A 54093-nucleotide genomic window follows, 5' to 3' on the forward strand; every position below is an offset into this window, starting at 1 on the left:
CTTCATCTCGCACGGCGGCGGCCCCTGGCCCTGGATGAAGCGCGAGATGGGCGCCACCTACGACCGGCTCGCCGCCGCGCTGGCCGACATGCCGCGCCAGCTCGGCCGCACGCCCAAGGCCATCCTCATGGTCTCGGCCCACTGGGAGGCGCCGGTGTTCACGGTGCAGGGCAATCCGCGTCCGCCGATGATCTACGACTACGGCGGCTTCCCGGCCCACACCTACGAGGTGCACTACGACGCGCCCGGTTCGCCCGCGCTCGCGCAGCGCGTGCAGTCGCTGATCGCCGCGGCCGGGCTGCCGGCCGCCGTCGATCCCGAGCGCGGCTACGACCACGGCATGTTCTCGCCGATGGCCGCGATCTATCCGCAGGCCGAGGTGCCGGTGGTGCAGCTCTCGCTGCGCCGCGGCCTCGACCCGGCCGAGCACATCGCGCTGGGCCGCGCGCTCGCGCCGCTGCGCGACGAGGACGTGCTGATCGTCGGCAGCGGCCTGAGCTATCACAACCTGCGCAACTTCGGGCCGCAGGCGCATGGCGTGTCGAAGGCCTTCGGCGACTGGCTCGACGCCACCTCGGTCGAGGCCGCGCCGGCGGAACGCGTGCAGCGCCTGCGGGACTGGGCCGCCGCCCCCTCGGCGCGCATGGCGCATCCGCGCGAGGAGCACCTGATTCCGCTGATGGTGGCGGTGGGGGCGGCCGAGCAGGAGGCGGGCGAGCGCGTGTACCACGAGGAGGCCTTCATGGGCGGCCTCGTGGTGTCGAGCTATCGCTTCGGCGGCGCGGGTTACTTCTGATCGACCCGGCGCTCGGCGCCGTCTGAATCGACCAGCCCGACGCGCTGCTGCCGGCCCCAGGTGCCGCGCCCGGTCAGGAAGGTCCACCAGCCCCAGGCCGCGCCCGTGTGGCGCAGCAGCTGGAAGGTGAAGGGCTCGATCAGCGCGGCCGCGAAGGCCTGCAGCATGCCGGCCTCGCCGCCGTGGCCGACCCAGCGCCGGTACAGGTGCACCGACCACAGGTGGAAGACGAGGTCGAGCACGATCTTGGCGGCGATCACGCCGGCCGCGGGCAGCAGCACGCCGAAGTCGCCGCGCACCAGGTACATCACGAGCAGGCCGAAGGCCGCGAGGCCGTACAGCGGCTGCAGGGTGTCGATGGCCTTGACCGGCAGCATCGCGGTGCCGAGCCAGCCGTAGCGGCGGTCGCCCACCATCGCGCGGTACCAGTACTGGGTCTGCAGGAAGCCGCCGAACCAGCGCCGGCGCTGGCGCAGGAAGGCGCCCACGCTGCTGGGCGCGTCGGTGCGCGCCTGCGCGTCGCCGAGCACGCGCACGCGCCAGTCGAGGCCGTGCGCCTGGGCATGGCGGTGCAGCCGGTGGATGAGCTCGTAGTCCTCGACCAGGCAGTCGGTGTCGAAGCCGCCCACGGCGCGCACCGCGTCGCGCCGGAAGCCCGCGAAGGCGCCCGAGATCAGCAGCAGGCCGTCGACCCGCATCCAGGCATAGCGCGAGAGGAAGTTGCGGATGTACTCGTAGGTCTGGAACCACTGCAGCAGCCGACCGCCCAGCGTGCGGCTGCACACCGGCGTGATGACGCCGGTGGCCGCCACCAGCGCGGGCTCGTCCGAGAAGGCGCGGCGCACCGCGGCGATGGCGCGAGCGTCGAGCAGGGTGTCGCCGTCGACGGTGAGCACGGTCTCGGTGTCTATGCACAGCACCGCGGCGTTCAGCGCCACCGCCTTGCCGCCGTGCGGCAGCCGCAGCCAGTGCAGGTTGGGATGCAGGGTGCTGGCGGCGCTGAGCTGCCCCGGCTCGGGCGCCTCGAGCCCGTAGCGCGTGGTCAGCAGCTCGGCCGTGCCGTCGGTCGAGCCGTCGTCGGCGATCACGATGCGGTCGGGCGCATCGGTCTGGCCCAGCAGCGCGGCCAGCGTCACGGGCAGCACCGCGGCCTCGTCGTGCGCGGCGACGATCACGCCCAGCGTGGCGCGGTGCGGTGCCACGGCGGGATGCGGCAGCGGCGCCGAGGCCAGCGCGATGCCGCGCGGGCGCAGGATCGCGAGCGTCTGCCAGCCCACGAACAGCAGCAGCACGGTGTCGTAGAGCACGTAGGCCACGCCCACCGACCAGGCCTGCACGTTGCCCAGGCGGAAGGCCATGGCGAACAGCAGGCCCCACAGCAGCAGCACGCCGCCATGGATGAGCCAGCTTCGCAGCGGCGTGGCGGGGGGCGAGAGTCGCGGTGACGCGGCGACGAAGGCGGAGCGGAGCAGGTCGTTCAAGACAGGGGCGCCAGGGCGATGGGAAGGTGTACGCACGGAACGGGCCGGCGGTTTCGAATGTCCGAGGCCGAAGACCGGACAATCGCGCGCCTGACAGGCTGAGTCGCACTCCCGCCGAAAATTCCCGCATGCCCCCTCACCATCGCTACACACGCACCGCCATCGCGCTGCACTGGATCATCGCACTGCTGATGATCGTCAACATCGCGCTGATCCTCTCGGTCGACCGCTTTCCCGACGACTGGGTGCGCCCGGCCATCGACACCCACAAGTCGATCGGCATCACCGTGCTGGGGCTGGTGATCCTGCGCATCCTGTGGCGCGCCACCCACCGGCCGCCGGCCATGCCCGGCAGCTACGGCCGGCTCGAACGCATCGGCGCGCATGCGGCCCATGGCGCGCTGTACCTCGTGATGATCGCGCTGCCGCTGTCGGGCTGGATGCACGACTCGGCCTGGAAGGACGCGGCCACGCACCCGATGCAGCTGTTCGGCCTGTTCGAATGGCCGCGCATCGGCTGGATCATGGACATCGAGGCCGCCGCCAAGGAGAACCTCCACACCGTGCTGGGCGGCGTGCACACCTGGGCCGGTTATGTGCTCTATGTGCTGTTCGCGCTGCACCTGGTCGGTGCGCTCAAGCACCAGTTCCTCGATGGCGAGGCCGAGCTGCAGAGGATGCTGCCGTGAGCGCGGGCCCGTCCGGACTCTCGGCCGCGACCGAGGAAGAAGCCCGCGCCGTCATCGCGCGCGTCGATGCGCTGTCCACCCACCACGACATCGAGCAGGCCGGCGTGCGCGTCCGCTGGCGCCGCTTCGGTCCCGCCGACGGCGGCGCCCATCCGCCGCTGGTGCTGCTGCATGGCGGCCATGGCAGCTGGATGCACTGGCTGCGCAATGCCGAGGCCCTGTCGGCCGAGCGCGCGCTATGGCTGCCCGACATGCCGGGCTTCAACGATTCGGGCACGCCGCCCCCGCCGGCGCCCGACGAGCATCCGCTCGCGCCCTCGCTCGCGGCGCTGGCCGGCTCTCTCGATGCATTGATCGGCGCCGGCACGCCGATCGACCTCGGCGGCTTCTCCTTCGGCGGCGTCGTGGCCTCGCAGTTCGCGCTGCACCGGCGCGCGGTGCGCCGCATGCTGCTGGTGGGCAGCGGCGGCCACGGCACGATGCGGCGCATGGCGGTGGAGATGATCAACTGGCGCCTCGCGCAGGACCGCGAGGCGGAGCGCGCCGCGCTGCTGCACAACCTCGGCGCGCTGATGCTGCACGACATGTCGCGCGCCGATCCGCTGGCCTTCGAGATCCACGACATCGCGTGCCACGGCACGCGCTTTCGCAGCAAGGAGGTGTCGCGCCGCGGCGGCCTGCAGGCGGCGCTGGCCGAGATCCCCGGGCCCAAGCTGTTCCTTTGGGGCGAGTTCGACGTGACCGCCGATTCGCGCGCGCTGGTCGCGCGGCTCGTGGCCGAGGGACCGCAGCGCGAAGGCGCCGTGGTCGACGGCGCGGGGCATTGGGTGCAGTACGAGCGTGCCGAGGAGTTCAACCGGCACGTGGCCGACTTCCTCGACTGCTGAGCGGCGTCAGCCCAGCACCTCGGCCGCGTGCCGTTTCCAGAAGGCCGCGTCGGGCACCGGCCCCGCGCCGGCCGCCGCGTTCTCGACCATGTGCGCCGCGCGGCTGGTGCCGGGGATGGTGCAGGTCACGGCCGGATGGCTCAGCACGAACTTCAGCAGCACCTGGGCCCAGCTCGCGCAGCCGATCTCCGCGGCCCAGCCCGGCAGCGCGCGCTCGCGCAGCCGGCGCAGCAGGCCGCCGCCACCGAAGGGCATGTTGACGATCACCGCCACGCCGCGCTCGGCCGCCAGCGGCAGCAGCCGTTCGCCGGCGGCGCGCGCGTCGAGCGAGTAGTTGATCTGCAGGAAGTCGAGCGGCTGCGCGCGCAGCACCGCCTCGACCTCGTCGTAGGCCGAGGCCGTGTAGTGCGTGATGCCCAGGTAGCGCACGCGGCCCTGCGTTTTCCATTCGCGCAAGGTCGCGAGCTGGGTGCGCCAGTCGACCAGGTTGTGGATCTGCATCAGGTCCATGCGCTCGGTGCGCAACCGCGCGAAGGACTGCGCCATCTGCGCGATGCCTTCTTCGCGGCCCGAGGTCCAGACCTTGGTCGCGAGGAAGGGGCGCCGAGCGCCGCGGGCCGCCGCCGTGGCGGCCAGCAGCTCGCCGGTGCTCTCCTCGGAGCGGCCGTACATCGGCGAGCTGTCGATCACCGTGCCGCCCGCGGCGAACAGCGCCTCGAGCACACCCGCGAGGCGCTGGTATTCCTCGCTGCCGGGACGCTGGTCGAAACCGATCCAGGTGCCGCAGCCGATCACGGGCAGCGCTTCCTGGGTGGAGGGGATGGGGCGGGTGTTCATGGTCGGCGGGGGCGTGGACCCGGCCGGCCGCTGCGCGAACGCGCTCAGCGCGGCGCTCGCGGGCAGGGCCGCGGCGAGCCGCAGGAACTGCGCGCGATGCATCGGCGCCGCGAGCGCGGGCCGCGAGGAGGACGTCGGGCCGGAGGGCTTCATGGGGGAGGGTGGCATCGACGATAGCACCGGCCTCGCCCTCGCGCAGCGGGCCGCCGATTGGCGCCGATGCAACACCTTCGTCCGGTGGATTGCCCGCGGATGTTCCCGAATGTATCGTCCGCGTCCGCAGGTGGAGGGCCTGCCGTCCGGCCGTCGATCGATCGAGCGATCCGCCGGAGCCATCCCGCAAAACCATTCCAACAAGAGAGCCACGACCGTGACCCCGTTTCCCCGACCCGTCGTCCGCCTGCTGCGCGGATTCGTGCTGCTGCTGGCCGCGGCTCTGCTGGCCGCCTGCGTCGCGCCGCCGATCGCCCCCGAGCAGACCCTGACGGGCCACGAAGGCGCCGTGGTGATGAAGCTGATCACCAACAGCCCCGGCGAGAACGACCCGGCCGAAACGCTGTGGACCCTGCACCTGCAGCGCGTGCTCGAGCCCGGCGAGAAGCAGACCGGCCAGGACATGGTGGTGCTGCGGCGCACGCGCCATTCCACCTACACCACGGCCGTGTTCAGCGGCATGGTCGCGCCGGGCCGCTACATCATCAAGCACGCGGCGGGCGGCTCGGGCAACATGAACTACACCTTCCCCATCGATGCGAAGTTCGGCAGCTTCGACGTGGTACGCGACGAGGTCACGCTGCTCGGCACCCTGCTGATCCAGCCGCGCGGGGGCACGCGCTTCGTCGTCGCCTACGTGCGGCCGGAGGAGGAGCTGCAGAAGACCTTCGAGACCCTCTATCCCGCGCTCGCGGCGCAGACGCGCGATCGCCCGCAGCACGGCTTCATCTTCTCGCCCGACCTGCATCGCCGCGCCGCGCTGGCGCCGCAGCTCAAGCGGCTCGCGTCCGCCTGGCACGGCCTGGCGCAGACCGCCGACGGCGAGTTCATGGCCGGCGCCAAGCTCGGCAAGGTGCTGTGGCGCAAGAGCGGCGAGAGCCGCTGGCGCGAGATCGATGCGAAGACCTGGCGCGAGGTGCTGTCGGTGCGGCCGTACCGCGGCGGCCTGCTGGTGGCCGGCGAGGAGGGCCTGCTGCGCCTGTCGAGCGACGAGGGCGACACCTGGAAGGATCTGCTGCCGCCCGACGACGGCCTGATCCAGATGGCGCAGCCGATGCGCGACGGCAGCCTGGTGGTGATCTCGCGCAGCGACAGCCAATGGAAGGTCTACGCGTCCGCCGACCCGGGCGCCGGGTGGCGCAAGCTCGGCGAGTTCTCCGACACGCGCTCGATCAACGTGCCGTGGATGCGCAGCATGGCCTTCGGCACGCCCGAGCGGGCCGGCGTGATGATGCCGAACGGCGACCTTCACGTCACCGACGGCCGCACGCTGACGCGTTCGAGCAATGGCCAGTCCACCCTCGACGTGAACGCGCTGCCCGACGGCACGCTGGTGTCGCAGACGGCGATCTTCACCAAGTCCACCATGCTGTCGCCGGACTGGGGTCAGACCTGGACCGACCTCAACACCAGCCGCTTCGTCGTGACCATCGCCTTCAAGGATCGCCAGACCGCTTATGCGGTGGCGCCGATCGCGCCCGGGTTCATGCCCGGGCCGATGGGCCTGATGACCACGCGCGACGGCGGCAAGAGCTGGACGCACACCGGCAGCTCACCGAGCGTCACCGGGCCGCAGGCCGTGCGCCAGATGATGGTGGACCGCTCCGACGGCTCCCTGATCGCCTTCCTGCCCGACAACCTGATCCTGCGCTCCGCGGACGAGGGCAAGAGCTGGAAGATCGTCAAGGACAACTGAAGCGTCTCGCGGTCTTCACTGCGCTTGCGAGACCTTGACCCCCGCGGCCCCACCGGCCGGCCGGTTCATGTACGCCAGCGTGCTGCCCACCAGCGCGCGCACGCCCACGCGCAGCGCCGACTCGTCGATCACGAACTCGGACGAGTGGTTGGGCGCGCCGTTGCGGTCGGCGAAGGGCGAGGCATTGAGGTGCCAGAACACGATCGGGATGTTCTTGCCGAAGGAGCCGAAGTCCTCCGAGCCCATGCTCGGCTGCGACTCGCGCGCCTTGCCGGGACCGGCCGCGGTCTCGAGCGCCTGCGTCACGGCCTGCGTGGCGGCCGGATCGCTGACCAGCACCTCGTAGCCGGTGTCGATCGTGACCTCGGCCGCGAGGCCGTGGCTCTCGGCGATCTTCTGCGCCTTGAGCCGGATGGCGTCGTGCGCGGTCTTCTGGTTCTTCTGCGACAGCGAGCGCACCGTGCCCGCGATCTCGGCCGTGTCGGGCAGGATGTTGACGCGGTTGCCGCTCTGCAGCAGGCCCACGGTCACCACGGTCGGGCCGTCGAGCGGATCGATCTGGTGGCTCACGATGTTCTGCAGCGCCAGCGCGATCTCGGCCGCGGCCAGCGTGGGGTCCTTCGCGGTCCAGGGCGAGGAGCCGTGGCCCCCCTTGCCCTTGAGCGCGATCTTGAACACGTCGCCGCTGGCCATCAGGCTGCCGCGCCGGTAGCTGATGGTGCCCGAGGGCGCGCGCGCACTGATGTGCTGGCCCATCACCACGTCGACCTTCGGGTTGTCGAGCACGCCGGCCTTGACCATCGCGGGCGCGCCGCTGGCCACCGGCCCCGGGCCCTGTTCCTCGGCGGGCTGGAACAGGAACACCACCGTGCCCGGCAGTTCGTCGCGCACCTTCGACAGCGCCTGCGCCGCGCCCAGCAGCATCGCCACGTGCGTGTCGTGGCCGCAGGCGTGCGAGACCGGCACGTCGCTGTTGAGCCAGGGCGCCTTCACGGTCGAGCGGAACGGCAGCTCGTTGCGCTCGGCCACCGGCAGCGCGTCCATGTCGGCGCGCAGCGCCACCACCGGGCCCGGCTTGCCGCCGCGCAGCACCGCCTTGATGCCGGTCTTGGCGACGCCGGTCTGGACCTCGATGCCGGGCATCTTCGCGAGCGCCGCCGCGATGTAGGCGGCCGTCTGCACCTCCTGGTACGACAGCTCCGGATGCTGGTGCACATGGCGGCGCCATTCGATCACCTGCGTCTCGGAGGCATCGGCGAGCGCCAGCGCGCGTGCCGTCAGCGCATGGCCGGCATCGGGCGCCGGCGCGGTCTGGGCCGAGGCCGCGACGTGGAAGAGGCTGCCGGAGAGCATCAGCAGGGCGAAGCGGGAGCGGAGTTTCATGGGTGGCTGCAGAAGGAAGGGTGAAGGAATGTGTCGAGGCGGGTCGACCTTAGCGAAAGCCGGCGCATCGGAAAAGACTCGAAAAACTCCAGGGCGATCAAAATCCCTGATCACCCCATTCCTCGTCCTCCCATGAACCTGCGCCATCTGAAGATCTTCGAAGCGATCGCCGAGGCCGGCAGCATCCGCGCCGCGGCGCGCGTGGCCGGCCTCACGCAGCCCGCCATGACCTACGCGATGCGCGAGCTCGAGCAGAGCGTGGGCGCGCAACTGCTGGTGCGCAGCGCCCAGGGCGTGTCGCTCACCGTGATCGGCGAGGCCCTGCTCCAGCGCGCGCGGTTGCTGGCCAACGAGGTGCGCCGCGCCGAGGACGAGATCGCCCAGTTGCGCGACGGCGCCGGCGGCCTGCTGCGCGTCGCCTTCAGCTCGTTCGCGGTCGAGCGGCTGCTGCCCGACGCGCTGCAGGACTTCCGCCGCAAGTGGCCGGGCGTCGCGCTCGAGTTGCAGGAGCTCAGCGGCGCCGACGTGAAGGGCCTCTGGAGCCGCGGCGACTTCGACTTCGCGATCCTCGGCGAACTCGAGCCCGATGCCGGCGACGGCGTGCACCGCGAGACGCTGCTCGAGTTCCCGCTCGCGGTGGTGGCCGGCGCGAAGCATCCGCTGGCGCGCGTGCGTTCGATGGCGAAGCTGCACGAGGCCATGTGGGTGGTGCCCTGGTACGGCGTCGAGCTGCTGCGCCGCCACTTCGCCGCGGCCGGCCTGCCGCCGCCGCGCGACATCGTGATCTGCCATTCGTGGCAGCTCGGCATCACGCTGGTGAAGAAATCCGGCGCGCTGACCCTGGCCGCGGCCTCGCTGTTCAGGCATGCCGTGGCGGCGCGCGGGCTGGTCGCGCTGCAGGTCGCGGACAGGCTGCCCCAGGTGCGGGTGTCGCTGCTGATGCGCGACCCCGCGGCGCTCACGCCGGCGGCGCGGGCGTTCTCGCAGTCGTTGAAGGCGGTGGCGGACGGGGTGGCGGCGGGGGGACGGTAGCCGGCCGGCTCATTCGGCACGAAGACACGCGGCGGTGCCTGTGCTCCAATCCCATTCCACCCTCGCCATCCCGCCGCATCCGCCATGGGCTTGCCGCTCCCGCTCGTCCGCCTGTCCTCGCTCGACCTCGTGCGCGGCTTCGTCGCGGTGGGGCGGCGCATGAGCATCTCGCTGGCGGCGCAGGACCTGTGCGTGACGCAGTCGGCGGTCAGCAAGCAGGTGCATGCGCTCGAGGCGCAGCTGGGCGTGAAGCTGCTGGTGCGCGGCCATCGCTCGATCTCGTTCACGCCCGAGGGCGAGCGGCTGTTCCGCAGCGCCGATGCGGTGGTGCAGCAACTGCAGGAGGTGATGGGCGAGATCGGCCGCACCGGGGCGCAGCGGCCGGTGACGCTGAGCGCGAGCATCGGCGTCACGGGGCTGTGGCTGCTGCCGCGGCTCAGCCGGGTGCAGGACATCCATCCGGGCGTGGACGTGCGCGTCTCGGCCAACAACCGCGTGGCCGACCTGCGCAACGAGGGCATCGACCTCGCGATCCGCTACACCACGCCCGCGCTGGCGCCGGCGGGTGCGGTGCGGCTGTTCGGCGAAACGGTGGCGCCGGTGGCGCATCCCTCGCTGGCGCTGCCGCCGCTGGCCTCGGCCGAGGCGATCGCGGCGCTGAACCTGCTCGAGTTCGACGATGCGCAGCGGCCCTGGCTGCAGTGGCGCGACTGGCTGGCCGCGGCCGGCTGGGCCGACGCGAAGCCGCGCGGCATGCTGCGCTTCAACCAGTACGACCAGCTGATCCAGGCCGCGATGGCGGGGCAGGGCGTGGCGCTCGGGCGGCTCGAGCTGATCCAGCCGCTGCTCGACGACCGGCGGCTGGTGCGCGTGGAGGCCGCGTTGCCGGCCCAGCCCTCGGGCCATGCCTACTGGCTGATCCAGGCCGAGCCGCGGCCGCGCGAGGAAGTGCGGCACGTGGCCGAGTGGCTGGTGGCGGAAGCCAAGGGCGCCGCGCCGCGCTGAGACCGTTGGGGTTCAGGCGCCGGCCTGCGCGCGGGCGAATGCCAGCGCATCGTCGAGCCGGTCGTTGCCCCAGAACATTTCCTCGCCGACGAAGAAGGTGGGCGCGCCGAAGATGCCTTTCTCCATCGCGGTCTCGGTCTGGCGGCGCAGGCGCAGCTTGTTGGCGTCCGACAGCGCCTCGTCGATCACGCGGTGCGCCGGCAGGCCCATGTCGGCGAGCAGCGCGGCCATGGTCTCGGGCGCGTCGATGTCGCGGTCCTCGGCGAAGTTCAGCTGCATCGTGCGGCGGCAGAACTCGCCGATCCACGGCTGGCCGGCGCCGGCCAGCGCGATGCGCAGCGGCAGCACGGCGGCCCGCGGGAAGTTGCTAGGCCGCCGCCAGGGCAGGCCGTACTTGCGGCACTGGCGCACCATGTCCTTCCAGACGTAGTCGCCCTTTTCCTTTTGCAGCACGAAGGGCGAGGTCTCCCAGCCCAGCGCGCGGAACACCGGCCCGAGCAGGAAGGGCTGCCAGCGCAGCGCGACGCCGTGCGCGGCGGCGGCCTGCTCGATGCGCATCGCGCTGAGGTAGCTGTAGTTGCTGCCGAAGTCGAACCAGAAATCGAGCGTGGGTGCGTTCATGGCCATGGCCTCCCTCACTCGAACACCACCAGGCAGCGCGCCTCGATGCTTTCGCGCAGCGGTGCATCGGCCGGCGCCAGCGGATGGTCGAAGGCCGCGTGCGGCGTGAAGCGTGCGACGCCGCCGAGCTGCGCGTCGTACTGCTTGAACACCAGCGCCTCGTGCCGGTCCATGCGCGAGAAGTACGACCAGCGGTGGGTGGGGGCATGGGTGGCGAGGTAGATCTCGCCGGTGCGCTTCGGATAGCGCACCTCGGCGTTCACCAGGTCGCGCGCCATCACCGTGCGCGCATCGCAGACGGCCAGCGGGGTGTCGAGCACCGGCCCGGCGATCGAGCGCCAGATGTTGACGATGCAGTAGCGCCGCACGGCGGCGGCCTCGGCCGCGCTCGCGAGCACCAGCGCGAGCCGGCGCCGGCCCGATTCCTCGGTGTAGTCGTTGTGGATGCGGCCGTTGGCGGCGGCCTTGCCGTCGGTCTTGCCGCGGCCGAAGTTCAGCGCGGTGCGCTCGGGCTCGCGCTGTCGTACCAGGTGGTCGAACACGTGGGCGCGCGCGCCGCCGGTGACCGCGAGCGCGAGCGCGGCCAGCTCGGGGTAGTAGACGGCCTGGACCTCGGCGTCGTCGAGGAAGTCGGCGACCGCGGTCGGCGCCTCGCGCAGCTCGAAGCCCTCGCGCTCGATGTGGGTCGCCCGGCCGCGGGCATCGGCGATCGGCATGGCGATCCGCTCGTACTCGCCGCTCTCCCAGGGCAGGCCGGGCGGCGGCGTGAAGGCGTAGCTGTAGGGCCGCAGCGCGGTCGGCCGCAGGTAGTTGAGGCCGGCCTCGATGTCGCCGCTGGCGGGCAGCGGCGCGGCGGCGATGGCCGAGCCGGCGGGTGGGGAATGGGAAAGGGTGGCGTGCATTCCTGGGGCTCCTGGACATGGCCCGCTGGCGACCGCGGCAGCCCATCCGCCGCGGCCACGAGGACCATTCTTCGTGAAGTCATTGGAGCGGCTTCGGCGCGGGGCTTCAAACGAGATCTTGGCGCCATCGCATGAGCCATCGGAATGGGAGAAGGGGCCCCGCAAAGAAATTTGCCGACCCGATTGCGAACCCCTGAAATACTGGATAAAAATACAGTTAACAGTTTCATCATGGGCCTTCCTTCCCTCGCCTCCCTCTCTCCCGCCGCCGGCCGCGGCGTCTGGCATGCCGACGAGCTCGGCAGCGCCGACGCGCAGGTCATCGGCACCGGCCATGCCGCGCTCGACGCGCAGCTGCCGGGGGGCGGCTGGCCGGTCGGTGCCATGAGCGAGCTGCTGCAGGCCGCGCCCGAGGACCATGTCTGGCGGCTGCTGCTGCCCGCGCTGGTGCAGTCGGTGGCGGCGCGCGGCGGCCCCGTGGTGCTGATCGGTCCGCCGCGCGAACCCTTCGGCGCCTCGCTCGCGGCCCATGGCCTGCGGCCCGAGGCGCTGATGTGGGTGCGCAGCGAGGCCGCGGCCGCGCGGCTGTGGGCCTGCGAGCAGGCGCTGCGCTGCGCCGAGGTGGGCGCGGTGCTGGCCTGGCTGCCGCAGGCGCGCGTGGGCGAGCTGCGGCGGCTGCAGCTCGCGGCCGCGCAGCACGAGGCGCTGCTGTTCGTCTGCCGGCCCGAGGCGGTGGCGCAGTCGGCCTCGCCCGCGCGGCTGCGGCTGCGCATCGCGCGCTGCGAAGCCGACCCGGCGCAGATCGAGCTGCACATCCTCAAGCGCCGCGGCCCGCCGCTGGCCGCGCCGGTGATGCTGCCGGCGCGCGGCGAGCGCATGGCGGCGCTGCTCGCGGCCGCGCGGTTGCGGCGCAAGCTGCGCGCGCAGCAGCAGGGCGCGGTGGCGGTGGAGGCGGTGGAAGCACCGCCGGCCGCCAACGTGGTGCGCATCGACGCATGGAAGGCAGGAGGCGCCAATGCACTGGATCGCCTTGCAGTGGTCGCTTGAGGCGCAGGCCGAGGCCGGTGCCGCCACGGCCGCCGCCGATGCCATGCCCACGCCCGAGGCGCTGGGCTGGTGGGCGCTGCGCTACACGCCGCACGTGTGCTGGCTCGACGAGGCGCTGATGCTCGAGGTCTCGGCCTGCGAGCGCCTGTGGGGCGGGCGTTCCTCGCTGATGCGTCAGTTGCTCAACGAGAACCCCGTGCCTGCCGCCGCCGTGCTGCGCGGCGCGCAGGGCGCCACCAGCCTCGAGGCGCTGGCGCGGCTGCGGCTGTTCGTGCGCGAGGAGAAGCGGCCGCCCGAGATTCCCGCCGGCCTGCCGCTCGACACCCTGAGCGCCGCGCGCGAGCACCTCGATGCGCTCGCGCGGCTGGGCTGCCGCAGCTGGGGCGAGGTGGCGGCGCTGCCGCGCGGCGGGCTCTCGCGGCGCTTCGGTGCCGAGCTGCGCGCCGCGCTCGACATCGCCTGGGGCCTGCGCCCCGAAAGCCATGCCTGGCTCACGCTGCCCGACGTGTTCGAGCAGAAGCTCGAGCTGCCCGCGCTGGCCGAGACCGCGCCCGAACTCATGTGGTCGGCCAACCGGTTGTTGTCGGCGCTGCAGATCTGGCTGCGTGCGCGCCAGCGCGGCGCGCGCGCGCTCGAACTCGAATGGACGCTCGACCTCAAGCGCTTCAACGGCGTGAACCTGCCGCCGACCCAGCAGGTCGCGGTGCGCACCGCCGAGCCCACGCAGGACCTCGCGCACCTGCGCCGCCTGCTGTCCGAAAAGCTCGCCCTCGCCACGCTCGCCGCGCCCGCGAGCTGGCTCAAGCTGCGCTCGCTCGAGACCGATCCGTGGGCCGGGGCGAGCACCAGTTTTCTGCCGGAGGACAACCGCAAGGGGGACAAGTTGCACGAGATGGTCGAGCGGCTGAGCGTGCGGCTGGGGGCGATGCAGGTGCTGGTGCCGCGGGCGCGGGCGGATCACCAGCCCGAACACACGCAGGTCTGGCGGCCGGCGCTGGGCCGCAGCGGCATCAAGTCCGCGGCACCCAAGGTACGGGCACGCGATGCCGCCGCGGCACCGGCCCAGCAGCCCGATGCCCTCTATCCCGCCTGGCTGCTGCCCGAGCCGCTGCGCCTCGAGATGGACGGCGAGCGGCCTTGCTACAAGGGTCCGTTGAGCAAGCTGATCGGGCCGCAGCGGGTCGAGACCGGATGGTGGGGTGGCGTGGACGAGGGCGGCCAGCCGGCGGTGCGCGACTACTACATCGCGGAGAGTCCCGAGGCCGGCCTGGTGTGGATCTTCAGGGAGCGCTCCGCGGCCTGCTTCGCCTCGGGCGAGGTGCGCTGGTTCCTGCAGGGGCTGTATGCCTGATTCGAGCGCCAAGCAGCGCAAGCCGGCCCCGGTGCAGCCCCTGCCGCGGCGCGAAGCGGTCGGCGTGCCGAGCCTGCCGGGCTATGCCGAGCTGCATTGCCTCACGCACTTCAGCTTCCAGCGCGGCGCTTCCACGCCCGAGGAGCTGGTGCAGCGCGCCTACCACCTCGGCTATGCGGCGCTCGCCATCACCGACGAATGCTCGGTGGCCGGCATCGTGCGCGCGCACGTGGCGTTGCGCGACCTGCCGGGGCAGCTCGACGAGTACGAGCGCGAGCATCCCGAGGAGCCGCCGATCCCGCGCCATCCCGAGTTCCGGCTGCTGTTCGGCAGCGAGTTCCGCTTCGAGCGCTTCAAGCTGGTGGTGATCGCGAACGACACCGAGGGCTGGGGCAACCTCTGCGAGTTCATCACCGCCGCGCGCACCACTGAACTGCCCAAGGGCGACTACCGCGTGACCTGGGACGGCAGCGACGTGGCCTCGCTGCAGCACTGCCAGGTGCTGTTCGTGCCGCGGCGCGTGCCCGGCGCCATGCTCGACGCCGAGGCGCTGCACGGCGACCTGAAGGCGGCGCAGGCCCTCTATGGCGACAACCTCTGGCTGACCGTCGAGATGCTCAACGAGATCGACGACGACCTCTGGTTCGTGGCGCTGACCGAGGCCGGCGAGCGCGCCGGCGTGCGTCGGGTGGCGGCCGGCGACGTGCACATGCATGCGCGCGCACGAAAACCGCTGCAGGACGTGCTCACCGCCGTGCGCGAGGGCAAGACGGTGGCCGAATGCGGCTTCGCGCTGCAGTCGAATGCCGAGCGCCATCTGCGCCAGCGCGTGCGGCTGGCCGAGCTCTACACGCGCGAGATGCTCGCGAACACGCTGGAGGTGGCCGCATGCTGCAGCTTCGATCCGAAGGTGATCCGCGAGAACTACAAGTACCCGCTCGAGACCCTCGGCCACGACGAATCGCCCGCGCAGACGCTGGTGCGCAAGACCTGGGAGGGCGCGAGGAAGCGCTATCCCGACGGCGTGCCCGACAAGGTGTGCGAACAGGTCGAGAAGGAGCTGTCGCTGATCCTCGAGCTCGAATACGAGATGTTCTTTCTCACGGTGGAGGACATCGTGCGCTTCGCGCGCTCGCAGAACATCCTTTGCCAGGGCCGAGGTTCCTCCGCCAACTCGGCCGTCTGCTATTGCCTCGGCATCACCGCGATCGATCCCCACAAGGGCCATCTGCTGTTCGAGCGCTTTCTGAGCCGGCATCGTCATGAGCCGCCCGACATCGACGTCGACTTCGAGCACCAGCGGCGCGAAGACGTCATCCAGTACATCTACGAGAAATACGGCCGCGACCGCGCCGCCATTGCCGCGGTCGTCATCTGCTACCGCGCGCGCAGCGCATTGCGCGACGTGGGCAAGGCCCTGGACATCGACGAGCGCCTGGTCGACGAATTCGCGAAGGACCACTACTGGTTCGACGACACCGTGCTCGGCGAGCAGTTGCGTGCCGCCGCCGCGCGCGTGGGCGTGGAGGAGGATGAACTCAAGCTGGTGCAGTGGATCGAGATGACGCAGCGCCTGCGGGGCTTTCCGCGCCACCTGAGCCAGCATGTCGGCGGCTTCGTGTTGACGCACACCAAGCTCACGCGGCTGGTGCCGGTCGAGAAGGCCTCGATGAAGGACCGGTCGGTGATCCAGTGGGAGAAGGACGATCTCGAGGCCATCGGCATGCTCAAGGTCGATGTGCTGGCGCTCGGCATGCTCAGCGCGATCAAGCGGGGGCTCGACCACATGAACCGCTGGCGGGGCTGGAGCCGGGAAATGCACCAGATCCCGAGCGACGATCCCAAGGTGTTCGACATGATCTGCGACGCCGACACCGTGGGAGTCTTCCAGATCGAGAGCCGTGCCCAGATGTCGATGCTGCCGCGTCTGAAGCCGCGCACTTACGAAGACCTGGTGATCGAGGTCGCGATCGTGCGGCCCGGGCCGATCCAGGGCGGCATGGTGCACCCTTACCTCAAACAGCGTGAACGTGTCGCCAAGGGCCTGCCCATCTTCTACGAGAAGGACGAACTGCGGCCCGCGCTGGAACGTACCTTGGGCATCCCGATCTTCCAGGAACAGGTGATGCAGATCGCGATGATCGCGGCCCGGTTCACGGCCGACGAGGCCGATCAGTTGCGCCGCGCAATGGCGGCATGGAAGCGCAAGGGCGGGCTCGGCAAATTCCACCGCAAGCTGGTCGACGGCATGGTCCACCATGGCTACAAGGAGGAATTCGCCGAAGCCATCTTCAGACAGGTCATGGGCTTCGGCGACTACGGCTTCCCCGAAAGCCACGCCGCCAGCTTTGCGCTGCTGGTCACGGTCAGCAGCTGGCTCAAGTGCCACGAGCCCGCCTGCTTCCTCGCCGCCTTGCTCGACTCGCAGCCGATGGGCTTCTACAGCCCTTCGCAGCTGGTGCAGGACGCGCGCCGGCATGGCGTGGAGGTGCGACCGGTCGACGTGACCTGCAGCGAGATCGACACCACGCTCGAGCCGCGCGCGGCCGATGCGCCGCGCGTGCCGCCGGGCACCGACGCACGCTATGCCGAGCGCCTGGGTCACGACGATCAGCCTGCGGTCCGCCTGGGCCTGAACCGCATCGCGAGCCTCAGCAAGGGCGGCGCGAAGCGCCTGCTCGAGGCCCGCGCGCAGTCGCCCTTCACCAGCACCGAGGACCTCGCGTTGCGCGCCGAGCTCGACGGCAAGGACATGGCGGCGCTGGCCGCGGCCGATGCGCTGATCTCGCTGTCGGGCCATCGGCGCCAGCAGATGTGGGATGCGACGGCGCAGCGGCGCGCGCCGGGGCTGCTCAAGGGCGTGCCGATCCACGAGGAGGCGCTGGCGCTGCCCGCGGCGCCCGAGGGCGAGGAGATCGTCGGCGACTATGCGTCGATGCGCCTCACGCTGCGGCGCCATCCGCTCGCGCTGCTGCGCCCGCGGCTGGCGCGCATGAACCTGCTGAGCGCCGAGCAGCTGCGCGCCATGCCCAGCGGCCGCGTGGTGCGCGCCTGCGGCATCGTCAAGGGTCGGCAGCGGCCGCAGACCGCCAACGGCACCATCTTCGTCACGCTCGAGGACGAGACCGGCAACGTCAACGTGATCGTCTGGAACCACGTGATCGAGGCCTGGCGCGAGCCGCTGCTGAAATCGCACCTGCTCGCGGTGCAGGGCACCTGGCAGCGCGACGACGACAGCGGCGGCAAGGTGCAGCACCTGGTCGCCACCGGCTTCAAGGACCTGACGCCGCTGATGGGCCGGCTCGCGCAGAGCAACAGCAGCCGGGATTTCCACTGACGCGACGGCGGCATCCGCGCGCTCTGTCCGTCTGTGCAACCGATCGCAACCGTTCGTTCGAGTCCTCGCCTCATCCACCGGATTTCGCTAACCTGTTCCTCACCATGTCCGCACTCGCCCTCGATCCCATCGTCGACACGCCCATCGGCCCGCCGCCACCCGCGCCCGACGTGCCCGTGGTGCCGCCACCGCCCGTCATGCCGCCGGGGCCGTTGCCCGAGGGCGATCCGCCGCCCGCGATGCCGCCGGTGACCGACCCCGGCTTTCCGCCGCCGGTGGAGGAACCACCGATGCAGACCGCGGTGTCGCTCGCGGCCTCGCTGGCCATCGCATCGGCGTCGGGCGGCGTGCCCTTCGGCAAGCTGCATGCGCGGCGCCTGCGCGAGATGTACCGCTCGGCCGGCTGGCCCTGCTGCGACGCGATCGAGGTCGAGCTGCTCGCGGGCGGATTCCTCGAACGCGTGCGGTCGGCGCAGGGCCACGAGACCCTGCGCGTGACCGATGCCGGCCTCGCGCGCATCGCCACCACGCTCACGATCAACCGAGCGGCGCTGTCGCCGCACGAGGCGCTGGTCGAACGCGTGGCGCGCGAGATGACGCGCGGCGGCCGCATCGCCTGGCGCGGCCTGAGCCTGCGCGCGAAGCTGCCGCCGGCGGAAGAGGGCGGCAAGGCGCGCTGGTGCATGGCCAGGCCCGATGTCTTCTCGATCCGCAACACCAGCGTCGAGGCCTATGCGCATCCGATCGTGCACGAGGTGAAGGTCAGCCGCGCCGACCTGCTGGGCGACCTGCGCAAGCCCGACAAGCGCGCGGCCTACCTCGACCTCGGCGGCGAGTGCTGGTACGTGCTGGGCAACGATGCGCGCGGCCGCTGCATCGCCACGCCCGAGGAGGTGCCGGCCGAATGCGGCGTGATGGTGCTCGAGGGCGAACGCCTCGTGGTCGCGCGTGCCGCGGTGCATCGCAGCTTCGAGCGGATTCCGTTCGCGGTGTGGCTGGCGCTCGCGAAGGCGCAGCCGATGGCGGGGTTCGATGAGGACGTACAGGACCTGCTGGTGTGAGGCCTACCGAGCCGGCGCGATGGTTGCCGGTTCAGTGGAGTGAAGCGCTCAGGCGGCGCAGCCCGTGGCGCGCGGAGATCGATGCCAGGTGCTCGTGACGGAAAGGTGTCGTGAAGTGCGAGCGGACGACGCGGATTTCGCTCACGGCCCATGGAATGGGTGACATCGCCGGGCAGGCGGCGCGCTCGGAGGCGCGGGCGATCGTGATGTGGGGTTTCCATCCCGAGATATTGGCGAGGTCCATCAGGTCCGCATGTTGGAGAGCCGACCAGATTCTTTCTCGCAGTTCGAACAACTGTCCGTGCGGAGCGGGCTGAATCACGGAGACACCGTTGGACCATGTGCCGGACTGATCGAGCATCAGACCGAATGCCTTCATCCGCACTTGCGACAGTGCCTCGAGCAGTCGTTCCTCGCAGCGCTCTTCGTGCTCGTCGAGATAGCCCAACGTGAGATGCAATCGGCTCAGCGGCGGAAAGTGGCAGCCCTTCGGCCACCACCACTGCTTGCGGTGCAACTCGATGGCCGTTGACACCGCTCCGTTCGGAAACAGTCCGACCAGCAGTCGGGTGTCGCTCGTTGCGTGATCCTGGGTCATGTCGAATGTCATCTGGCACTTTCGAACGATGAGTGATTCAGTCCACCTTCGGCCACCACTGCTGCGCCGTCGTCCGCAACACCCGCGCCGCCTGCGCCTTGATGTCGTGCGGATCGCCCTGCTCGTTGTGCCGCAGCACGCGGAACGGCCAGGTCGAGAGGCGCCCCGTGGCACGCAGACGCGGGGTGGGTCGCGGGGCGGGCTGCGTCTGCGTGGGGCGTGAGAAGAAGAGGATGCGCGCAGCGGCTGCGGGCGGATTGGCGGTGGTCATGCGATCGCCTCGAAGTTGTTCTTGGAGACGAGGCATTCTAGAGAAATGCTGTATGGACGTACAGTTAAAAGTCCTTCTCCGCAGCCTGCGCGGATGGGGAATCCCTATCGCGCGAACGCCCCGCGCCGCGCCACGAAAAAGGGGCTCCGAAGAGCCCCGAAATCCCCACCATGAAACCCTCAGCCCAGCGGCAGGCGCAGGTAGCTTCCCTTCAGCGGCTGCTGCCCCGCACCCGGCTTGCTCCAGTCGCACACGCCGGCCGGGAAGATGGTCTTGAGCCGCGTCTCCTCGGCACCGCTGAAGGTCACCGTGTAGTCGGCCATCGCGACCGGCTTGAGCTGGCACTTGAGCACGTCGTTCACGAGCGGCGAGCCGGCCACGATGCGCGGCGTGCTGAAGCGCGGATAGACCACGTTGCACTTCGCGGCCGGGTCCTGCGACGCGGCTTCGTCGATGCGCGTGCCGGCCTTGTCCCAGCAGGCGTCGTTGGCGCCCGCGGGCTTGTTGCGCACCACCTTGTCGGTCGAGGCCGCGGCGCTGTCGGCCGCCATGTTGTCGAGCCACTTGTTCATCAGGTCGATCGATGCGGCGATGTAGTTCACGGCCGAGGTCGAGCCCAGCGTCCAGATGATCTGGTTGTCGCTGCGGCCGTTGGCGCGCTGCAGCCGCGCGCGGATGATCAGGTCCTGCAGCGTGTCGTGGATGTCGCCGGTTGCATCGGCATTGGCGCGCTGCGTGATGATCGGGATGTTCGCGAGGCCCGGGCCCGAGAAGCTGTTCTTGAAGCCGCCCGAGTAGGTGGCCTCGAGCGCGCCGGCATCGGCCTGCGCGCGCGCCGCCTGCACGTTGCCGTCGCGATCGTAGCCGCCGACCTTCTCGTTGAGGTCGAGGAACTCCTTCACCGTGATCGTGCCCTTGTTGAGCGCGGCCAGGCCGTACTGCACGCCGACGTTGTCGATCGGGCGCCGCGCCTCCTGCGTGCCGGGGCGCTTGCCCAGCAGGTTGACGTTGGTCTGGAACAGGTCGCAGCGCACGCCGTTCGGATTGGTCGCGCGGTTGAACACGTTGGCCGCGTTGGTCGGCTCGAGGAAGCCGCAGCCCGCCGCGTTGTCGGACTTGATGATGCTCGCGAACGACAGGTCCCAGGCCACGCAGGTATTCGTGTTGAAGCCGTTGACCGCGTCCTGCTTGGCGGTGGTCCAGGTCGCCATGTCGAGCCTGTAGACGTTGTTGAGCAGCCGGCACTCCATCACCTCGGGCATCAGCGTCTCGGGGAACGAGACGATCGGCTGGATGCCGTCGAGCAGCCCCGGGTAGAGCTGCGCGATCAGGTACTGCTGGATCGCGCCGCCCGAGCCGCCGATGCCCGCGGTCCACTTTGGCACCTCGCCGAATTCCTCGATCACGTGTTCCTTGATCATCATCAGCGTCTCGCCCTGCAGGTGCGGGTTGGCGTGCTGGTTGTTCCACAGCTCGGTCGAGTTGACGAAGGCGAAGCCGCGCGACAGGTAGATGTCGCCCACCGCGTCGAGGATCGATTCGATCGGATGCACGCCCTGGTTGTATTGGGCCGAGCCGCAGCAGTCGAAGTAGGGCACCAGCTTCCTGTTCCAGCCCTTGCCGGGCTTCCAGGTGGCGGGCGCGTCCTTCGCCGGGTTGTCGAGCACCGCGAGGCGGTACACGCCGCGGTTGATGGTGCCCGACTCCACGCGCACGATGTAGGGCACGGTGACGCCGTCGTTGGTGGTGGTGTCGGCCAGGTCGGCCGGGCGCGTGCCGGTCGGGTCGGCCAGCGGCTTGAAGCTGCCGGCCTTGCTGCGGTAGTACCAGACCACCTGCGTGGTGGCCGAGCAGTTGGCGTCGAGCGCCACGCCAAGGCCGTTCTGCACCGTGCGGCATTCGTAGGGCGTGATGTGCGGGCCCGAGAGGATCGGGCCGGTGATCGGGTAGTTGACCAGCTTGAGCTCGGTGCGCTGCTCGGGCTTGTCGGCGTTGGTCACGACGATCAGGTTCTCCTTGCCGGTGGCCGAGGCCGGGTCTTCGGCGAGGCCCGTGACCAGGCCGCGCAGCGTGCGCGTGGCGGCATCGCGCGTGGTCAATTGCGCGCTCACGTCCTTGCCGTTGAGGCTCACGCGCACCTTGTCGGTCGCCACGCCCTCGGGCGCGCGCACCTCGAGCAGCGTGTCGCCGCCGCTCACCATCTCGGGCTTGGACGACAGCGTGCGCACGTCGAAGGCGGCCGGGGCGGGCGGCGGCGCGGGCGGGGGCGGCGCGACCGGCAGGAACACCGCGCCGCTGTCCGAGCTGCCGCCGCAACTGGCGAGCAGCGCGGCCGCGGCAATGGCCAGTGCCGCGACGGAGCCGGCGCGAAGGGCCGGCCACGGAGAAACCCGCTTGCGCGGTGCGTGGGGGATGGCGAACATGAGGTCTCCTGTGTTGGTGTCGATCTCCACAAAGATTAAGGAGCGGCACGCGGCACCACGGTCGTTGCGACGACAGATGAGGCGTGAATTGCTACAGGTAATCCCTGATACCCCGCAGCCCGCGGCCTGCCTCGAGGGCATGGTGCGGCGCTCCCGGTGGGCGGCCGGTCTTTCTTCTTCCGATCTCGAGCGCGTGCTGGGCGGCATGCAGGAGCGCCAGTACGCGCGCGGTGCCTGCATCGCGGGCGCGGGCCAGCTGGTCGAGCACTGGATGGCGCTGATCGACGGCTTCGCCAAGATGTCGGTGGCCTCCGAGGACGGCCGCGTGTCGACGCTCACGGGCGTGTCGGCGGGCGTGTGGTTCGGCGAGGGGTCGCTCTTCAAGCACGAGGCGCGCCGCTACGACGTGTTCGCGCTGCGGCCCACGCGCGTGGCGCTGATGCCGCGCCGCACCTTCGACTGGCTGCGCGAGACCAGCGTGCCCTTCAATCACTACCTGCAGGAACTGCTCAACGCGCGGCTGAGCCTGTTCATCGGCGCGCTCGCGCACGAGCGCCTGCTCGACACCGACGCGCGCGTGGCCAACTGCCTCGCGAGCCTGTTCAATCCCGAGCTCTATCCCGATGCGCCGCGCCACCTGCAGGTGGGGCAGACCGAGATCGGCCTGCTCGCCAACGTCTCGCGCCAGCGCGTGAACGTCGCGCTGCAGCGGTTGCAGGCGCTGGGGCTGATCCGGCTCGAGAAGCGCGGCCTCACCGTGCTCGATCTCACGGGCCTGGGCAACTACCGCGTGTCCTACGACGGTCCCGCGCTGGCCGAGGACGCGGCCTCGGCACGCCGCGCCTGAAGCGCTTCCGGCCGCGCCCGGCGCCTTGGCGGGCGCTGGAAATGAATTCTTTTTGCTACAGTCTGGCGATGAATTCCACGCCAGACACCGCGGCAGCCTTTTCCGAGAACCTGGGCGAGGTGCTGCGGAAACACGGCGTGCAGGAGGCGCTGCGCCACCTCAACGCGGGCGTGCCGCACCGCTACACCGCGGTCTTCGTGCTCGACGGCGACCTGCTGCGCAACCTCTACATGGTCGACAAGCTCGGCGAGGCGCGCCCCGAGCAACTCGCCGTGGTGCCGCTGGGCAGCAGCTTCTGCCAGTTCGTGCTGCGCGACGGTCGCCTGTGCACCGAGGATTCGCGCGAGGAGCGGCTGCTCGACGGCAGCCCCTACCAGGGCATGGTGATCGCCTACCACGGCGTGCCGCTGACCCATGGCGACGGCCGGCTGGCCGGCACGCTGTGCCACTTCGACCTGGTGCGCCAGAGCCTCAGCGAGGCGCAGTTCGAGCGGCTGCAGCAGGCCGCGCGGCTGCTGTCGGACCACGTGCTGCGCGCCGCCTCGCCGCGGCTGCCCGATCAGCCCGGCGCGACCGCGTAGCTCTGGTAGGTGCCCTTCAGCGGCACCTGCCCGACACCCGGCCTGGTCCAGTCGCACACGCCGCTGGAGAACACGGTCCGCAGCCGTGCGAGCTGCGTGGGCGTGAGGGGCTGGGCGTAGTCCGACGCCAGCACCGGCTTCAGCTGGCACTTGTTGATGTCGTTCGTCAGCGGCGCGCCGGCCTGCTGGCGCGGCTCGCCATGCAGCGGGTACATCGTGGCGCAGGTGCCGGTGGCGCCATAGGCCGGCGATTCCTCGTACTTGGTGCCGCTGCCGTCGAAGCAGGCATCCACCGCGGCCCGGGGCTTGTGCGCCACCACCTTGTCGGTGGTCAGCGGTGCCGGGTCGGCGGCGAGGCCGTCGAGCCACTGCGTCATCACGTCGAGCGACAGCGCGGCCAGCGGATAGCCGGTGCGCGGGCCGACCCAGATGACCTGGTTGTCGACGCGGCCGTTGGCGCGCTGCAGCCGCGCGCGCACCACCAGGTCGCGCTCGTGCGAATGGATGTCGCCCGAGGCGTCGTTGTAGGTGCGCGAATGCAGGATCGGCACGAAGGCCAGGCCGCCGCCGCCCGAGTTGACCAGGCCGCTCGCATAGGCGCGCTCGAGCGCGAGCGCGTCGCCCACGGTGCGCTGCGGCACCGGCTTGCCGTCCTTGTCGTAGCCGCCGACCTTCTCGTTGAGCGTCACGAACTCCTCGGCACTGATCGCGCCCTTGTTGAAGGCCTCGAGCCCGTACTGCACGCCGACGTTGTCGAGCGGGCTGCGCGCGAAGCCGGTGATCGGGTCGCGGCCCATGATGTTGGTGCGCATGTCGGAGGTGGTGCAGCGCGCGCCGGTCGGGTTGTTGATCGGGTCGTAGACCTTCGAGACGTCCTTGAGCGCGCAGCCGGCCGCGTTGGTCGCGACGATGGTGTTGACGAAGCTCAGGTCCCAGGCGCGGCAGGTGCCGTTGGTGAAGCCGTCGACCGCCGTGCGCTTGGCATTGGTCCAGGTCGCGGTGTCGGCCTTGTAGACGTTCTCCAGCAGGCGGCAGTCGGCCACGTGCAGGCTGCCGTCGGGGAAGGTCAGCGAGGGCTGCAGACCGTCGAGCAGGCCCGGGTAGATCTGCGTGATCACCAGCTGCTGGATCGCGCCGCCCGAACCGCCCGAGCCGGCGGTCCAGCGCGGCACGCCGTAGGTCTCGATGAAGCGCTCCTTCAGCATCATCAGCGTCTCGCCCTGCAGCACCGCGTTGCCGCGCTGGCCGTTCACCAGCTCGGTCGAGATCATGTAGGCGAAGCCGCGCGACAGGTGCAGGTCGCTCAGCGCGTCGGTGGCCTGGTTCACGCCCTGGTTGTACTGCGTGCCCGCGCCGCCGCCGAAGCTCACCACCAGCCGGCCGTTCCAGCCCGCGGCGGGCTTGTAGCCGGTGGGCACCACGGTCTCGGCCGTGGGGTCGTCGAGCAGCGCGATGCGGTAGATCGTGCGGCCCACCGTGCCCGAGTCCACGCGCACGATGTAGGGCACCGTCTTGCCCTCGATGGTCGTGGTCTGCGCCAGGTCGGACGGGCGCGCGAGCGGATCGGCCAGCGGCTTGAAGCTACCGGCAGGCGTGCGATAGAAGTAGTCGTTGCGCCGCGTTGCCGAGCAGTTCGCATCGAGCGGCGTGCCCATGTTCGATTCGACCGTGCGGCATTCGTAGGGCGTGAGCAGCGCACCCGCGAGGATCGGGCCGGTGTCGGGATGGTTGGTGAGCACCAGTTCGGCATTCGAGGACGCGCGGCCCTCGGCGCTCGCCTTCACCGCCAGCGTGTTCGCGCCCATGGCCAGGCCCTTGACCATGCCGCGCAGGTTGCCGTTCGCATCGCGCGCGAACTGGGCCGTCACCGGCTTGCCGTTCAGCGTGAGTTCCAGCCCCGAGGCCGTTGCGCCCGCGGGCGCCTTCACCTCGACCAGCGCATCGCCGCCGCTCACGAACTGCGGCTTGGACGACAGCACCGTGATCGAGGCCTGGTCGAGCGCCGCCGGCGCCGCGGGCGGCGGCGAGGCCGGCACGACGGGGATGAAGCCCCCGCCGCCGCCGCCATCGCCGCCGCAGGCGGCCAGCAGCGCCGCGCAGGCGATACCGAGGGAAAGGATGCGTGCCGGCCGCGCAAGCGGCGGCGCGGTTCGGGTCGAACCGAGCGTTTGTCTCATGGTGTTCTTCTTTCGTGGGACGGATGATGTCGACGCGCACGGCCTGATCGAGCCCTCGCCGCACGGCGTCGGCTTCACTCTATGCAGCGCATGCGATCCCGTGTTCTCCGATCGCGCCAACTTCATTTGCCAATCGCGCCATGCACATGCCTCCTGCAGCGAGATCCGTTTCATTGAACTTCGCGGGCCGGCCCACCTTGCCGATCTCGTACGTCAGGGATTTCCTCGAGGGACTGCCGATCGATGCGCCCACCTTGCACGGCATGCTGCACCTGGCCACGATCTCGCCCACCTTGCTCGCGCAGCGGCACGGCCGCGTCACCGAGGAGCAGTTCGCCGAGCTGTTCCGCAGCGTGGCGCTGCACATGGACGACGAGATGCCCGGCCTCTATGCGCGGCCGCTGCGCTGCGGCACGCTCAAGGTGCTGAGCATCCTGATGCTCGACGCGCCCACCTTGCAGGTCGCCATCAAGCGATGGATGCAATTCAACCGCGTGCTCGACGACGGCTCGGTGTTCACCCTGCACCGCGACGAACGCGAGGCCGTGATCCGCATCGATGCCTATCCGCGCCAGGCCCGCAGCGCGCGCCTGGTGCAGGAGCTGCACATGAAGCTGGTGCACGGCCTGTGCTCGTGGATCATCGGCGCGCGCATCGAGCTCGAGCGCATCGACTTCGGCTTCGCGCGGTCCGACGATGCCGCCGACTACCTCTTCATGTTCCCCGGCCCCGCGCGCTTCGGGCAGCCCGTCACGGCCATGGTCTTCGACCCGAAGTACCTCGACCGGCCGGTGCGCCGCCGCTCCGGCCTCGAGCTGCGCGACCTGCTGCATCGCGCGCCGCTCGACTGGCTGTTCGTGCCGCCGAGCGCCGACAGCGCCGCGCATCGCGTGCGCGGCTGGCTGCAGGCACGGCTCGGCGAGGACTGCGACATCGCCCATGTGGCGGGTGCCTTCGGCCTGTCGGCGCGCACGCTCGTACGGCACCTGCAGGCCGAGGGCGCGACCTTCCAGGACATCAAGGACGCGCTGCGCCGCGACGTCGCCATCGAGCGGCTCACGCGCGGTTCCGAGCCGCTGATCGCCATCGCCTCGGACCTCGGCTTCTCGAGCGTGGCCGCCTTCCACCGCGCGTTCCGGCGCTGGACCGGCGGTACGCCGGGCGACTACCGCGAAGGCGGCGAAGCGATGGAGCGCAGCTTCGCGCGCGAGGCGAGGCCCGCGAAACCGGCGGGCGCGTACCGCGAGGGCGCGGCGGCCTGAGCGCGCCGCGTCCCCTTCACGACTTCAGGGCGCGTAGGCCGCCGAGCGGCAGGGCGCGCCGCCGCAGACGTCGACCACCTTGCCGGTGCTGCGCAGGAATTCCGACTTCTGCTGCCGCGCGGCCGGCGTGGCGCGCGGATCCTCGTGCGGATCGCTGCCGGCCGTGGGCGCGAGGTTGTCCTGCGGCGGGGGCGGCAGGCGGCCCGGGCCGCTGTCCCACACCACCATCGCGGAACCGTCGTAGCCGCCGGCGCCCAGGTCCATGCACGAGAGCTGGAAGTAGGGCACCGCGTCGGGATGACGGCCGCTGGCCGTGGCCGGGCAGTAGAGCCTGGCGCCGATGGTGCGCGCCTCGACCTCGGCCGACCACATCGTGACCTGGTGGTCGCCGAAGGCCACGTGCATCAGCACCTTGTGCGCCGGCGTGCCGGGCAGGGGCTTGTCGGTCATCGCCTGCGCATAGCCGCTGGCCTCGGCGCGGTCCCACAGCGTCTGCCACAGCGAGAAGATGAACTGCTGGTCGAGGCTGTCGGGGTAGGCCGCGTAGACCATGGTCGCGAACTCGGGGAAGTCCGCGCTGCGCTCGAGCAGCAGCGAGTAGTTCATGCCGGGCACGCCGAGCACGCCGCGGTGGATGTCCTGCGCCACGCTCATCAGCATGCCGCCGAGGATGCCGCCCTGGCTGTTGCCGTCGTAGAACAGCTCGCTGGTGTCGAGCACGCTGCGCGGCGTGGTGCCCATCTGGAAGGCCGCGTTGCTGCCGAAACCCTTGGCGCTTTGCATCGCGCGGCCCAGCATCAGCATGTTGAGCACGCCCTGCTGCGTGGTGTCGAAGGGCACGCGCGCGTTCGACAGGTCGAAGAAGCCGAACACCGACGGCACGATCTCGGTCTGCGAGAAGCCGTACCAGTTGGTCGCGCAGAACACGAAGTTGTGCTCGTTGCTCATGTCCTTCACGTTGCTGGCATTGACCTCGGTCGGCTTGCCGAACAGGCCGTGGCCGTACAGCGAGATGCGCGCGGGGTTGATGCTGCCGTCGGGGTTGAGCGCCGCGCGCGGGATGTTGCAGATGAAGGGCACGGTGAGCGTCGAGCGGCCGTCCCACACGGGGGTGTCGTAGACGCCGGGCGAGGCCGAGGCGTAGCGGAAGCTCTCCAGCGGCAGCGGCCGGTCGCCCAGCGTGTCGAAGGCCGCCTTGACGGCCGGCACCGACAGCGCGCCGCCGCCGAGGTAGGGCGCCACGGCGGCGATCACCGGCGTGATGTCGGCCGTGCCGGTCGTGGGAGCCGCGACGAAGCTCGGCACCGTGAGCGTGCCCTCGATGTGGCGCGCGATGCGCGCGTCCTGCGCGGGCGTCAGGTCCTGCACCGTCGTCACCTTGAAGCCGGGCGTGCCGTCGGTGAGCGCCGCGAAGCCGGCATCGCGGATCGCGAGCATGCGGCCCGTGATGCTGCGCTGCGAGCCCACGGTGAAGTCCCAGGCCAGGTAGAGCGGCTCGCGCGCCACGCCCGCGCGCTGCAGCGTCGAGAGAATGCTCTCCATGTGCGCTCGGCGATCGTTCACGAAGCCCAGCGCGCTCTCGTGGCGGTCGCGGTAGATGCGGAACGCGGGCCCGGCCTCGATGGCCTTGCCGGCGGCATCCTTCATGTTGCGCATCGCCACGATGTAGCGATGGCCCCATTCGAGGTTCTTCGCCACGCGGATATTGAGGCTCTGGCGGTCGGGCGCGCTGACGTTGTTCTTGTCGAGCTCGACCCAGATCAGCTTGCGCTCGAGCGTGTCGGCATCGATCAGCACCACGGGCGCGTCGACCTTGAGCGAAGCCGAGAGATCGCCGATGCCCGGCGCGCCGGTGCGCGCGAGGTCCACGCCCGGCACGCGCGTCACGATCATCGCGCCCGGCGAGAAGCCGTCGTTGCGGTTCCATTCGGTGGTGTCGATCGGCTTGTTGCGCACCACCTCGCTGCGCGGCATCGAGGCCGTCTGCAGATTCAGCCGGCGGCCGGTGTCGGTGCTGGCGTCGGCCACCGTGTAGTAGTCGTTGGGAAACGGCAGCATGCAGTGCGCGGGATCGAGGAAGTCGCAGCGCTGTGCCGTGTCCGCCGTGCCGGCGGGCAACTGGGCATCGATGCTCGCGAGCATTGGCGGATCGGACGGCGGATTGCCGGTGCCCGGTCCCGAGGCGGGCGGCAGGCCGGCGAAGCCGAGGCCCGATCCGCCGCTGCCGCCGCCGCAGCCGGCGAGCACCGCCGCGGCGGCCAGCAGCGCGGTGCCGGCCAGTGTGCGCCAGCGGGTCGGGTGGGGGAAGGGTGGGCGCGCAGGGGCCTGCGCGCGGTCGGGCATCGGCATGGGTGTTCGTCTCCGTCGTGTTGTTGGGATGCGGCTCGCGCACTCTACGGAGGCGTTGCCGCGCGCGCCATTGGCAAGGTGCCCTGCCGGGCTGTGCATCTGCACAAGGCGGCCGCGGTCAGTGCAGCGACGGATTGGCGCCGCGGCCCAGGCGGCGCTGGCGCAGCGCGAGGTACATCCGCGAGAGCCAGGCCATGTCGTCCAGCCGCGCGCCGAGCAGCGACTCGATGTGCGCGAGCCGGTGCAGCAGCGTGTTGCGGTGGATGCCGAGCGCGGCCGCGGTCGCCTTGTGGTTCTGCCGGTGGTCGAAGTAGCTCTCGAGCGTCTCTAGCAGCGGCGGCTCGGCCGCGAGGGCAGCGATCATCTCGTTGCACAGCGCCGAGACCTCGGTCGACTGGCGCATCAGCGTGTCGAGCGCGAATTCGGAATAGCAGAAGCTGGCGTCGTTGCGGCGCAGGCGCTGCCCCATCTCGATCGCGGCCAGCGCCTGCTCGGCACTGCCGCGCCAGCCCGCGGCGCCCTGCGACGGCAGCCCCAGGCCCGCCGCCTCGATGCTCGGGCGTAGCCGCATCGCCTGCTCGATGCTCGCGAGCAGCCGGCGCTCGCGCGCATCGGCCGCTTCGCCGGCCGGCGCCGGCAGCCAGGCCACCCAGTGGCCGCGATGCAGCGCCAGCGCGACCGGTCCCAGGTCTTCGCGCACCGCCGCGGCCACCGCCTCCAGCACCCGCTCGCCGGCCTCGGGCGTGGTCGGCTCCAGCGGCATCGGCCGCAGCGCCAGCGCCACGTGCGGCTGGTCGGCCTGGATGCCCAGCGCCTGCGCCGCGTCGTCGAAGGCGCCGACCCAGGTCGGATCGAACACCGCCGCGGCCAGCCGGGCCTGCATCTGCGCCTTCCAGCGCATCTCGCGCGTGTGCTCGGCCAGGTAGGCATCGCTCACCGTGCGGCTCAGCAGGTCGCTGTAGTACAGCAGGAAGGGTGAGACGCGGAACAGCACCTCGTCGCACAGCGCGGGATGCGGCCGCACGTGCGCGAGCAGCGCGTCCATGTAGACGCGCGTGCCGGTGCGGTAGGCCTGCAGCAGCGCCGACAGCGAGAGCGCCTGTGCGTGGCGGCGCTGGCTGAAGCGGCCGATCCATTGCAGGTCGTCGTCGTGCGGCTTGTCACGGATCAGCAGCGCGTCGTACCAGAGTTCCGCGTTGCGCAGGCCGACGCGGTAGACGTCATGCGCGAGCGCCTGGCCGAGCGCGCCGTATTCGGGAATGCTGCCGCGCAGCGTGTCGAGCATGCGCGTCGAGAGGTTCGGGCTGTCGCGGCGCAGTTCGCGGACCAGTCCGCGCAGCCCGAGCGACAGCGGTTCCATCGCGGGCAGGCTCATGCGCTCGGGCGTGGGCGAGTTTTCCATGCGGGATTCGTCTCCATCCATCTCTTCGTGCCGTGCCGCTCGTATGGCGGCTGGCCGCCAGTGTCGGGCGGGGAGGAGAGCGGGCGCAAGAGTGCTTGCCAGAAGCACGACGGGCCGCGTTGCGCGGCCCGGGGTCAGGGGTGTGGAGCGGGTGAAGGGAATCGAACCCTCGTATGAAGCTTGGGAAGCTGCCGTTCTACCATTGAACTACACCCGCATTTCGCAACCAGTTGATTTACAACGAGCTTTTCGTCTAAGTGCCTGATCTATTGAGGGAATTCCGCCTTTCGACGGGCGCCGGGTTTCCCAAATCAACCCAGCCTCACCCCTATACTCTTAGCTCCTCAGCGTAGGTTTTGGCGTAAGTTTTGAGGGAGAACTACGCCGGGCCTACCCGTCGAGAGCATGACCGCTCGCCGACGACAGCCCGGAGTATAGGTCCATGTTCTTTGACGCTCGCGCAGCCAAGCTGCTGAAGCCTGGCGAGCACCTCGTTGTCGACGGCTGCGACGGCTTGCGGCTCGTGGCCACGGCCTCGAAGCAGACGTGGACCTACCGCTACAAGTCGCCGGACACCGGGCTGATGAAGCAGACGGCGATCGGCCAGTACCCCAGCATTAAGGCGCCCGAGGCAGCGGCTGCCTGGGACGCGCTGCGCAAGCTGCGGGCTGAAGGAATCGACCCCAAGCAGCATCAGAGGCAGAAACGCAAGCCGACGCTTGGGCCCGCGGCAGCCGAAGTGTTCACGGTGCGCGACCTTGTCGATGACTACATCGCCGGGCATCTCGAACAAGAACGCAAAGAAGATGGCGCCAAGGCTGCTCGGCGGGCGCTCGAGCGACTGCTCGAGGAAGAGCCGGCTTTCGCCGATTCAGCCGCAGCCGCGGTCACCCGCGCGACGTGCTTCGACCTGCTTGAGGACCGAAAAGCTACGCCGACCGCCGCTCAAAAGCTACGCTCGATGTTGGGAGCCGCCTGGGCCCGCGCCTTGGATTCTGGCCGTTTGGATCAGAACGTGCCGAACTGGTGGCCGGCAGTCCAAAAGGGCAAGCTGAAGAGCAAGGGCAAGATCGTCGGCGGCGAGCACCAGGGCCAGCAGCGCCGGGTGTTGCGCGACGCGGAGGTGGGCACCTTGCTCGCTTGGCTGCCGAACATGCACGAACTCGGCCGCGACACCATGCAGGTTTACCTCTGGACCTGCACTCGCGGCTCCGAGATCCTATCGATGCGTCCCGAACACGTGGCAGAGGAAAAGGACGGGTGGTGGTGGACGGTGCCGAAGAAGGGCACGAAGAACGTCCGAATTGCGCAAGCCGTGGACCTGCGAGTGCCGCTGATCGGGCGTGCGCTGAAGATAGTTCAGCGACGTCTGAACGCGGTTGGTCAGTCAGGCTACCTGTTCGAAGATGTCCGCGGCGAGCAGTACACGCAGCACGACTTCTCGACCTACGTCTACGGGTTGCAGCCGTACTCCGAGAAAGTGAGCCGCCGCGAGAGCGAAGGCCTGATCCTCCCCGTCACTCACTGGACGCCACACAATCTGCGGCGGACCAGCCGCACGATGCTGGCTGCGCTGGGCTGCCCGACCGATGTCGCCGAAGCGATTCTTGGTCACCTGCCTCCTGTTATCGAGAGCACTTACAACTCCCATACCTATGACGCCGAGCGAAGGCTGTGGTTGAAGAGGCTCGCCAGTCATCTTGAAAAACTTTATTTGTCCCACTGCTCGTAATTACAAAGAATATACTTTCAAGAAGAGGATGAAAGATGGACCAAAACGATTCCCCAGCAGTGCCGAAGAACCAAAATGATCCTTACGAAAGTATAGTCGGTGAACTCTTGTACCCGGTGGCTGGCTGCCTCGTTGCGTTTGTTATGTGGCTGTCTTGGATAGCCTTCGGCGCGGATTTGGTTAGAGAGCGGATTGAAGAGGGGGCGGTAAAAACATCGGGAAAGACCGGATCTTTTTCCGCTGAGTCGAGCCGTAGCCCGCTGAGCCCTGCGAGCGCGCCATCCGAAAATCTTGTGGCAGGCGCTGCGCAGGGGGAGGGAGTCCAAAATTCTTTGAGCGAGCAAGATAAAGCTAAAACGGAAGATCAACAAAGAAGGCAGGCGATCTCAGACCGGTTTAGTCAACTTGGACAGACCGGCGATCTCTTTGGTGGTGTAAATGCCTTATTTGCCGCCATCGCCCTGATTGGGGTATTTTGGGCCGCCACGATGCAATGGCGAAGCTTAACCGAAGGCCGCCGAGCGGCTGCGGAACAGCGATTTGAGACGATGTTTTTTGAGTTGCTGCGGCTTACGCGGGAAGTATTAGAGCGCGTTGAAGTCCCAATGCCCAGGGCGCAGAATGCTGCGATGCCCGGAAGCACCTCTTCGTCTTTTATGACCAAAAGTGGAGCTTCAGCTTTAAATGCTTTAGCAAGCCGATATTTTTCAGATTATCCGGTCGCAACTAGCGAAGAATTTCGACCATTTTTTCTTCAGCAGCTGGTGAATAGATACAAAACTCGCGTTTATCAAGCAAATCCATCGGCGCTTGGTCCCTATTTTCGGTTGCTGTTTCAAACATTTGATTTGGTGGCGAACGCAAAAATTGATGAGGGCAAGCGCGTCCGATATTCGAACATTGCGCGCGGGCAAATCAGTGATGGTGCTGTTCTGCTACTTGCTCTAAATGGGTTGACGTGGCGCGGATGGAAGTTTGTGCCATTGATCGAACGCTTTGGGCTTCTCGAGCACATGCACCAGCGCTATTTGCGAAAGTATTTGCCGTTACTGCGCGTTGCCTACAGGGAGCGCGCATTTCAAGGTAGCGCGTTACGCGATAAAGCTTCTTCCGAGCCTGCGCCTAAGCTTGGCCCTTACGAATTCGACGTCGATCCCACGTCACCTGATTTTGCGGTCACTGCGCCGATGAGCGTTCCGCCTGACGAAGGGCCATAGACTTTTCGCCTGGGTTGCCGGCGCGACCGTAGCCGCTGTTCTTTGGCGGCAGGAGGTCCGACTCGGGGCGCTCGCGGCCCCAGTGCTCGAGGTCTTCCACCAGCCACGCCGTGCGACCCGCGCTCAGCTTGCGAGGCTTCGGCAGGTCCCCGCGGGCCACCAGGTTGTCGAGCGTGCTTTCCGAGATGGCCAGGAAGGCCGCGGCGTCGGGCCGCGCGAGGTACAACGGCCGAATGTGCACGATTGGCGCCGCCGATGGCTTCTTCGGCCGCTCGTGGACAAGGACTGCCACCGTCATCCCTTCTTCGCCTTCATCGCCCTCAAGCCGAGTGTGTTGAGCAGTTCGTCCAAGGTGGCTTCGCGGTCGAAGGTCGGCTTGGCGTTTCCCTGCAACGCTACGGGCGGGCGGACGAGTGGTTCAATGCAAACGCCATCGCCCTCGTGCGCTGCTCGAGCGGCCGACGTCATTTCGCGTGCCATCGCAGACCACGCGAAGCCGCTCGGACGCGTTAATAGGTACGCCACGGGCTCGGCCGCTTCGTTTCCATCAGCAACGGGCATTGCTTCTTCGTCGGCCACGCCCAGGAACTCGGCGCCTTCTTCGGGATAGTCGCTGTAGTGCACGTACAGGCCGCGCCCACTGTGCCCTTCTCCGAGCTGTAGCGTGATCTCGCCCGGCTCGCCCCCGAACATCGACAGGATGTCGCTTGCCTGCTTGAAGTCGATGCAGATGGCGGCGCTGATCTTGCGCAATCGCTCGATTTCACCGATCAGCAGCAGCATCCACTCGAGACTGATCCCGGCGAAGACATTCGAGCCTTCGGTGTATGTGAACTCCAGAGTTTTGCCCTGCACCTCAATGCTCTTATGTATCGGTTCTGCGGGCGAACCTTGATCTGTTGCGAGGTGAATCATCTGAGGAATCCTTCGTCTGCCGCATCCCAGCGGTGCGAGCGTGCGAGTGCCTCGCTGAAGGCATCGCACAGTTGTTGTGGGGTTCTCGTGCGAACGAACCGCTCGTATGCAACGACAGCGGCTCGCATAGCCTGCAGGCCGAGTCCGTCGAAGCCGTATCGGCCATGACGGCAGAAAATGGCGTTGCAGCGGTCCAAAGCCTCGCGTGCCTCTTGCAAAGGCTGCACAAGCGGCCTATCGAATTCCTCGGACCAGACGATGGCTACATCCATCTTCCTGACGGTGTGATCGAAGACGATCTCTTCTGCGGTGCCGTCGGCCAAGGCGGCGAAGGCATTGCGCAGTTTTGTCATGGTGTCCTCGCCCTTGCCTCGCCAGTGCAACTGGCGAGCGGCGGCGATGGATGCCATCGTGGTGAGGCTGGCCCGGCGGCTGTTGCGCTTCATGCTGCCCTCCGTATGTCGCGTTCGTAGTAGTTCGCAGCGGTCACGGCGCGCTGCAGCAGCGGCGGGACGGCGTTGCCGATCATGGTGATCTGCTTGGACTTGGAGAACATCCGGCCGTCGTGCCCCCGCTCGATGACGTACTGCGGCGGAAAGCTCGTGGCGTTCGCGAGCTCGCGCGGCATCAGCATGCGAAGGCAGATGTCCACGATGACCCACGGTTCGCCCTTGATCCACACGGTGACCAGCGCGAGGCGCGCTTTGGTTGTGATGGTGTGCATCGGCTCGTGCAGGTCGCCGAGCTGGCCGCCCTCGCCGTAGTAGCGGATCAGGAAGGCGGCGCAGCGCAGCGCGCCGGCCTCCGCATCGGGGGCAAGGTCGTAGCTCGGCGCCTCGCCTGCGGTGCGGCTCTCGCCAGCGTGAGCGAGTTCGGCAGTCACGAGCCGCTGCTGACTTCCGCTCGTGGTCACAGTCGAGAGAGGCGCGGTAGCGGGGCGCGCCGGGACGGTGTTGTGGCCGCCGTTGGCCTGCTCGACAAACGCTGTGACCAGCGCGTGTTTTGCGCCGCCTGCGACCACTGTCCCGAGCGGACTACCGATGTCGAGCGCGCGCGGCGCTTGGCCGGCGCGCTCGCCGTAGCCAGTTTGCACGAGCGATGCGATGGCGATGCCCTGGCCGCCGCCGCTGGCCGTGACCGTGCCGAGCGGATTCGATGGCGAGGTGGCGCCGTAGCTCCACCGGCGCGCGCCGGGCTTGCCCTCGCCGTGGCCCATCTGGATCATGACCGGCGATGCCATCATGAACTCGCCACGCTGGGCGGTGGTGATGGTCCGAAGCGGCTCGCGGATGTCGTGTACTCGAACGCTACCGGAGTGGGTCACGGGGACGATGAACGGATTGGCGCTGTCGAGGACGAAGCGCTTCAGGCCATGCGCTACGCGCCGGCAGGTTGCCTCGGCAAGAGGCCGCTTCCGGTCGAAGATGCTCGCGGTCGGCAGCGAGAAGTCGATGCACTCGGCCGCGGCACGCCAGCGCATCTGCCCGGTGGTGGGATTGCGGAAGTGCGTCTGCGTCGGCCAGCAGATGGGAAGCCCGTCGCGACGCGCGACCATGAAGAGGCGCGTGCGCGTGGTGGGTGCACCATAGTCTGCGGCGCATAGCAGGCGGTGCTCGACGGCATAGCCCATCCCGCGCAAGAGGCGCAGGAAGCGTTCCCAGGTCTTGCCGACGTGCTTCGGGTCGGGCACGAGATGCTGCATGCGCAGCGGCACGACTTCGCCGGGTTCGGCCACGGTGCCGTCCAGCTTCACTACTCGGCCGGTGGCCTTGTCGCGCTTGGCGATCAGGCGGCCCCACTTGCGGATCTGCTCGACGTTTTCGAGCGTGATGACATCCGGCGCCGCCTGGCCTGCCCAGCGCAGCACGATCCACGAGAGAGAGCGGATGGCGGTGTCTCGCGGCTGACCGCCGAGAGCCTGGCTGAAGTGCGTGCAGTCCGGCGAGGCGTGGAAGTACCCCACGGGGCGGCCGGCAACGAGTTCGCGAGGGCACAGTTCGCGCACGTCGGCGCGGTAGTGCTTCGTCTGCGGGTGGTTCTTCGCGTGGCACGAAGTTGCGTCGTCGTTGTGGTTGGCCGCGATGTCTACATGCCGGCCGATGGCTTGCTCAATGCCCGTGCAGCTTCCGCCCGAACCCGCGAACAGCACCACCACCAGTTTGGCGGCGAGGTTGAGAACGAATTGAGGGGTCAGCATGCGACCCTCGCTGCGGTTGATGCCTTCACCTCGGCCTGCAGCCGATGAAAGCGGTTCTTGAAGTCCTCGCGCCACTCTTGCCACGTTGTGTGCTCGCGATAGGTCGTGTTGAGGTGCGCCCACTCGAGCGGTCGGATGGGCGTGGGGCCGCCTTCGCCGAGGACTGGCCAGCCGGAGCAGCGCTCGGAGTCGTACGCGGTGAGGTCGCGGCGTTCGGTGGCCAGGGCCTGCAGGTCCAGCTCGCGAATGAAGCCGCCATAACCGGCGAAGGCAGTTCGCAGCTTGAAGTGCTCGCGCACGGCTTTCATGTGCTCGTTCTCGAAGACTGTCCACGCCGGCACGCCGCCGCCGGCCATGCTGTAGCCGTTGATGGCGGTCTTCGCCGGGCTGCTGGCGTCCGAGACGTAGGCCTCGTGCGCGTCGTGCATGAGTGCCGCGAGCTGCACGAAAGCCGGCGCGCCTGCGCGCTGGGCGATGTCGCAGCAGAGCAGCGAGTGCTCGGCCACGCTGTACGGCCGCGAGGTCGCGCCGGTGAAGCGATTGATGAGCGCGAGATGGTGCGCGATGTCCTCGATGAGGATGGGGCGCGCTTCGGGACCAAGGATCGCGGTCCCGGTCAGGTGGTAGTCGGCGCCGCTGGCCGTGAGGATCCACGTCATTGCGCGACCTCCGCGGATGCCGGCACGGTGAGGGCGGCGCGGCGAGCGTTGAAGACGCGCCGGAACTCTTGGCCGGCGGGATCGTTGAAGGGATACGGGCAAGCGAAGTCGAGGCTATGGCCTGCCTCGGCCGCCTCCTTCGCTTCGCGCTCGATCTGTGCGAGCGACACAATGGGAAAGTCCATGAAGTCTCCGAGGGGGTGATGGGTCAGGCGGGTTGCGCCGCGGCGGCTGAGCGGGCCGGCAGCAGCTCGCACGCGCGGATGGCGGCGTGGATCTCGGGCGCGACGGCGCCGGGCATGGAGCGGGGGTTGATCAGCTCGAGGCGCAGCGCGTCGCCGGCCTTGAGGTGCGGATTTCGCTTGCGCCAGGCGGCGGCGTCGACGCCGGTCCAGCGGGCGACGTAGACCTCGGTGCGCCGCGGGCCTTGGTTGTCGATGAGGCGAAGTTTCAGGACGAACTCGCCGGCATCGTTGTTGTGCTCGCTCACGGCGGGTTGAGTTGGACCGCGGTCCTTGCCGACGAAGAAAACGCCGGTGGTGATGGTGGTCACAGCACGGCACCTCGCTGCTTCTCGGCCGCGATGCGGCGGAAAGTGGCGCGAATGTTGGTGTCGAAGCTCGGCCGATACTGGAATCGGCTATCGCACAGTCCGCCGACGGGGCCGGTGTGCTGCGGTTGCTTCGGCCGCCGCTTGCGTTGGTTCTTGATGACGATCATGGAAGACTCCAGCCGTAGGCCAACATCGCGCCGAGCACGATGGGCAGGACGAAGGGCACCGCCAACATGGCGGCGGTCTTGAGAAAGCCCGGGCAGGGCTCTACGGGCGAGGTCCGCATGGGGCTTCGCGTCGTGGGGTGCGCGTCGCGGTTCATGCGTGGCGCTTTCAGAAGGGGCACACGGCCACGGGCCGTGCCTTGATGGAGAGGGAGAGCTCGAGCACGATTTCCGCTACCTCTTCGTCGGATGCCCCGTAGCGGCTCGCGAGCTGCGCGGGAGCCATCGAGTTGTGCTCGCAGAACGGCGAACCGCGGCGATGTGGGAATGCGGTGCCTCCATAGGCGACGTGGCCGCAGTGGCAGAGCTTGTGGCCGGTGTCGCGTAGGTGCTGCGTGAACAGCCCGTAGTCGCGCCGCCGCGTGCGGCACTCGGGGCAGCGGAAGAGGCGGGCCATTACGCTGCCCGTGCTCCGGTTGTGCGCAGCCATTCGCCAAACCGCAAGCCCGAGTCCTCCTCGAGAAAGGCCTCGTAGCGGCGCTGGCTGCGCGTCATCGGGCGCACCTCTCCCATTTCGAGGTACTTAACCTCGGAGGTGGGATGTGCGTTGCGGATCACGCCCGGCTTGTCGGCGTCGAAGTTGACGCCGATGTAGTGGCCGCGGTCGGCGGCGATCACTCCGGGTTTGCCGTAGACCTCGACGCGGCGGCCGAGGGCGGCGGGCACACCGTAGTGCTGGCGCACGTACTCGAAGGCCGCGCTCATGTCGTGCTCCCGAGGGCTTTGGCGGGCGGGGTGCGCACGATGTGGCGATCTGCCTCGCGACAGGATTCGATGAAGACTGCGCCGCGCAGGCCAGCATCGAGGTTGCGACCTTTTAGTGCCCGCAGTACTGCCGTGCGAGCGGCATCCCAATGTTTCGGGATGGGCCGAGCACTGATGGGCATCGGCATTAGGGAGGCGTGACGAAGGCGCTGCTTTTGATCCGGTGTCATCGCGCGCCTCTCACGTCGAACTCGTCGTCCTCGAAGATGCAAAGCGATTTGCTGCTACCGCGCTCGCCTTCCTTGCTGTGGTGGCTCAGTGCGGCGCAACGCGCGAGTTCTTCGCTCGACTCCATGACGGAACCGATGTCGCCGACATTCGCGGTGTGGACGAAGACCCGCCATTCGCGTGCCGGTCCCAGCGTGTGTGTCGCTCTGCTCACGATGCGGCCCTCACGCTGGCACGTAGGAGCTTGGCGGCGGCCATAGCTTCCGCGTGCGCGGCTTCAAGGCGCGACCGCATGCGCGGCGTCACGAGGTAGTCGCAGTCGGCGCGGTCGATGTAGGTAATGCGTTCGGGGCCGCCCCATCCGCACTCGAAGACGCGCGAATTGCCCTCGCCCATTCCGTCCGCGATGCGGTCGTGTGCGGAGCGGACGTTGTAGATCCAGCCGTTCTCGCACCATCCGCGCGTGTCCACGCCCCAGGTGATGGCGAGCAGCTTCTCGAGGTGGGCGCCGGGCTCGCCCTTGGCCTCGAAGAAGACATAGCGCTCTTGCAGCGGGCGGGAGCGCTCGCAGAGCTGGCTCGGCAGGCTGACGATGGCGCAATGCACACCGTAGAGCGACGGCGGGATGGCCGGCGTCTTCATGCTGCGCCCCGCGCGGCAAGGTTGATGGCTTCAATCTCGCCGTTGAGCGCAGTTGCGCGCGCGGCGAACTCGGAGGCCATCGGGTGGACTTCCTCCTCGTCTTCCCACTGCTCGACGGGCGCGTCAGCGATGCCGGGCAGGCTGATCTTCCCGGCCTTGATTGCCTTGTTGGCGAGCGGCACGCCGAGGGGCTGCCATGTCGTGATGCCGACGGCGGCGCACCTGTAGAAGGCCTGGCGCCTACGGCCAGTCATGCGCAGCCAGATTTCGACACGGGCGTTACCCGTGGCGATGAGGCCGCCGGTCGCGCGGCCGGGTGCCGCGTGGTTGATCTGAGCGCGTGCCATCGCTCAGTCCTCGATGCGAACCGCGTCGATCACGGGGCAGCCGGTAACGGCTGCGGCGATCTCGCGTGCGGAGGAGCCGTTGGCGGCTTTGAATTGGACGAACGGCGCGGCGCCGGTGTCCGAGGGGTTCAGGTGGCCGAGAGCGTCTCGGGGCGTGTAGTAACAGCGATAGCGGCGAGTTGCCATGTCCATCTCCAAAATGGGGATGGACTGGAATTTAGCGTAGCGCTAAATCATCTGTCAATAGCGTTGCGCTAAACTTTGGCAGTGGGGTTCAGCGCTGGCACAACTTCAAGCCTGGGGCGATCAGTGCGTGGATGTCCACGCGGGTCCCGGGGATGTCGGGGTTGGGTCGCCAGATCGAGTTAAGAGGGAACCATCCCTTCTGCTTCGCGCGTGTGTTCGCGCCGCCATTGAGGGCGTAGGTTCCGGTCGGATGGATGAATGTGACCATTGGGGAGCTGGTGCCGGGATCAACGGTGCATGAGAGCGTTCCGCTGTCGACTAGAAACGGCCAGGACGCACCGAAGCTATCTTTGGACACCTTGAGTTCGGCGCCGTGGGCAGCGAGGCTGACGGCCAACAGAGCCGCGGTCAGTATGCAGGGCCTCATCACATCTTCTTTCCGTTCCAGGCCCACACAACTCGGCCGCGGACATTCACCTCTTGCCCGCCGTCGAGGACGTCTACCGTTTTGATTGTGGGGTTGTCGCTGCTGATCTCGTACTTGCCGTCGAATCTTTGACGCACACGTTTGATGTAGATCCGGTCGTTGGCTTCAAGGACATAAACACCGTCGATCTTCGGATCTGCTACCCCAATGTCGACAAGCAGGATGTCACCGTCACTGAAGGTGGGGGACATTGAGTCGCCGTAGCCGTGGATGAACCGCAAATTCCGAAGATCGGTCATCGGCTTGATGGTGCGAACTGCCCACTGCGGAGAAACGGTCAGTCGTCCTACGACTACCTCTTCATGCATTTGATCGTCGCCTCCTCCCATGCTCCCAGAGTTTGCAAGGAGGGGAATGCTCAGTTCTTCGAAGCCGCTGAGATAGGGCGTACCCTTGTGCCCTTCATCGGTGCTGACTGCGCCGATGGGCTGATCCATCCAGCCATCGGGTTTCGGAAAAATCCGTTCGATCTCGCGAGCCGTAGCGCGATCCATTGATCGAGGCTTTCCTGTTTTTGAATCGGGTGAAGCGTTGAGCCACTGGCTAACCTGTGCTGGCGACTTTTGGATGCGCTCAGCGAGCGCCCGTTGGGTGCCCACTTCGTCGGCAAGCATTCGCAGCCTCGCACGGTAAATCTCTTCGATCTTCTGCATGGCAGAAGTGTTTAGCAATACGCTATCGAATGGAATTCGCGCAGTGCTATTGACTGTGTTTAGCGTATCGCTAAATAATCGGGTCATGAGGCTTTCCGAATACTTCGCGACCAAGCGAGGCGCGCAGGCGCAGCTCGCCAAAACCTTGGACGTACCGGCTCCGTTGCTGAGCGCGTGGGCTTCCGAAAACCCCGAGACGAGAAGGCAGGTTCCTGCCGAGAGGTGCCCGCTGATCGAGCGGGCAACAAACCATGTTGTCCGGTGCGAAGACCTTCGTCCAGATGTTGCGTGGGATGTACTGAGGGACCACCCGGCCCAAGTTCAAGGGGCAAGTGCGCATGCATAGGCGTTGGAGCGCTTGGCCCACTGTCATCGTGTGGTCGTCCACCGCGGCGGAATACGGACTGCTTGTCGCCTGGCAGCTCGGACAGGTTATGGCTGCCGGTCGGCTGCTGACCGCGTGGATCGTGTTGGGCGGCCTCTTTGGCATTGCGATGGTGCTCGGGCCACCGAACAACGTCCTCCCGGCAGGGCCGCGCGTGTACGGCGAGCGCGCTGCGATGCTCTTCGATCTCGCAATGGTCGCGGCGCTGTTCGCGCTGGGTCATAGCTTGCTCGGTGTTCTTTGGTTTTTTGCCTTCTGCGGCGTCTTGTCTCATTCGTACCGAGCGGCGCGCCGTAGGCAAGGCGGTGCAAATGGGTAGAGCGTCATGCACGGCGGGGCGCCTCACAAAAACCATCAGGTCGCCGGCCGTAGCACGTCTACGGCGGGAGAAAGAACGACCGCGCGCAGAGAGTCCATCGCTACTTTTTGCCGTCGTGATTGAAGTCCGTGAGCGCGCTCGCTTCTGCCAACGATATCGAGCCAGGCCGCGATGCTTTCGCGGTTCAGTTCCGGTTCGACCTCTAGCAGAAGCACGAGCTGCTGCAGGAATTGCTCGATGGCATCGATCCGCTCCGCCAGTGTCGGAGCCGAACCCGCAGGCGCTGGGTACTGGTCGCTTTTCTCTAAGGTCTGCATGAGAACGAATATCTCAATTGACGCGGCGCACGGCTATGGCGCCGATGAGCCTGTGCCCGACATGCCCCGCGGCCACGATGCCGCGATTGCAGCGCACGACACAGCGCACGGGTATGCCGGGGGCATCGATGCGCTGGCGAAGCGCATGCAGGTCAATGCCAACACGTTGACCCACAAGGTCAACCCGAAGAACACCACCCACTTTCTGACGCTGCGCGACGCCATCGAGATGCAGTGGCAGAGCCGTGACTATCGGATCCTGCATGCCATTGCGGGTGAGCTGGGGTTCGCATGCATTCCAGCCACGCCGGTGCATTCCGAGGGCGATCCGATCGACACCTTGGTACGGATGCAGATGGCGTTCGCTGACTACGCGCAGGCGCTCGGCGAGGCGCTCACCCGACGTGCTGGTGGGGTGTCTGCCAACCAGATGCGCAAAGCGGAGTTCCACGCGGCCGAAGCGGTCGCCGGTATCGGGCACGCGCTCGCGTTGCTGCGCAGCCTGATGCGCGAGGAGCCGCGGATGGGCGGTGCGCCTCTGGCGGGGCGGGGAGAGCGCGCCGCCCCATGAGCATCCGGCTGATGACGATGGTCTTTGACCGCTATCCCGAGGGTGGCAGCGAGATGCTGCTCGCGCTCGCGCTGGCCGATCACGCCCATGACGATGGTTCGAAGATCTGGCCGTCCGTCGGTGAGCTGGCGCGCAAGACGCGACAGAGCACGCGCACGGTGCAGCGGCAGCTTCAAAAGATGGTAGCCCTCGGGTGGTTGGAGCGTGTCAGCGCCGCGACCGGTCGGCGAGGCTCGACGAACGAATACCGCGTTGCCCCTTCGTGGGTGGCCGGACAGGACATCGCACCGAGGGGTGACAAAGTGACACCCCATGAAGGGGGCGAAGTTATCCACACGGGTGACAGATTGACACCCCTCGAAGGGGGCGTGAGGGGTGACACCGGTGACGCGAGGGGTGACACAGCTATGTCGCGGGGGGGTGACACAGCTATGTCACCCGAATCTTCAGGAACCGTCATTAACCATACCCCCCTACCCCCCGGCGGGGGGGCGACCGGGTTCGATGACCTTTGGTCGATCTACCCGAACCATGCCAACCGCCTCAAGGCTGAGCGTCGATATCTTCGGATCGCGCCAACCGCCGAGCTGCAGCAGACGATGCGCTCGGCCATCGAGGCCCAAAGGCTTAGCAGGAGGTGGACGAAGGACGATGGAGAGTTCGTGCCCGAATTCGCGACCTGGCTTCGTAATGCCCGCTGGCTCGATGAGGTCTGCACTCCTGTGGTGTCGTCGCGCCCGTGGCATGAGACGCGAGGGGGCATCGACGCGAGGGCCATTGAGCTGGGCCTCGCGCCGTGGGATGAGGTTGCCTTTTCGGTAGGACGCGGCCCGAACTTCATAACGTTCACTCGCGCCGTGATGCGCGCCGCGGCAGCGGCAGGGGAGGTGGTATGCGCGTGACCGTGGCGTTTGACCCGAGCAGCCTCAAGAGCGTGCAGTCGCAGCTCGCCAAGTTGTCGGGCCAGCAGGCAAAGCAGGCATATGCCGAAGGCCTGAACGATGGTGGCTTTCAGGGGCGGCGCGAGTGGCAGCGCGAGATGCGCGACCGGTTCGACCGGCCCACCCCCTACATCCTCAAGAGCGTATACGTGCGCAAGGCCACGCCCGAGCGGTTGAGTGTGGAGGTCGAACCGACGTACTTCGGTGGAAAGGGCGTGGACCCTCAGAAGATCCTTCAGGCGCAGGAGTTCGGGGGCGCACGTCGCGACAAGCGAAGCGAGGCGGCGCTGCGGCGCATCGGCATCCTGCCGTCGGGCTATCAGACGGCGATCCCGGAAACACCCTACCCGGGCAGCGATGACGGTAGGGGAAACATCCGTGGTGGCTTCCTAGTGCAGTTGCTGTCCTACTTCCAGGCGATGGGAGAGCAAGGCTACAAGGCCAACATGACGGATAGGCGCAAGGCCCGGCTGCACAAGGGCACGAAGACGCGCGAGGGTGTGCGCTTCTTCGTCTCGTTCGGCTATCTGCGCAGCGGGCCAGCGAAGCACATGGCGCCAGGCATATGGGCGGCGACTGGGCTTGATGGGTTCATCGTGCGGCCTGTGCTCATGTTCGTTCGTGATGGCATCTACGAACCACGCATCAGCAGAGAGCGCGTTGCCGAGCGTGCAGACCTCGAGTCATACATCGAGCGTCGCATCCGCTATCGCATCCGCAGGCTGGCAGGCGAATGAATAGAACGTCTTTTCAATCGATGTCCGCCGCGTCCCGCACCTCTCGTGCGGCCTTGCGGGGTGTCGCGCGTCAACAACGGGGCGGGTCCCTCCTGGAGGTCTGCAATGCGGGTAATTCGAACCGCGTCCTCGGACTGTTCACCGACCTTCCTAAGGGGGTTAAGTGAAGGTAGTTGAGGCTATGGGCGTGGGCATCACGCAAGCGGAGTTCGCTGTGCTGGTCGGGGTGAGCGAAGCAAAGGCGAGCCAGCTGGTGGGCGAGGGCGTCATCGAGCGCGGCCAGACCGCGCATGCGTGGCTGCTCGCTTACTGCGAACGGCTGCGCGAGGTGGCAGCTGGCCGCGCATCGGTCGAAGCCGGCGGCCTCGACCTCGTGCAAGAGCGCGCCAGGCTCGCGCGCAGCCAGCGCGAGGCACAGGACATCAAGAACGCCGTGGCGCGTGGCGAGTTCGCGCCCATTGGCCTGCTCGCCGACGTGCTCGGCATGGCATCGAGCGCGGTCGTGGATCGCTTCGAGCAGCTCGAGGGTGCGCTGCGCAAGGCGTGCCCTGACTTGCCGGACGAGGCGAAGGCCACCGTGCAGCAGGTCATTGCGAACGCGCGCAACGAATGGATTCGCGCGACCGAAATGCTCGTGGTGCTTGAGATGGATCGGTTGGCTTCTGACGACGACGGCAGCGCAGAGGATGCGCTCGGCGAAGAGACGGGGCAGTAGTGGCCGAGTACGTTTCGCGTGAAACATTACGCGCCGTGATCCACGCGGTGAGCCTTGGCCTTGCCAGCCTGCGCGCCGAAGTCTTTCAGACGCTCAGCGAGTGGGCCCGCGACAACTTCAAGCTGGCCGGCGAAAGCTCGCACCAGAAGGGTGGATGGATCGCGTGGTCCTTTCAGATCGGCATCCTCGACTTCATGAGCGATGACCGCATCGAGGAACTCGACGTGGAGAAGTCGAAGCGCGTCGGCTACACGAAGATGATCACCGCCTTCGTGGCCTACAACATCGCGCACCGTCGGAGAAAGCAGGCACTCTGGCAGCCGACTGACGACGACCGCGACAGCTACGTCAAGAGCGAGATCGATCCCATCCTCGATGCGCGCGACGGCGTGCCCTCGGTGCAGGCGGCGCGCCGTAAGGGGGGTGGCAGCGACGACACCATCAAGATGAAGAAGTTTCGCGACAGCGTTCTTCATCTGCTCGGTGGGAAGGCCAAGCGAGCCTATCGGCGCATCACCGTGGCGATTGCCATCCTCGATGAGTGGTCCGCCTTCGACCAGACCATCGAGAAATCAGGCGACCCGGGCGGCCTTGCGAAGGGTCGCCTCGAAGGCGCGCCCTATCCGAAGTTCGTTGGCGGCTCGACGCCTGGCTTCAAAGGGTTGTGCCATGTCGAGCGTGCCGTGCTCAACGCCGAGGGTTTCGTTCGCTTCTACATCGACTGCAAGCACTGCGGACTCGAGCATCCGCTCGCATGGGGCGGCAAAGGAAAGCTGCACGGTTTCAAGTGGGACCGAGGTAACCCCGCCAGCGTGCACCATGTCTGCCCGCATTGCCGCAAGTCCATTAGGCAGAGCGACTTCCTGCAAGGCGGACTTCCCATGCAGGGCAGCTGGGTGTGCGAGAAAACGGGCAAGAGGTTCGGGCCGGACAGGGTATGGCGCGACAGCGACGGCATTCCCACTCGTCCGCCGAAGACGCTGGGAGTGCACATCTGGGCCGCTTACAGCCCACAGCGCACATGGGAAAGCATCGTCAAGGAATTCGAGGAAGCGCTTGACGCGCTCGCCCGCGGCGACTCGGGGCCGATGCAGCTTTTCGTCAATGAGACTCTCGGCGAGACATGGGAAGTCGTTGGCGAGCGCACTGATGAGCATGCGCTGCAATCGCGTGCCGAGGACTACCCACTGAAGACGGTGCCGGCGGGTGGCCTGATCCTGACAGCTGGGGTGGACGTGCAGCGCGACCGTTGGGAAATCGACGTATGGGCGTGGGGCCGCGGCTTGGAGTCCTGGCACGTCGACCACTACGTCATCCACGGCAATCCTGCATCCGAAGATGACTGGGCGCCGGTCGCGGCCTACCTGTCGAGTCGATACGTGCAGGCTTGGCACGGCGGTTCGATGGGGTTGAGCGCAATTTCCATCGACTCGAGCGACCAAACGCAGGCGGTCTACAACTGGGTGCGCAAGACACAGCACCAGCTCCCGAGGCTGCGCGCCATCAAGGGGCGAGGCGAAGAGAACGTGCCCGTCTTGGGGCCCAGCAGCCCGCAGGAGGTGCGTTGGAACGGCATGAAGATCCCCAACGGCATCAAGCTGTGGAATGTGGGCATCGACTCAGCAAAGGATCTGTTGCTCGGGCAGCTCGCCATCGAGAAGGCGGGGCCAGGCTTCGTTCATTTCAGCCGAGAGCTGCCGCAGGAGTGGTTCGAGCAACTCACGGCCGAGCAGCGCATCCTCGTGAAGGTCAATGGGAAAGAGACCTACCGTTGGGTCAAGCGCAGGCCACGCAACGAGGTGCTCGACAACCGCAACTACGCGCTGCACGCCGCCTTCGGCCTCGGCCTTCACAACTACACGGACAAGCGTTGGAGCGATCTGGAGGCCTCTGTGCAGCCAGCGCGCGATCTGTTCTCGGCGCCTGCGCCAACCGTTTCGCCTCCTTCAGTTCAAACACCCGCCCCCGTACTCGCGGCGAATGCGTCCGCCGCGTCGCATGCGGCGGACTTTGACATCTTCTCTCCCATCGCTCTCAATTAAAGATGACAGAAACTCACTCAAGCGACGAACCACTCGCGATCATCGAGGAGGAAGCCAGAGCCATGGCGAAATGCTTCGGAGTAACTGCGCCTGACCAAGCTGCAGCTTCGCTAGTGGACCGAATCATGCTCCGCTTGGGCGGCGCCCATATTTACGTGCCTCGCCGCACTACTCGAGAGCGACTGCGCACATATGGCGAAATCGCGAATCGATTTAACGGCTCTAATCTTTTTGAATTGGCGCGCGAGTATGGCATGACGCCTCGTCATCTACGTCGCATTATTGCGGCTCAAAAAATAAGAAAGATATCGCAAGGCTAGGGGATTTATTCCTCTTGGGTGGTATTCCCCACGCTCGTCTTGGTGAGGCTTGCCTTCTTTGTTGCGATGGTTTTTACCGGAGGCGTTGGGTCCGGAAATTTCACCAAAGCTACTCCTGAGAGGATGGCATCCCTGCATTTCTTGGCGTATCGCCGATCAAATTTTTCGCTCAGATACTGTGCGGCGATGAATAGGTCGGAGGTTGCAACCAATGCTGTGGAATTTGTTTTGGCAGCGCTGATGCATTTTTCCGTAAATTGTTCAGATCTTTCTCCGGGCGGAAGCAATCGGAATCCATTTCCAAATAAAACGCCTTTGGCGGCGCTGGCCACTTCCTCTCGTTGCAGATCCTCTAATATATTCATTGAAAGCTGCCGCAGCTTGTCTACGTTTATCGCTTTGCTGTCTTTGCCTTCAGCTTCGCCAAGAAGTCTTCCTTCCTTGGATTCAAAAACAACATCAAATTCAGATTCTGAATCTTTGTATGATTCAGCTTTAAACCCCAATACTTGGAGGGCATCAATAATTGCAAACTCCAAAGCCCTACCTTTTTCAAAAAGAAGGCCTCGAAGCCGCCCGGCTCCCATCAATTTCTCCTGAATATCTTCTTTGGCTTTCTGTGCCTGCTCCACAGCGCGTTCCGCTTCCAAAAGTTTTGCGCGAAAAACTGCTTCAGAGGCAAGAACGAATTTCTCACTTGTAGCCCATTCGGGCTCAGGGGTAATTTCCGTGGCGGAGTGGAGAGCCTTGTCGATTTGTAGGAGACTGGCAATTACGCGGTGAGAGAATTGTTGCCCTTTAGCTGTCCAATATTGATCGTCCCCCTTGGTTCTAAAAAACTGAGGTTGAATAAAATTCATGTCTGGGAGTAAAACAAGCGCTCCCGATGTTGATTTGCTCCGAATAATAGCGCCGACAGCTTTGTCGCCGCTTTTTGTCAAAATTGAAGGAATTACTTGATTGTCGGGCAAGACGACGTTGTAGGATGACTCGCTACTAAATTCGGCCCAGTAGGGCGCTAGAATTTCAGCCTTAAGCGATGCAAGCTTCATGGCGCTACCGGAAGCATTTGTTGGTGCTAGATCGAATGGAAGCGCTGAATAATTCGACCATGACTTGACGTGGCGCGTTGCTCTCGCATTGCGCCCGGTCCCTGAGAATTCTTTCGTGCCCGTTCCGATAAATACTTCTTGAACCTCAGGAAGGTATACGAAAACCGTTTTGCCAGCCTCGACAGCTTGCTTTATTTCTCTTCTCCAATGCTCACAATCTTCTTTTAACTGAAATGAGTTGGTGTCATCCAGGCACGGCTTTCCTTGATATCGGTCGGTATAGGAGCTCCAATAATGGTTTATAGCCGGACGGAAAATTACTATATCCCAGTCTAACAAAGATGTTTTTGAGGAGAACAATTCATAAGTTACTTCATCGCCTGCGACGGTCAACCCGATTGTCAAAATCTTTTTTGCCATATTTATTCGTTCCTTGTTTCTTTGAGATTACTCTGGGACAAGCTCTGGCCGCGCACCGATTATCTTTGACGGACAAGATTTTGTGATGTTGTCCAGCGGAAATGTCCGCGATGAACTGTTGTCATCGCATGCATGGGCATTTACCGCCACCTCTCGGTTTCAGAACTCCAAGCGATGCGCACGCGCCTGATGGCGTCGCTGCAGGACCGACTCGCTTCTCCTACATCCGCCGCTCACAACGGGCGCTCCGTTCAGTATCAACAGAACGTCGCTGAAATCCGCAAAGAAATCGCCGCGCTGAGCGAAGAGCTGGAATCTCGCGGAGCTGGTGCTTCCGGCGGCGCAGTGCGCGGCCCCATCTACATCGTTTGAAGATGGGTCGCCGCAATCGCCGCCTCATATCCGCTGGCCAGCGCACCTCCGCGCTTGGGGCCAGCGGTCCCGCAGGCGCGGGAATGAACGCGCACGAAGCCGCGTCAACCAACGACTTAGCCCTGCATGGTTGGAACCCCATCGCAGGCAGCGCAGATGCGGATCTGCTGCCCGACCTCGACACGCTGACGGCACGCTCGCGCGACCTCGGCCGCAATAACGGCCTCATGGCAGGCGGCATGCAGACGATGCGCGACAACATCGTGGGATCAGTGCTGCGTCTCAGTTCGACGCCGGACTATCGCTTGCTCGGGTGGACGCGTGAGCGGGGTCGCGAATGGGGCAACGTGGTCGAAGCGAAGTTCCGTTCATGGGCTGAGACCACCGAGTGCGATGCCGCGCGCACGCAGAACCTGCTCGGCCTGACGTTGCAGGCCCTCGGCGGTGCGATGCTCAACGGTGACGCCTTGGGCTTGCCTCTATGGCTGCCCCGTCCTGGCACCCGCTGGAACACTCGATTGATGATGGTCGAGGCGGATCGGCTCGCCACGCCCCTGGGCCTCGAGCATCGCGAAGACATCCGTAAGGGCATCGAGTTCGACCGTTGGGGCGCGCCTGTGGCGTACCACATTCTCAAGCGCCACCCGGGCGATGTGTTCGCGTTCGGCTTCTATGGCATGACGCGAGAGGCGCAGCTCATGGAATGGGACCGCATCCCTGCGTTCACCGCATGGGGCCGTCGTCGTGTCATCCACCTGCACGACAAGGAACGCACCGGCCAATCGCGCGGCAAGCCGGTCGTCACAGCCGTCATGCGCGAGTTCCACATGGCCGGCAAGTACGCGGCGAACGAGCTGCAGGCGAGCCTTGCAAACTCGCTCGTCGCCGCCTTCCTTGAATCGGACCTCGATCCGAACTCGGCAGCCGCACTGTTTGGCGACAACCCGCGCGACCAGTGGAATGCGTCAGTGGCGCAGACCCGCAACATCCGCCAGCTCAAGGGCGCTGCGGTCATTCCGCTGCCCGCTGGAGCGCGACTATCCAGCTTCACACCTGGCCGCCCAAATCAAGCCTTCGAGGCATTCATGCTGGCCTCGTTGCGGCACATCGCAGCCGGCATGAACCTGCCCTATGAGCTGCTGCTGAAGGACTTCAGCAAGTCGAACTACAGCAGCGCGCGTGCCGCCCTGCTTGAGGCCTGGCGCTACTTCCACGGCCGCCGCCGCTGGCTCACCGACTACTGGCTTCGGGCCATCTACGAACTGTGGTTTGAAGAAGCCGTAAACGCCGGTGAGATCGAAGCGCCAGGTTTCTACGAAAACCGCTACGCCTATTTGCGTGCCCGCTTCATTTTCGGCGGCCGCGGCTGGGTAGATCCAGTGAAGGAGGCGCAGGCCGCCGGGCTGCGCATCGAAATGGGCATCTCCACGCTCGAGAAAGAGTGCGCAGAGCAGGGCGACGACTACGAAGAAATCATGGATCAGCGCGCCATTGAGTTACGCATGGCCTCTGACCGCGGCCTCAGCACCGCGCAACCCATTGCCGTGGCTCTGGCTTCGGCCGGGCAGGACAAGTCCGACGACGAACAGCCTGGCGCATCCCAGGGTCAGAACTAGGAAACCGCCGCATGAAATACCCCCATCTCGCAGCGCGGATCTTCAACACGCCGCTGCTCATCCATCCGCAAAAGCTCGACGCCATCATTGCCGGCCTGAGCGACCGCCTGCTCGGAGCCGTGCCGCTAATGGTCGCCTCGCCCGATGGCTTGCCCAAGCTGGCCCCTGAACTGTTTTCGACGAGGCGCGGCGAGCAAAGCGACCGCGGCTATCGCGTGGTCGAGGGCGTCGCGGTGCTCAACGTCAACGGCGCATTGCTGCATCGCAGCCGTCTCGATGTGGCGGAGAGCACTTTCCTCGTTGGCTACAACGACCTGGCCGCCGACCTCGAGGATGCGATGAGTCATCCTGACATCCACGCGGTCCTTCAGGTCTACGACAGCCCGGGTGGCGAAGCGCAGGGCGCATTCGAATATGCGCAGCGCGTGTTCGATTCGCGTGGTCGCAAGCCCATGCAAGCCATCGCTGACGGCATGGCGCTGTCTGCCGCCTACCTGGGTGCCAGCGCCGCCGACGAAGTGGCGGTTACCGCAACCGGCTATGCCGGCTCCGTGGGTGTGGTCTCGCGGCACGTCGACTTCTCGCGCGCGCTCGATCAGGACGGCATTACCGTGACGCACATCTTTGCCGGTGCGCACAAGGTCGACGGCAACCCCTACGAGCCGCTGCCTGCCGACGTGCGCAGCGCCTGGCAAGCCGAGATTGACGGGCTCTACACGATGTTCGTGGATGCGGTCGCGCGCCATCGCGGCATGGAAGCGGCGGCAGTGCGCAAGACGCAGGCCGCCAGTTATTCCGGCGTCGCGGCCGTGGCCTCTGGCCTGGCCGACCGCATTGCCACCACAGACCAGCTGATTTCCGAACTGGCTGCCCAACGCGGCCGGTCCTTCCCTGTCGGGCCGACCGCCCGATCCAACGCCAACGACAAAGGAGCATCTATGTCTGGCATTTCCCCCAACGAGGCGGGCGGTCATCAAGCCGCAGCAGCCCTCGCCGGTGCGCCGGCAGTTCCCTCCGCCTTCACGCAGGCCAATGTGGATGCGGCACGCGCGGAAGGCCGCGATGAGGGCGCGCTGACCGAGCGCACCCGCGTGAGCGGCATCTTTGCGCACGAGGCCGCGGCCGGGCGCACGCAGCTCGCCATTCAGTGCGTCACCAGCGGCCTAAGCGTCGAGCAAGCCGGCGCCGTTCTCGGTGCCGCGCCGGTGGCGACTGCCGCGCCTGTGAATGCCTTCGCCACCGCTATGGCCGCGGTGGGCAATCCCGATGTTTCGGGCGTCGAGGCCGCCAGCGGCGCGCAGACCGACGAGGCCGCACTCGCGAGCCAGATCGTCGCGAGCTTCCGCGGCTCGCGCTGATTCAACCATTCACAGGAGTTGCGAACATGAACTATCGCGCAAGTTTCTCGACGGAAGGCGTCTCGGTCTCCAAGGTGCTCGTGGCCGGCAACGCCCACCTGCTGGTGGGCCGCAAGGTCACGCTGCTGGCGGGCGCGGTCTACGCGGCCGGCACGGTGCTCGGCGTCATCACTGCTTCGAAGAAGCACACCGTCAGCGCCTCGGCGGCCACCGATGGCAGCGAAAAGCCGGACCTGATCCTGGCCGAAACGGTCGACGCCACCGCAGGCGACCGCGAGGCGCTCGGCTATGCACGCGGCGACTTCAACACGAGCGCGGTCGTGCTCGGCGCGGGCCACACCGTTGCCAGCATCACCGAAGCCCTGCGCATCAAGGGCATCACCTTGCTGGCCGACGTGGCCTGACGCCCAGCTTCCAGCGATCCAACCTCTCAATCAGGAGCAACTTTCATGGACATCTTTTCCATCGGCGTCCTCGCGCGCGTGATCGCCGAGCTTCCGGCCCCCGCGCCGTTCATCCTCAATTCGTTTTTCACTGCCATGCAGACCGAGACGAGCGAGGAGATCCACTTCGACGTGGAGAGCGGCCGTCGCCGCCTGGCGCCGTTCGTCGCGCCCATCGTGGCCGGCAAGGTCGTGCAATCGAAGGGTTTCGTCACCAAGACCTTCAAGCCCGCCTACATCAAGGACAAGCGCGTCTTCGACAGTTCGCGCCCGTTCAAGCGCGCAATCGGTGAGCGCATCGGCGGCGAGCTGTCGCCGGCGCAGCGCCTGCAGGCGTTGCTCGCCGCCGATCTGCAGGATCAACTCGAGATGCTCGCCCGCCGTCAGGAAGTTATGGCCGTGGAAGCGCTGCGCACCGGTAAGGTTACCGTCAAGGGCGAACAGTATCCGACCGTGGTCGTGGACTTCGGCCGCCATGCCGACCTGACCGTCGAACTCACTGCCGGCGACCGCTGGGGCGAAGCCGGCGTCGACCCGCTCGAGGACGTGCAGGGGTGGTCGATGGGCGTCACGCAGCACTCGGGCGCGGCCGGAAATACGCTCATCATGGACGTGAAGGCTTGGCAGCTCTTCAGCGCTGCGCCTTCGGTGCAGAAGCTGCTCGACCGCTTCCGCGGCGCCGACAAGCTCAACGCGACCGTGCTCGGCGAGGGCGGTCGCTACATGGGCAACATCGGCGACTTCGATATCTGGGTCTATGCCGGCTGGTACGAAGACCCGGACACCGGTGCGCTGACGCCGTACCTGCCCGACCACACGGTGCTCATCACGAGCCCGGACCTCGAAGGCACGCGCGCCTATGGTGCGATCAAAGACGAAGAGTCCGGCTTTCAGGCCATGCCGTACTTCTCGAAGTCGTGGGTGGAGAAGGACCCGGCCGTGCGCCTGCTGCTGCTGCAATCGGCCCCGCTGCCGGTGCCGTACCGCGTCAACGCCTCGATGTCGGCCAAGGTTCGCTGAGGCCCCGAGCATGTCCGCACGCGCGCCCTTCGCCGATATCGAAGCCATGGTGGATGCCGGGGTGCTCGGCCACCTTACGAACGCCATCGCGACGGTGGCGGGCGTCGACGTGCCGGTCATCTTCGATGTGCCGTCCGCGCAGTCCTTCGGCGGGCAGATCGACGCCAGCGCACCTGAATGCAGCGGGGCCGCCGAGCTACTAGCAAATGTCGAGCGGGGCGACACCATTGTTTTGCGCGGGCGCAGCTACGAGGTGGTGACTGCGGAGCCCGATGGCGCCGGATTCATCCGCCTCGTGCTGGGGAGCCTCTGATGCTGGCACTTGAACCCGCCATCGTGGAGCGGCTGCGCGCGATCCTGGCCGAAGCATGGACCGTAAAGGGCATGTTCTCCGACACCGGAAAGCGGGAGCCCGACCTCTTCGCGTCCGTGATGTTTGGTGATGCGGATGTGCCGGCCAGTGAGGTTCCTG

At 67.2% G+C, this 54093-nt stretch carries 60 protein-coding genes and 1 tRNA gene (2 of these 61 only partly in view); 30 read left to right on the top strand and 31 right to left on the bottom strand.

Annotation, left to right across the window (positions count from 1 at the left end; all coding sequences use genetic code 11):
• A protein-coding gene (locus KV106_RS05465; RefSeq protein WP_057596696.1) for a DODA-type extradiol aromatic ring-opening family dioxygenase crosses the window boundary here: on the top strand, nucleotides 1–796 show its 3' portion. It extends 35 nt beyond the left edge of the window; only the last 796 of its 831 coding nucleotides appear in the window; the start codon falls outside the window, past its left edge; the stop codon is at nucleotides 794–796.
• On the opposite strand, the gene KV106_RS05470 is transcribed toward KV106_RS05465, so the two are convergent.
• Entirely contained in the window at nucleotides 787–2277 is a 1491-nt protein-coding gene (locus KV106_RS05470) for a glycosyltransferase family 2 protein (RefSeq protein ID WP_057596695.1), read from the bottom strand. The two genes, KV106_RS05465 and KV106_RS05470, sit on opposite strands and share 10 nt — an antisense overlap.
• Before the next feature lie 128 nt (nucleotides 2278–2405).
• Between KV106_RS05470 and KV106_RS05475 the strand changes: the two genes are divergently transcribed.
• Together KV106_RS05475 and KV106_RS05480 are read left to right on the top strand one after the other, a co-directional pair.
• The gene (locus tag KV106_RS05475) at nucleotides 2406–2966 is read left to right on the top strand and encodes a cytochrome b (protein ID WP_057596694.1); all 561 of its coding nucleotides are present in this window, start codon (nucleotides 2406–2408) and stop codon (nucleotides 2964–2966) included.
• A complete protein-coding gene (locus KV106_RS05480; RefSeq protein ID WP_261206878.1) occupies nucleotides 2963–3853 on the top strand; it encodes an alpha/beta fold hydrolase in 891 nt (296 codons plus the stop codon). The genes KV106_RS05475 and KV106_RS05480 overlap by 4 nt, the downstream gene beginning before the upstream one ends.
• A 6-nt stretch (nucleotides 3854–3859) precedes the next feature.
• Here KV106_RS05480 and KV106_RS05485 read toward each other — a convergent pair whose 3' ends face one another.
• Nucleotides 3860–4792: an aldo/keto reductase gene (locus KV106_RS05485; protein WP_261207467.1), complete on the bottom strand. Its 933-nt coding sequence runs from the start codon at nucleotides 4790–4792 to the stop codon at nucleotides 3860–3862.
• A gap of 268 nt (nucleotides 4793–5060) precedes the next feature.
• Here KV106_RS05485 and KV106_RS05490 point away from each other — a divergent pair, with 268 nt between their 5' ends.
• Entirely contained in the window at nucleotides 5061–6599 is a 1539-nt protein-coding gene (locus KV106_RS05490) for a sialidase family protein (RefSeq protein WP_261206880.1), read from the top strand.
• A 15-nt stretch (nucleotides 6600–6614) separates the two neighbouring features.
• Here KV106_RS05490 and KV106_RS05495 read toward each other — a convergent pair whose 3' ends face one another.
• Nucleotides 6615–7982 (bottom strand): M20 metallopeptidase family protein, encoded by a 1368-nt coding sequence (locus KV106_RS05495; RefSeq protein ID WP_261206882.1) that lies wholly within the window; start codon nucleotides 7980–7982, stop codon nucleotides 6615–6617.
• Between the two features lie 132 nt (nucleotides 7983–8114).
• Here KV106_RS05495 and KV106_RS05500 point away from each other — a divergent pair, with 132 nt between their 5' ends.
• Nucleotides 8115–9014, top strand: a complete 900-nt coding sequence (locus KV106_RS05500; protein ID WP_261206884.1) for a LysR family transcriptional regulator — start codon at nucleotides 8115–8117, stop codon at nucleotides 9012–9014.
• Between the two features lie 90 nt (nucleotides 9015–9104).
• A complete protein-coding gene (locus tag KV106_RS05505; RefSeq protein WP_261207469.1) occupies nucleotides 9105–10019 on the top strand; it encodes a LysR substrate-binding domain-containing protein in 915 nt (304 codons plus the stop codon).
• Between the two features lie 12 nt (nucleotides 10020–10031).
• On the opposite strand, the gene KV106_RS05510 is transcribed toward KV106_RS05505, so the two are convergent.
• Both KV106_RS05510 and KV106_RS05515 read right to left on the bottom strand, forming a co-directional pair.
• On the bottom strand, nucleotides 10032–10646 hold the full coding sequence (locus tag KV106_RS05510; RefSeq protein WP_409976481.1) for a 2-hydroxychromene-2-carboxylate isomerase: 615 nt from the start codon (nucleotides 10644–10646) through the stop codon (nucleotides 10032–10034).
• An 8-nt stretch (nucleotides 10647–10654) separates the two neighbouring features.
• A complete protein-coding gene (locus KV106_RS05515) occupies nucleotides 10655–11542 on the bottom strand; it encodes a CmcJ/NvfI family oxidoreductase (RefSeq protein ID WP_261206886.1) in 888 nt (295 codons plus the stop codon).
• 231 nt (nucleotides 11543–11773) lie between these two features.
• Here KV106_RS05515 and imuA point away from each other — a divergent pair, with 231 nt between their 5' ends.
• From imuA to KV106_RS05535, 4 genes are all read left to right on the top strand, one after another.
• Nucleotides 11774–12589, top strand: coding sequence for a translesion DNA synthesis-associated protein ImuA (gene imuA, locus KV106_RS05520; protein ID WP_057596687.1), 816 nt, complete (start codon nucleotides 11774–11776; stop codon nucleotides 12587–12589).
• Nucleotides 12558–13940 (top strand): Y-family DNA polymerase, encoded by a 1383-nt coding sequence (locus tag KV106_RS05525; protein WP_261206889.1) that lies wholly within the window; start codon nucleotides 12558–12560, stop codon nucleotides 13938–13940. Before imuA ends, KV106_RS05525 begins: the two co-directional genes overlap by 32 nt.
• Nucleotides 13933–17277: an error-prone DNA polymerase gene (locus KV106_RS05530; protein ID WP_261206891.1), complete on the top strand. Its 3345-nt coding sequence runs from the start codon at nucleotides 13933–13935 to the stop codon at nucleotides 17275–17277. The genes KV106_RS05525 and KV106_RS05530 overlap by 8 nt, the downstream gene beginning before the upstream one ends.
• A gap of 104 nt (nucleotides 17278–17381) precedes the next feature.
• Entirely contained in the window at nucleotides 17382–18338 is a 957-nt protein-coding gene (locus KV106_RS05535) for a hypothetical protein (RefSeq protein ID WP_261206893.1), read from the top strand.
• Nucleotides 18339–18369: 31 nt separating this feature from the next.
• On the opposite strand, the gene KV106_RS05540 is transcribed toward KV106_RS05535, so the two are convergent.
• The 3 genes from KV106_RS05540 to KV106_RS05550 all read right to left on the bottom strand — a co-directional run bounded on the left by KV106_RS05540 (nucleotide 18370) and on the right by KV106_RS05550 (nucleotide 21630).
• Nucleotides 18370–18948, bottom strand: a complete 579-nt coding sequence (locus tag KV106_RS05540) for a 2'-5' RNA ligase family protein (protein WP_261206895.1) — start codon at nucleotides 18946–18948, stop codon at nucleotides 18370–18372.
• Nucleotides 18949–18973: 25 nt separating this feature from the next.
• Nucleotides 18974–19207, bottom strand: a complete 234-nt coding sequence (locus KV106_RS05545) for a hypothetical protein (RefSeq protein WP_057598357.1) — start codon at nucleotides 19205–19207, stop codon at nucleotides 18974–18976.
• Between the two features lie 179 nt (nucleotides 19208–19386).
• Nucleotides 19387–21630 carry a DUF6351 family protein gene (locus KV106_RS05550; protein WP_261206899.1) on the bottom strand — a complete coding sequence of 748 codons (2244 nt, stop codon included), beginning with the start codon at nucleotides 21628–21630 and terminating at the stop codon, nucleotides 19387–19389.
• A gap of 139 nt (nucleotides 21631–21769) precedes the next feature.
• Between KV106_RS05550 and KV106_RS05555 the strand changes: the two genes are divergently transcribed.
• Complete coding sequence (locus KV106_RS05555; RefSeq protein WP_261206901.1) at nucleotides 21770–22477, top strand: Crp/Fnr family transcriptional regulator; 708 nt, start codon at nucleotides 21770–21772, stop codon at nucleotides 22475–22477.
• Nucleotides 22478–22545: 68 nt separating this feature from the next.
• Nucleotides 22546–23058 carry a GAF domain-containing protein gene (locus tag KV106_RS05560; RefSeq protein ID WP_261206903.1) on the top strand — a complete coding sequence of 171 codons (513 nt, stop codon included), beginning with the start codon at nucleotides 22546–22548 and terminating at the stop codon, nucleotides 23056–23058.
• On the opposite strand, the gene KV106_RS05565 is transcribed toward KV106_RS05560, so the two are convergent.
• On the bottom strand, nucleotides 23037–25235 hold the full coding sequence (locus KV106_RS05565; protein WP_261206905.1) for a DUF6351 family protein: 2199 nt from the start codon (nucleotides 25233–25235) through the stop codon (nucleotides 23037–23039). The two genes, KV106_RS05560 and KV106_RS05565, sit on opposite strands and share 22 nt — an antisense overlap.
• A 173-nt stretch (nucleotides 25236–25408) precedes the next feature.
• Between KV106_RS05565 and KV106_RS05570 the strand changes: the two genes are divergently transcribed.
• On the top strand, nucleotides 25409–26497 hold the full coding sequence (locus tag KV106_RS05570; protein WP_261206907.1) for an AraC family transcriptional regulator: 1089 nt from the start codon (nucleotides 25409–25411) through the stop codon (nucleotides 26495–26497).
• Between the two features lie 24 nt (nucleotides 26498–26521).
• Here the strand turns inward: KV106_RS05570 and KV106_RS05575 are convergent, their stop codons facing one another.
• From KV106_RS05575 to KV106_RS05585, 3 genes are all read right to left on the bottom strand, one after another.
• Nucleotides 26522–28846 (bottom strand): hypothetical protein, encoded by a 2325-nt coding sequence (locus tag KV106_RS05575; RefSeq protein WP_261206910.1) that lies wholly within the window; start codon nucleotides 28844–28846, stop codon nucleotides 26522–26524.
• A 118-nt stretch (nucleotides 28847–28964) separates the two neighbouring features.
• Nucleotides 28965–30248, bottom strand: coding sequence for a PucR family transcriptional regulator (locus KV106_RS05580; protein WP_261206912.1), 1284 nt, complete (start codon nucleotides 30246–30248; stop codon nucleotides 28965–28967).
• 143 nt (nucleotides 30249–30391) lie between these two features.
• Nucleotides 30392–30465: transfer RNA gene (locus KV106_RS05585), tRNA-Gly, on the bottom strand.
• A 225-nt stretch (nucleotides 30466–30690) separates the two neighbouring features.
• Between KV106_RS05585 and KV106_RS05590 the strand changes: the two genes are divergently transcribed.
• Both KV106_RS05590 and KV106_RS05595 read left to right on the top strand, forming a co-directional pair.
• Nucleotides 30691–31980, top strand: a complete 1290-nt coding sequence (locus KV106_RS05590; protein WP_261206914.1) for a tyrosine-type recombinase/integrase — start codon at nucleotides 30691–30693, stop codon at nucleotides 31978–31980.
• A 35-nt stretch (nucleotides 31981–32015) separates the two neighbouring features.
• Nucleotides 32016–33197 carry a putative phage abortive infection protein gene (locus tag KV106_RS05595; protein WP_261206917.1) on the top strand — a complete coding sequence of 394 codons (1182 nt, stop codon included), beginning with the start codon at nucleotides 32016–32018 and terminating at the stop codon, nucleotides 33195–33197.
• Here KV106_RS05595 and KV106_RS05600 read toward each other — a convergent pair.
• The 17 genes from KV106_RS05600 to KV106_RS05675 form a co-directional block, all read right to left on the bottom strand.
• On the bottom strand, nucleotides 33157–33495 hold the full coding sequence (locus KV106_RS05600) for a helix-turn-helix transcriptional regulator (RefSeq protein ID WP_261206919.1): 339 nt from the start codon (nucleotides 33493–33495) through the stop codon (nucleotides 33157–33159). The two genes, KV106_RS05595 and KV106_RS05600, sit on opposite strands and share 41 nt — an antisense overlap.
• Nucleotides 33492–34112, bottom strand: a complete 621-nt coding sequence (locus KV106_RS05605) for a hypothetical protein (RefSeq protein WP_261206921.1) — start codon at nucleotides 34110–34112, stop codon at nucleotides 33492–33494. Before KV106_RS05605 ends, KV106_RS05600 begins: the two co-directional genes overlap by 4 nt.
• Nucleotides 34109–34558 carry a hypothetical protein gene (locus KV106_RS05610; protein WP_261206923.1) on the bottom strand — a complete coding sequence of 150 codons (450 nt, stop codon included), beginning with the start codon at nucleotides 34556–34558 and terminating at the stop codon, nucleotides 34109–34111. The genes KV106_RS05605 and KV106_RS05610 overlap by 4 nt, the downstream gene beginning before the upstream one ends.
• Entirely contained in the window at nucleotides 34555–36309 is a 1755-nt protein-coding gene (locus tag KV106_RS05615) for a DNA cytosine methyltransferase (protein WP_261206925.1), read from the bottom strand. The genes KV106_RS05610 and KV106_RS05615 overlap by 4 nt, the downstream gene beginning before the upstream one ends.
• Nucleotides 36303–36968, bottom strand: a complete 666-nt coding sequence (locus tag KV106_RS05620; protein ID WP_261206927.1) for a hypothetical protein — start codon at nucleotides 36966–36968, stop codon at nucleotides 36303–36305. Before KV106_RS05620 ends, KV106_RS05615 begins: the two co-directional genes overlap by 7 nt.
• On the bottom strand, nucleotides 36965–37153 hold the full coding sequence (locus tag KV106_RS05625) for a hypothetical protein (RefSeq protein ID WP_203202531.1): 189 nt from the start codon (nucleotides 37151–37153) through the stop codon (nucleotides 36965–36967). Before KV106_RS05625 ends, KV106_RS05620 begins: the two co-directional genes overlap by 4 nt.
• A gap of 23 nt (nucleotides 37154–37176) precedes the next feature.
• The gene (locus KV106_RS05630) at nucleotides 37177–37521 is read right to left on the bottom strand and encodes a hypothetical protein (RefSeq protein ID WP_261206934.1); all 345 of its coding nucleotides are present in this window, start codon (nucleotides 37519–37521) and stop codon (nucleotides 37177–37179) included.
• Nucleotides 37518–37688 (bottom strand): hypothetical protein, encoded by a 171-nt coding sequence (locus tag KV106_RS05635; RefSeq protein WP_261206936.1) that lies wholly within the window; start codon nucleotides 37686–37688, stop codon nucleotides 37518–37520. The genes KV106_RS05630 and KV106_RS05635 overlap by 4 nt, the downstream gene beginning before the upstream one ends.
• Nucleotides 37685–37843: a hypothetical protein gene (locus KV106_RS05640; protein ID WP_261206937.1), complete on the bottom strand. Its 159-nt coding sequence runs from the start codon at nucleotides 37841–37843 to the stop codon at nucleotides 37685–37687. Before KV106_RS05640 ends, KV106_RS05635 begins: the two co-directional genes overlap by 4 nt.
• Nucleotides 37844–37854: 11 nt before the next feature.
• A complete protein-coding gene (locus KV106_RS05645; protein WP_261206939.1) occupies nucleotides 37855–38142 on the bottom strand; it encodes a hypothetical protein in 288 nt (95 codons plus the stop codon).
• Nucleotides 38142–38450 (bottom strand): hypothetical protein, encoded by a 309-nt coding sequence (locus KV106_RS05650; protein ID WP_261206941.1) that lies wholly within the window; start codon nucleotides 38448–38450, stop codon nucleotides 38142–38144. Before KV106_RS05650 ends, KV106_RS05645 begins: the two co-directional genes overlap by 1 nt.
• A 226-nt stretch (nucleotides 38451–38676) precedes the next feature.
• The gene (locus KV106_RS05655) at nucleotides 38677–38892 is read right to left on the bottom strand and encodes a hypothetical protein (RefSeq protein ID WP_261206943.1); all 216 of its coding nucleotides are present in this window, start codon (nucleotides 38890–38892) and stop codon (nucleotides 38677–38679) included.
• Entirely contained in the window at nucleotides 38889–39320 is a 432-nt protein-coding gene (locus KV106_RS05660) for a hypothetical protein (RefSeq protein WP_261206945.1), read from the bottom strand. The genes KV106_RS05655 and KV106_RS05660 overlap by 4 nt, the downstream gene beginning before the upstream one ends.
• Nucleotides 39317–39667: a hypothetical protein gene (locus KV106_RS05665; RefSeq protein WP_261206948.1), complete on the bottom strand. Its 351-nt coding sequence runs from the start codon at nucleotides 39665–39667 to the stop codon at nucleotides 39317–39319. Before KV106_RS05665 ends, KV106_RS05660 begins: the two co-directional genes overlap by 4 nt.
• A 3-nt stretch (nucleotides 39668–39670) precedes the next feature.
• A complete protein-coding gene (locus KV106_RS05670; protein WP_261206950.1) occupies nucleotides 39671–39853 on the bottom strand; it encodes a hypothetical protein in 183 nt (60 codons plus the stop codon).
• Nucleotides 39854–39941: 88 nt separating this feature from the next.
• Nucleotides 39942–40280 (bottom strand): DUF2511 domain-containing protein, encoded by a 339-nt coding sequence (locus tag KV106_RS40050; protein WP_409976482.1) that lies wholly within the window; start codon nucleotides 40278–40280, stop codon nucleotides 39942–39944.
• Nucleotides 40280–40993: a LexA family transcriptional regulator gene (locus tag KV106_RS05675; protein WP_261206951.1), complete on the bottom strand. Its 714-nt coding sequence runs from the start codon at nucleotides 40991–40993 to the stop codon at nucleotides 40280–40282. The genes KV106_RS40050 and KV106_RS05675 overlap by 1 nt, the downstream gene beginning before the upstream one ends.
• A gap of 85 nt (nucleotides 40994–41078) precedes the next feature.
• Between KV106_RS05675 and KV106_RS40055 the strand changes: the two genes are divergently transcribed.
• Both KV106_RS40055 and KV106_RS05680 read left to right on the top strand, forming a co-directional pair.
• Nucleotides 41079–41339, top strand: coding sequence for a transcriptional regulator (locus tag KV106_RS40055; protein ID WP_409976484.1), 261 nt, complete (start codon nucleotides 41079–41081; stop codon nucleotides 41337–41339).
• A gap of 28 nt (nucleotides 41340–41367) precedes the next feature.
• Nucleotides 41368–41697: a hypothetical protein gene (locus KV106_RS05680; protein WP_261206953.1), complete on the top strand. Its 330-nt coding sequence runs from the start codon at nucleotides 41368–41370 to the stop codon at nucleotides 41695–41697.
• A 35-nt stretch (nucleotides 41698–41732) separates the two neighbouring features.
• Here the strand turns inward: KV106_RS05680 and KV106_RS05685 are convergent, their stop codons facing one another.
• Entirely contained in the window at nucleotides 41733–42014 is a 282-nt protein-coding gene (locus tag KV106_RS05685) for a hypothetical protein (protein WP_261206954.1), read from the bottom strand.
• Between KV106_RS05685 and KV106_RS05690 the strand changes: the two genes are divergently transcribed.
• The 6 genes from KV106_RS05690 to KV106_RS40060 all read left to right on the top strand — a co-directional run bounded on the left by KV106_RS05690 (nucleotide 42013) and on the right by KV106_RS40060 (nucleotide 47340).
• The gene (locus KV106_RS05690) at nucleotides 42013–42585 is read left to right on the top strand and encodes a phage regulatory CII family protein (protein WP_261206956.1); all 573 of its coding nucleotides are present in this window, start codon (nucleotides 42013–42015) and stop codon (nucleotides 42583–42585) included. The two genes, KV106_RS05685 and KV106_RS05690, sit on opposite strands and share 2 nt — an antisense overlap.
• On the top strand, nucleotides 42582–43487 hold the full coding sequence (locus KV106_RS05695; RefSeq protein ID WP_261206958.1) for a MarR family transcriptional regulator: 906 nt from the start codon (nucleotides 42582–42584) through the stop codon (nucleotides 43485–43487). The genes KV106_RS05690 and KV106_RS05695 overlap by 4 nt, the downstream gene beginning before the upstream one ends.
• Complete coding sequence (locus KV106_RS05700; RefSeq protein ID WP_261206960.1) at nucleotides 43478–44263, top strand: hypothetical protein; 786 nt, start codon at nucleotides 43478–43480, stop codon at nucleotides 44261–44263. The genes KV106_RS05695 and KV106_RS05700 overlap by 10 nt, the downstream gene beginning before the upstream one ends.
• 187 nt (nucleotides 44264–44450) lie before the next feature.
• Nucleotides 44451–44978, top strand: coding sequence for a hypothetical protein (locus tag KV106_RS05705; protein WP_261206962.1), 528 nt, complete (start codon nucleotides 44451–44453; stop codon nucleotides 44976–44978).
• Nucleotides 44978–47020, top strand: a complete 2043-nt coding sequence (locus KV106_RS05710; RefSeq protein WP_261206964.1) for a phage terminase large subunit family protein — start codon at nucleotides 44978–44980, stop codon at nucleotides 47018–47020. The genes KV106_RS05705 and KV106_RS05710 overlap by 1 nt, the downstream gene beginning before the upstream one ends.
• Nucleotides 47021–47082: 62 nt before the next feature.
• Nucleotides 47083–47340: a Mor transcription activator family protein gene (locus KV106_RS40060; RefSeq protein ID WP_409976485.1), complete on the top strand. Its 258-nt coding sequence runs from the start codon at nucleotides 47083–47085 to the stop codon at nucleotides 47338–47340.
• A 5-nt stretch (nucleotides 47341–47345) separates the two neighbouring features.
• Here the strand turns inward: KV106_RS40060 and KV106_RS05715 are convergent, their stop codons facing one another.
• A complete protein-coding gene (locus tag KV106_RS05715) occupies nucleotides 47346–48812 on the bottom strand; it encodes a hypothetical protein (protein ID WP_261206966.1) in 1467 nt (488 codons plus the stop codon).
• 174 nt (nucleotides 48813–48986) lie between these two features.
• Here KV106_RS05715 and KV106_RS05720 point away from each other — a divergent pair, with 174 nt between their 5' ends.
• The 7 genes from KV106_RS05720 to KV106_RS05750 all read left to right on the top strand — a co-directional run.
• Nucleotides 48987–49184 carry a hypothetical protein gene (locus KV106_RS05720; RefSeq protein ID WP_261206967.1) on the top strand — a complete coding sequence of 66 codons (198 nt, stop codon included), beginning with the start codon at nucleotides 48987–48989 and terminating at the stop codon, nucleotides 49182–49184.
• Nucleotides 49185–49267: 83 nt separating this feature from the next.
• Complete coding sequence (locus tag KV106_RS05725; RefSeq protein ID WP_261206970.1) at nucleotides 49268–50800, top strand: phage portal protein; 1533 nt, start codon at nucleotides 49268–49270, stop codon at nucleotides 50798–50800.
• An 11-nt stretch (nucleotides 50801–50811) separates the two neighbouring features.
• Nucleotides 50812–52158 carry a S49 family peptidase gene (locus KV106_RS05730; protein ID WP_261206971.1) on the top strand — a complete coding sequence of 449 codons (1347 nt, stop codon included), beginning with the start codon at nucleotides 50812–50814 and terminating at the stop codon, nucleotides 52156–52158.
• Between the two features lie 26 nt (nucleotides 52159–52184).
• The gene (locus KV106_RS05735; RefSeq protein ID WP_261206973.1) at nucleotides 52185–52562 is read left to right on the top strand and encodes a head decoration protein; all 378 of its coding nucleotides are present in this window, start codon (nucleotides 52185–52187) and stop codon (nucleotides 52560–52562) included.
• Between the two features lie 45 nt (nucleotides 52563–52607).
• Nucleotides 52608–53621 (top strand): major capsid protein, encoded by a 1014-nt coding sequence (locus KV106_RS05740; RefSeq protein ID WP_261206975.1) that lies wholly within the window; start codon nucleotides 52608–52610, stop codon nucleotides 53619–53621.
• 10 nt (nucleotides 53622–53631) lie between these two features.
• Entirely contained in the window at nucleotides 53632–53934 is a 303-nt protein-coding gene (locus KV106_RS05745; RefSeq protein ID WP_203202509.1) for a head-tail joining protein, read from the top strand.
• Nucleotides 53934–54093 carry the beginning of a hypothetical protein gene (locus KV106_RS05750; RefSeq protein ID WP_261206979.1) on the top strand. It continues 254 nt past the right edge of the window, so the window shows 160 of its 414 coding nt (coding positions 1–160); it begins with the start codon at nucleotides 53934–53936; its stop codon lies off the right edge, out of view. Before KV106_RS05745 ends, KV106_RS05750 begins: the two co-directional genes overlap by 1 nt.

This window comes from Variovorax endophyticus (assembly GCF_025376855.1).
Classification (GTDB): Bacteria; Pseudomonadota; Gammaproteobacteria; order Burkholderiales; family Burkholderiaceae_C; genus Variovorax.

Excerpts from the sequence above, each read along its gene's own strand:
- KV106_RS05735 (WP_261206973.1), top strand. The coding sequence starts at position 52,185 with ATGAACTATCGCGCAAGTTTCTCGACGGAAGGCGTCTCGGTCTCCAAG.
- KV106_RS05605 (WP_261206921.1), bottom strand. The coding sequence starts at position 34,112 with ATGATTCACCTCGCAACAGATCAAGGTTCGCCCGCAGAACCGATACAT.
- imuA (WP_057596687.1), top strand. The coding sequence starts at position 11,774 with ATGGGCCTTCCTTCCCTCGCCTCCCTCTCTCCCGCCGCCGGCCGCGGC.
- KV106_RS05580 (WP_261206912.1), bottom strand. The coding sequence starts at position 30,248 with ATGGAAAACTCGCCCACGCCCGAGCGCATGAGCCTGCCCGCGATGGAA.
- KV106_RS05625 (WP_203202531.1), bottom strand. The coding sequence starts at position 37,153 with ATGGACTTTCCCATTGTGTCGCTCGCACAGATCGAGCGCGAAGCGAAG.
- KV106_RS05610 (WP_261206923.1), bottom strand. The coding sequence starts at position 34,558 with ATGAAGCGCAACAGCCGCCGGGCCAGCCTCACCACGATGGCATCCATC.
- KV106_RS05575 (WP_261206910.1), bottom strand. The coding sequence starts at position 28,846 with ATGCCGATGCCCGACCGCGCGCAGGCCCCTGCGCGCCCACCCTTCCCC.
- KV106_RS05600 (WP_261206919.1), bottom strand. The coding sequence starts at position 33,495 with ATGACGGTGGCAGTCCTTGTCCACGAGCGGCCGAAGAAGCCATCGGCG.
- KV106_RS40055 (WP_409976484.1), top strand. The coding sequence starts at position 41,079 with ATGAGGCTTTCCGAATACTTCGCGACCAAGCGAGGCGCGCAGGCGCAG.
- KV106_RS05620 (WP_261206927.1), bottom strand. The coding sequence starts at position 36,968 with ATGACGTGGATCCTCACGGCCAGCGGCGCCGACTACCACCTGACCGGG.
- KV106_RS05495 (WP_261206882.1), bottom strand. The coding sequence starts at position 7,982 with ATGAAACTCCGCTCCCGCTTCGCCCTGCTGATGCTCTCCGGCAGCCTC.
- KV106_RS05670 (WP_261206950.1), bottom strand. The coding sequence starts at position 39,853 with ATGGCAACTCGCCGCTATCGCTGTTACTACACGCCCCGAGACGCTCTC.
- KV106_RS05720 (WP_261206967.1), top strand. The coding sequence starts at position 48,987 with ATGCGCACGCGCCTGATGGCGTCGCTGCAGGACCGACTCGCTTCTCCT.
- KV106_RS05645 (WP_261206939.1), bottom strand. The coding sequence starts at position 38,142 with ATGGCCCGCCTCTTCCGCTGCCCCGAGTGCCGCACGCGGCGGCGCGAC.
- KV106_RS05525 (WP_261206889.1), top strand. The coding sequence starts at position 12,558 with ATGCACTGGATCGCCTTGCAGTGGTCGCTTGAGGCGCAGGCCGAGGCC.
- KV106_RS05510 (WP_409976481.1), bottom strand. The coding sequence starts at position 10,646 with ATGGCCATGAACGCACCCACGCTCGATTTCTGGTTCGACTTCGGCAGC.
- KV106_RS05500 (WP_261206884.1), top strand. The coding sequence starts at position 8,115 with ATGAACCTGCGCCATCTGAAGATCTTCGAAGCGATCGCCGAGGCCGGC.
- KV106_RS05590 (WP_261206914.1), top strand. The coding sequence starts at position 30,691 with ATGTTCTTTGACGCTCGCGCAGCCAAGCTGCTGAAGCCTGGCGAGCAC.
- KV106_RS05550 (WP_261206899.1), bottom strand. The coding sequence starts at position 21,630 with ATGTTCGCCATCCCCCACGCACCGCGCAAGCGGGTTTCTCCGTGGCCG.
- KV106_RS05615 (WP_261206925.1), bottom strand. The coding sequence starts at position 36,309 with ATGCTGACCCCTCAATTCGTTCTCAACCTCGCCGCCAAACTGGTGGTG.
- KV106_RS05640 (WP_261206937.1), bottom strand. The coding sequence starts at position 37,843 with ATGAACCGCGACGCGCACCCCACGACGCGAAGCCCCATGCGGACCTCG.
- KV106_RS05475 (WP_057596694.1), top strand. The coding sequence starts at position 2,406 with ATGCCCCCTCACCATCGCTACACACGCACCGCCATCGCGCTGCACTGG.
- KV106_RS05675 (WP_261206951.1), bottom strand. The coding sequence starts at position 40,993 with ATGCAGAAGATCGAAGAGATTTACCGTGCGAGGCTGCGAATGCTTGCC.
- KV106_RS05535 (WP_261206893.1), top strand. The coding sequence starts at position 17,382 with ATGTCCGCACTCGCCCTCGATCCCATCGTCGACACGCCCATCGGCCCG.
- KV106_RS05660 (WP_261206945.1), bottom strand. The coding sequence starts at position 39,320 with ATGAAGACGCCGGCCATCCCGCCGTCGCTCTACGGTGTGCATTGCGCC.
- KV106_RS05665 (WP_261206948.1), bottom strand. The coding sequence starts at position 39,667 with ATGGCACGCGCTCAGATCAACCACGCGGCACCCGGCCGCGCGACCGGC.
- KV106_RS05740 (WP_261206975.1), top strand. The coding sequence starts at position 52,608 with ATGGACATCTTTTCCATCGGCGTCCTCGCGCGCGTGATCGCCGAGCTT.
- KV106_RS05695 (WP_261206958.1), top strand. The coding sequence starts at position 42,582 with ATGAGCATCCGGCTGATGACGATGGTCTTTGACCGCTATCCCGAGGGT.
- KV106_RS05635 (WP_261206936.1), bottom strand. The coding sequence starts at position 37,688 with ATGATCGTCATCAAGAACCAACGCAAGCGGCGGCCGAAGCAACCGCAG.
- KV106_RS40060 (WP_409976485.1), top strand. The coding sequence starts at position 47,083 with ATGGCGAAATGCTTCGGAGTAACTGCGCCTGACCAAGCTGCAGCTTCG.
- KV106_RS05715 (WP_261206966.1), bottom strand. The coding sequence starts at position 48,812 with ATGGCAAAAAAGATTTTGACAATCGGGTTGACCGTCGCAGGCGATGAA.
- KV106_RS05485 (WP_261207467.1), bottom strand. The coding sequence starts at position 4,792 with ATGCATCGCGCGCAGTTCCTGCGGCTCGCCGCGGCCCTGCCCGCGAGC.
- KV106_RS05540 (WP_261206895.1), bottom strand. The coding sequence starts at position 18,948 with ATGACATTCGACATGACCCAGGATCACGCAACGAGCGACACCCGACTG.
- KV106_RS05745 (WP_203202509.1), top strand. The coding sequence starts at position 53,632 with ATGTCCGCACGCGCGCCCTTCGCCGATATCGAAGCCATGGTGGATGCC.
- KV106_RS05650 (WP_261206941.1), bottom strand. The coding sequence starts at position 38,450 with ATGAGCGCGGCCTTCGAGTACGTGCGCCAGCACTACGGTGTGCCCGCC.
- KV106_RS05595 (WP_261206917.1), top strand. The coding sequence starts at position 32,016 with ATGGACCAAAACGATTCCCCAGCAGTGCCGAAGAACCAAAATGATCCT.
- KV106_RS05685 (WP_261206954.1), bottom strand. The coding sequence starts at position 42,014 with ATGCAGACCTTAGAGAAAAGCGACCAGTACCCAGCGCCTGCGGGTTCG.
- KV106_RS05730 (WP_261206971.1), top strand. The coding sequence starts at position 50,812 with ATGAAATACCCCCATCTCGCAGCGCGGATCTTCAACACGCCGCTGCTC.
- KV106_RS05560 (WP_261206903.1), top strand. The coding sequence starts at position 22,546 with ATGAATTCCACGCCAGACACCGCGGCAGCCTTTTCCGAGAACCTGGGC.
- KV106_RS05565 (WP_261206905.1), bottom strand. The coding sequence starts at position 25,235 with ATGAGACAAACGCTCGGTTCGACCCGAACCGCGCCGCCGCTTGCGCGG.
- KV106_RS40050 (WP_409976482.1), bottom strand. The coding sequence starts at position 40,280 with ATGAGGCCCTGCATACTGACCGCGGCTCTGTTGGCCGTCAGCCTCGCT.
- KV106_RS05515 (WP_261206886.1), bottom strand. The coding sequence starts at position 11,542 with ATGCACGCCACCCTTTCCCATTCCCCACCCGCCGGCTCGGCCATCGCC.
- KV106_RS05555 (WP_261206901.1), top strand. The coding sequence starts at position 21,770 with ATGGTGCGGCGCTCCCGGTGGGCGGCCGGTCTTTCTTCTTCCGATCTC.
- KV106_RS05700 (WP_261206960.1), top strand. The coding sequence starts at position 43,478 with ATGCGCGTGACCGTGGCGTTTGACCCGAGCAGCCTCAAGAGCGTGCAG.
- KV106_RS05545 (WP_057598357.1), bottom strand. The coding sequence starts at position 19,207 with ATGACCACCGCCAATCCGCCCGCAGCCGCTGCGCGCATCCTCTTCTTC.
- KV106_RS05530 (WP_261206891.1), top strand. The coding sequence starts at position 13,933 with ATGCCTGATTCGAGCGCCAAGCAGCGCAAGCCGGCCCCGGTGCAGCCC.
- KV106_RS05725 (WP_261206970.1), top strand. The coding sequence starts at position 49,268 with ATGAACGCGCACGAAGCCGCGTCAACCAACGACTTAGCCCTGCATGGT.
- KV106_RS05690 (WP_261206956.1), top strand. The coding sequence starts at position 42,013 with ATGAGAACGAATATCTCAATTGACGCGGCGCACGGCTATGGCGCCGAT.